Genomic DNA, 57344 nt, shown 5'->3' with positions numbered 1-57344 from the left:
TTCTCAAGATACGTTAGACTGGTCTTGCGTACCGATTGCCCGCGCATGTTGGATGCCCATCGACCGAATTCGCCCGACTTTCTCGCCGGTGGAGGCGAGATGGGCGCGTTGATGCGCGCTTACGATTGGGCATCGCATCCGATCGGAGCACCGGACACCTGGCCGCAGAGTCTGCGCACCGCGATCCGGATCGTTCTGAATACCAACCACCCGATGTTCATCTGGTGGGGACCGGACCTCATCCAGTTCTATAATGACGCCTATGCGCTGACCATGGATGCACAACAGCATCACGCAGGGCTGGGCGCGCGTGGCCGTGAATTCTGGCACGAGATCTGGCCCATCATCGGTCCGCAGATCGCGCAGGTGATGAGTGGCGGCGGTGCCACCTGGCACGAAAACCAGCTGATTCCCATGACGCGCAATGGCAGGCTCGAACACAGCTATTGGACCTACAGCTACAGTCCGCTCGATCTGGATGACGGCGTCGGCGGTGTGCTGGTGGTTTGCCGCGATGTTACCCGGGATCATGAAGCGACCATTGTCTTGCGCGAGCGAGAAGCAGAGCTCGCGCGTGTGCAGCAGATCGGCCAGATCGGTGGTCTCGAAGTCGATCTGCGTACCGGCTTCCGCAATCGTCGATCGCCCGAATATCTGATCGTTCATGGTTTGCCGCCGGAAGCGGCCAACGAGTCGCACGAAGATTGGGTGCGTCGCATCCACCCTGAGGATCGCGAGGCGACGGAGCAGAAGTTTCGCGACGCGGTGAAAAGCGGCGTGCGCGACTACACTGTGCAGTATCGCATCATTCGCCCGAGCGATGGCCAGACCCGCTGGATTTCAGTGCGATCCTATATCGAACGCGACGATGCGGGAAAGCCGCTGCGGCTGGTCGGTGCGCATACCGACGTCACCGATCAGGTGCTGGCCGAGCAGGCGCTGCGCAAGAGCGAGGATGAGGCGCGTCAGCTCGCGGCAAAACTAGCAGACCTCAATGAGACGCTGGAGCAGCGCGTGCGCGACAAGACGCGTGAGCGCGATCGGATCTGGAGCGTGTCGCAGGATCTCCTGATGGTCTCCGACCATGATGGCGTCTGGCGCACCGTCAATCCGGCCTGGACGCGCACGCTCGGCTGGAGCGAGGCCGAGCTGCTCAACAAGACCTCGCGCTGGCTCGAGCATCCCGAGGATCAGGCCAGGACGATGGCCGAGGTCGACAAGCTTGCCGCCGGCGAACCGACGATCCGCTTCGAGAATCGCCTTCGCCACAAGGATAGCTCCTATCGCTGGCTGTCCTGGACGGCGGTGCCGGATCAGAACCAGATCTATTGTGTGGCGCGCGATGTCACCGCCGAGAAGGCTGCCGCCGAGCGCCTTAAAAATACTGAAGAGGCGCTGCGGCAGTCGCAGAAGATGGAGGCTGTCGGTCAGCTCACCGGCGGCATCGCGCATGACTTCAACAACCTGCTCACCGGCATCGTCGGCTCGCTCGACCTGATGCAGACACGGCTCGGTCAGGGTCGCACCGACAATATCGCGCGCTATATCGACGCTGCGATGACCTCGGCCAATCGTGCGGCTGCGCTGACGCACCGATTGCTGGCCTTCGCGCGGCGGCAACCGCTGATTCCGAAAAGTGTCGATGCCAATGGGCTGATCGTCTCGCTGGAGGATCTGTTGCGCCGGACCATTGGCGAGACGCTGGATCTCGATATCGTGGCGGCGCCCGATTTGTGGTGCACGCTGTGCGATCCGAACCAGTTGGAGAGCGCGTTGCTCAATCTGGCGATCAATGCGCGGGACGCGATGCCTGATGGTGGGCACCTGAAGATCGCGACACAGAATGTGCGCGTCGATGCCATCAATGCCAATGCGCCGGCTCTGACGCCCGGCGACTATATCTGCATCAGCGTCAGCGACAGCGGAACCGGCATGAGCCCGGAGGTCGTGGCGCGCGCCTTCGATCCGTTCTTCACGACAAAGCCGATCGGGCAGGGCACGGGCCTCGGCCTATCGATGATCTACGGCTTCGCGCGTCAATCCAACGGACATGTCAGCATCGACAGCAGGCTCGATATCGGGACGACCGTGAAACTGTATCTGCCGCGCCATGAGGGAGACGCTGCCGCACAGGATGCGGCCCCGCTGAAGGGCGATCAGCATGTGGCCGCAGGCGAAACCCTGCTGGTGGTCGAGGATGAGCCGGTGGTGCGCTCTGTCATCGTCGATATGTTGAAGGACGAAGGCTATCGCGTGCTTGAGGCAGTTGATGGTCCGTCGGGCTTGCGGGTCCTGCGCGAGACACCGAATATCGATCTGCTGGTCACCGATATCGGGCTGCCCGGCATGAACGGCCGTCAGCTTGCCGATCAAGCGCGCGAGGCGCGGCCGGACTTGAAGATCCTGTTCATCACCGGTTATTCCGAAAGCGTCGTTATGGCGAAAGGCTTTCTGCTGCCTGGGATGGAGATGATCACCAAGCCGTTCGACCTCGATCATTTCCTGCGACGCATCCGCGCGATGGTCACGAGCTAAAGCGTTTTCAAGCGAAGTGGATACCGGTTCGCGTCTAGAAAACGCGTCAGAATAAAAGGCGTAGCCCTCCGGTTCCATATCTCTCCAGATATTTCAGCCTCGGTGCGCAGGTTAACAGTTCAATCGCCGGAACCATTGTGCGGCCGCGAGCTTGTATCGGCGCAATACCGATCAATCAAAACTGGAGATCATCATGATCCGCCGTCTTCTTGGAACCGCTGCCATCGTCGCCATGATGGCTCTTCCCGCCGTTGCTCAGGCTCAGGGTGTCCCCGGAGGCATTGAGCGTGGTGCGCGCGATGGCGAGCGCGCAGCTGGTCCTGTGGGCGCTATCGTAGGCGGCACCATCGGTGGTGTCGTCGGCGGCGTAGCCGGCGTGCTCGGTGTCGACGATCGTCCGCGGTTCCGCAGCTATGTCGTGGAACAGCGTCGCCCATCCTACACCTATAGCAACGAAGTTCGTGTCGGTGCCGTGCTGCCTGAGAGCGGCGTGACCTATTACGAGGTTCCGGCAGAATACAATTCCGCCCGTGAATACCGCTACACCGTGGTCAATGGTCGCACGGTTCTCGTCGAGCCGCGCACCCATCGCATCGTGGAAGTGATCGATTAAGCCGATCAATAAATGACTTTTCGAACGGGCCGCCTTCAGGCGGCCCGTTTTGTTCCATCTATGGCCTGCGGCGTATCTGTAGTCAGCGCCGATGTTCTCGCGTAGAGAAGTGCCGGGGAATCACACGAGCACCACGCGGCGATCAATCGCCCGGATGCGGAGAACGATGGCCACCAGCAATCGCGATCAGATCGCCCCTGCCATCGCACTGGACATTCCCCTTGCCGATCGTACCGAGACAGGTCTCGCTTTGCCGGACGGCGTGCAGCCCTATCGCATCGACTGGCTCAACACGCTCACCATCGCCACCTTTCACGCACTCGCACTACTCGCGCTGATGCCGATGTTCTTCAACTGGACAGCGGTGATTGTGGCGGTCATCGCAGCGCGGTTGTTCGGCCTCATCGGCATCAATATCGGTTATCACCGGTTGCTGACGCATCGTGGTTTCAAGTGTCCGAAATGGCTGGAGCACGCTTTCGTTGTCGTGGCGATCTGCTGCGCCGAGGATACGCCGGCGCGCTGGGTTGCCATCCATCGCCGTCATCACGAGAAGTCCGACGAGCAGCCGGACCCACACAGCCCGCTTGCCAGCTTCTTCTGGGGCCATATGGGCTGGCTGCTGGTGAAGAACCCGGACCTGTCCCGCCTCGGCATCTATGAACGATATGCCAAGGACGTCCTGCGCGATCCGTTCTATGTCGCGCTGGAGCGCAATCTCTGGCAGCTGAAGATCCTGCTCATCCAGATCAACGTCTTCTTCTTTGCGGGCCTGGCCGGCAAACTGCTGTGGGGCGGCTCATGGGCCGAGGCCGTGCAGTTCGCTTTGAGCATCGTCATCTGGGCGGTCTTCGTGCGAACCGTCTTCGTCTGGCATCAGACCTGGGCGGTCAACTCGGTCACCCACATCTGGGGCTATCGCAACTACGCGACCGATGAGGACAGCCGCAATAATCTGTTCATTGGCTACCTCGCCCATGGCGAGGGCTGGCATAACAACCATCACGCCGATCAGCGCTCCGCGCGCCATGGCCATCGCTGGTGGGAGTTCGATACCACCTATCTGACGATCCGCCTGCTGGAGAAGCTCGGCCTGGTATCGGATATCGTCGAGCCGCGGCATACGACCAAGAGGTAAGGCCTGCCAAGCTCGAGCATGCCACACGAGATGCAACTTTTCGTCACAATTCGCGTTACTACACCATGATGACGAAGCCCGATATCTGGTACGTGGCGTTTGGCCCCGACAAATCCGTGAAGTCCGATACTCGTGCGACAAACGGTGTGCGTACGACCAGGACCTTCAAATCCGAAATCGATGCAAAACTGTTCGCCCGGGAAATCCTGGCCAAAGGCTGGACCGCTACAGCCGGCACACTCAATCCATATCAACCCAAGCGCACCATTGCGGCATCGCAGATCGAAGACTGGGCCGATCCCGCTCGAGCCGACTAATCTGGCTAGATGACTTCGTAGGCGAAAAACAGAATGATTACCGTGATCGCGACGAGGCCTCCCAGAAAGCACTGATCGGCAATCGACTCGCAGCGCTCGCTGAGTTGGCGGTTTTGCGACTTCCGCATCGATGTGTAGGACGCGACCGCGCTGGCGAGGAAGAACAGCGAGGCGATGGCCGAATATTCATCGACCCGGCTGGGGCCGATCTGCGGCTCCATGATCTTGACCAGTCCTATCAGCGTCGCGCAGACGCCGATCATCGTTCCGGAGCTCGGCAGGATGTGCTTGGAAAGCGCTCCTTGCTCCCCGGAAGCCCTGTCGTCGCTCATGGCGGGATCAGGCCTGACCAGTGAGGAACGGGTTGGTCATGCGCTCCTGGCCGATGCTGGAGCCGGGGCCATGACCGCAGATGAAGCCGACATCGTCGCCAAGCGGCAGCAGCTTGGTCGTGATCGAATTGATCAATGTCTCATGGCTGCCGCCGGGGAAATCGGTCCGCCCGATGGAGCCTGCGAACAGCACGTCGCCGACATGGGCGAATTTCATCGCCTTGCTGTAATATACGACGCTGCCGGGCGAATGACCGGGGCAGTGCAATACGTCGAAGGTCAGACCGCCGACGCTGACGGTGTCGCCTTCATTGAGCCAGCGGTCAGGCATGAAGTTGCGGGTGCCCGTCATGCCGTATTTTGCGCCGCTGTCCTCGACGTGTTCGAGCAGGAACGTATCGGCGACATGCGGGCCGATGATTTCGACCTTCAGCGTTTCGCGCAGCTCGTCGGCACCGCCGACATGGTCGATATGGCCATGGGTGAGCCAAATCTGTTCGACCTTCACATTGGCCTTGGCAATGGCGTCCAGGATCAGCGGTACGTCGCCGCCGGGATCGATCACCACGGCCTGCCGCGTGGTCTCATCCCACAGCAACATGCAGTTCTGCTGAAACAGGGTCACCGGAATGATGGTGCCGCCGGCCTGGGCTTTATGTTCGGTTTCATCTGTCATCGCGCCACAATGCTGATTTTTGCGGGCGAGAAAAGAGGAATTTGGGCGGTTTCTTCTTCCCCTCTCCCCGGGGGCGCAGCGCAGCCGCGACTGGTGGGAGAGGGTGGATCGAACTGCGAAGCAGTTCGAGACGGGAGAGGGGGCGCTCGCTCAAGGCCCTCTCCCGCCTTCGCTTCGCTCAGGCACCCTCTCCCACGGCGCGCAGCTTCGCTGCGCTGGGAGAGAGGGGAGGAAGGACGACCGCGTTCTACTTCTTCAACTGCACCTTCAGCGTCGCCTCCACCTCGCGGTCGAAGGACGACGCCTTGGCCGGCGCCTTGTCGCGCTGGGTCATGAGGTATGCATCGCGCTTGGCCACCAGCGCGGTCAGCTTGTCGTTCAGCGCCTTGCGATCTTTCATTTGCTTGCCGAGTTCATCGGCGCGCTGCTGTGGCGACAATTTGCGAATGGCCTCGGGCAATTCATCCTCCTTCACGCTGTCGAGTTTCTGCTTGCCGGCGGACACGTCGCTGACGAGGTCGCCGCCGCCGGTGACGGCTTCCGACGACACTTTCGCGCGCTTGTTGATGTAGCTTGCCATATCCGTTGCCGAGGCGGGCGCCGCCGCTGCGACTTCCGAGAGCTGTCGTGTCTTGTTCTCGGTGTGCTTCTGCAGTGCGCGGGGGCCGTAAGGGATCACCGTCTTGTTGATGTCGTTCTGCAGGATGATGATCTCTTCGTCATAGGGCGTCTCGATGATGACGATCTGGCCGCCATCCTGCGGGATTGCGATGAAACGGCCGTCGCCGCGCTGGGCAACGTCGCGCCAGACCTTCTCCGTATCGCGGGCAGCGCCTGCCAGAACAGCGTTGACGATGATGTCCTTCTGCTTCGCGACTTCGAGCGTGGTCGTGTATTTCGTGTCTTGCTGATAATCCATATGCGGCGGTGCGTCGCCGACCAGGAAGACGATACGCCTGACATCGTTACCCTTGGTCCATTGCAGCTTGTTGACGGCGACATCGAGCGCCTCGTTGACGCTTTCCGGCCAGTCGCCGCCACCCTGCGCCCGGACCTGAAGCAGGTTGCCATAGAGATCCTGGATGTCGGTGGTGAGGTCGAAGGTCTTGGTCACGTAGTCGTCGCCGATGTCGCGATAGGCGACGAGGCCCATGCGGATGTCGGCGTCGGGATTGCTGTCGAGGATTGTGGTTGCGATCGACCAGATCTTGCGCTTGGCGCCTTCGATCAGCCCGCTCATGGAACCGGTTGTGTCGAGCACGAAGGCGACTTCGACGGTCGGCTTTGCCTGCGCGGAACCGGCGAAAATCGCTTGCGGCAAAGTTGCGGCAGCGGCGATCAGGATGACGCGGCCGATATGGGCTAAGCTCATGGGATATCTCCGTAATCCGGGCTGCAGCGATGGCTTTCGGCGCATGTCGTCGCTTGCGGAAATCCTGTGGTCGGCTTACGACGTTCATGCGGCCTTCCGGCGGGAGACGTGATGTGCGGCCCCGCCGAAATCGGCTAAGTTTGTCGCCATGGAATCGAACGCCGTTCACACGCCCGCGCTGATTTTCGATCGTCGTCAGTCGGAGACGGCACTGGCGATTGCGCGCGGAACCACAAGGTTGCTGCGGTCGCTGGGATTCTCATGCGTCAGCGAACTATCATTGCCGTCCGGGCGGCGGGCGGACCTGGTCGCGCTGAACGAGCGCGGGGATGTCTGGATCGTCGAGATCAAATCGTCATTGGAGGATTTGCGGGCTGATCAGAAATGGCCCGAGTATCGCGCGCATTGCGACCGGCTGTTCTTCGCCTTCACGCAGGATCTGCCCTGCGAGATTTTTCCCGCTGACACAGGCCTGATCGTGGCGGATGCCTATGGCGCGCATGTTCATTGCGATGCACCGGAGCACCGGCTGCCGGCGCCGACGCGCAAGGGCATGATGCTCCGCTTCGCGATGACCGCGGCGCACAGACTGAACAGGCTGCACGACCCTCAAGGTCATGCAGCCTGGCCAAACGAAATCTAGCTTTTAAAGAAGGCTTAGCGCGGCGCGCGCTTGGCGAGAATGCGCTGCAGCGTACGGCGATGCATGTTCAGACGACGTGCGGTTTCCGAGACGTTGCGGTTGCACATCTCATAGATGCGCTGGATGTGCTCCCAGCGCACGCGGTCGGCCGACATCGGGTTGTTCGGCAGTTCGGACTTGTCATTGTCGATCGCAAGCAGCGCTGCAACGACGTCGTCGGCATCGGCCGGCTTCGACAGATAGTCGACAGCACCCATCTTCACCGCCGTCACGGCGGTGGCGATGTTGCCATAGCCGGTGAGTACGATGGCGCGCGCATCGGGACGCTGTTGCTTCAGCGCCGACACGACATCGAGGCCGTTGCCGTCACCGAGACGAAGATCGACTACGGCAAAAGCGGGCGCCGATTTGCTGATCTGGGCGAGACCTTCGGAAACGGAGTCGCAGGATGTGACCGTGAAGCCCCGCGTTTCCATCGCACGCGAAAGACGCTCCAGAAACGGCTTGTCGTCCTCCACGATCAGGAGCGAGCGGTCGGTCTGTTCAGTCACTTCGGCAAGCGCATTCACGGTTCAAAATCCTCCATATCCAATACGATACCATATGGCGCTGCCGAATGCAGCTGCCAAGGGTGTGAAGATTTGAATGGCTTGATTGTGAAGTTAATCCAAAAGCGTTTTGGTCCGTAAAACGGGTGGTTAATTCTAATCACGGTGGTACATCAGCGCGGCGTGTTGTCGCAGAGCAGCATGATGGACGAAACGTAATGAAAGCAGATCCGGAATGGACGCGACTCCGACTGGGCCGAAGAAGCCCGAGGTAAATGACGAGACATCCGCTCGTTACGACGGCTGGCGTATCGTCGGTGTTTGTTTCCTGCTCGCGACATTCGGCTGGGCGCTCGGCTTCTATGGCCAGAGCGTCTATCTCGCGGAACTTCAGCGCGTGCATGGCTGGCCGGCCTCGACCATCGCAACGGCCACGACCTTCTTCTATCTCGTCGGCGCATTGCTGGTCGCATTCGTAAGCGAAGCGATGCGCGCGCTCGGGCCGCGTAACTGTTTGCTGGCCGGTGTCGGCGTAATGGCTTTCGCCACCATCCTGCTCGGACAGATCACGTCGCCCTGGCAACTTTATGCGGTGAATGTGCTGCTCGCCTTCGGGTGGGCCGGCACCAGCCTTGGCGCCATCACCAACACGCTTGGTCTGTGGTTCGACAAGAAGCGCGGCATGGCCATCAGCCTTGCGCTGAATGGCGCGAGTTTCGGCGGCATCGTCGGCGTGCCTCTGATGGTGACGGCGAGCAATGCATTCGGCTTTGGCGGCGCGACTATCGCAGCAGCGATCGCGATGCTTGTGCTGCTCGTCCCGGTGATCATCATCTTCGTCGGCCATCCGCCGCATCGCGCAGCACCCGCCACACCGGACGGTGTTGCCGCTGCGGCTAGCGCGCCATCGTCGACACGGATTCGCGCGGAGGCGATGCGCGACGTGGCGTTCCTGACGCTCACCATTGCTTTTGCGTTCGGATTATTTGCGCAGGTCGGCTTCATCGTTCACCTGATCTCGTTTCTCGATCCGGTGATCGGCCGCGAGCGCGCGGCAGCCGCGGTATCGCTGCTGACGCTGATGGCGGTGGTTGGCCGCGTGCTGTTCTCGACAGTGATAGATCGGCTCAATCAGCGACTGGCATCGGCGCTATCGTTTCTCAGCCAGGCAACGGCGCTTGCGATAATTATCAATTCGCGCAACGAAGCGCTGGTGTTCTTCGCCTGCGCGTTGTTCGGCTTTTCGGTTGGAAATCTGATCACGCTGCCAGCGCTGATCGTGCAGCGCGAATTTGCCGCACGCTCGTTCGGGGTGCTGGTCAGCCTGATCACGGCGGCGACGCAGGTCACTTACGCTTTCGGTCCGGGCATCGTCGGCTGGCTGCGCGATCTTTCGGGCAGTTACGCCGTGCCGTTTTATGTCTGCATGGCGTTGCAGGTGGCCGCAGCAGTATTGATAATGGTGCGGGGGCGGAAGAGCAAAGCTCTAACCGCATGGTGAGGAGGCGCGTAGCGCCGTCTCGAACCATGAGCTGCTTGGCACATCCTTCGAGACGCCGCGCGAAGGGGCGCGGCTCCTCAGGATGAGGACTGAGTTTATGTCTGCCGCTGCTTCAGCAGCTCCTCAACATCCAGCCGCTTGGTAAACATCGCGATGCCGCCATCGCCATTCCGTGGCCAGTCTGCCTCCGGGCGATCCCAATACAGTTCGACGCCGTTCTGGTCGGGGTCGCGCAGATACAGCGCTTCGCTGACGCCGTGGTCGCTGGCGCCGTCAAGCTGTATGCGGGCCGAGAGCACGCGGTGCAGCGCGTCGGCCAATGCGGCGCGGGTGGGATACAGGATCGCGGTATGGAAAAGACCTGTCGTGCCGGGCGCAGGCGGCTGGCCGCCTTTGCTCTCCCAGGTGTTGAGGCCGATGTGGTGATGGTAATTGCCGGCGGCGATGAAGACAGCCTGATCGCCATAGCGTTGCTTGACCTGAAAGCCGAGGACGTCGCGGTAAAAGCCAAGCGCGCGATCAAGATCGGCAACCTTCAGGTGAACATGCCCGATCCGTGTGCCTGCGGGGATCGGCGTGGTGGGGTCGGGCATGTCGAAGCTCCTGAATGGTGTGACGCTCAGGACGATCTAGTCACGCGATCGCAGGATCGGTAGAGCACCTTCGCGAAACCCATCGTTTCCGAGAATTGGATTGATGGGTTTCGCCGCGCTTTACTCATCCCAAGGAACGTCGGCTATGCAAGCTCGGACACCAGCCCGTCCGGCAGGCCGAACTCGTAGGTGTTCAGCGTCATCGAGACCATGGTGTAGTAGCCGCACAGCCCGATGATCTCGACGAGGCCCTGTGCGCCCAAGGTCTCGGTGGCTTCGTCATAGAGCGGCTTGGACAGGCCCTGCGCCTCGTGCAGCGACTTGGCGACGTCATAGATCACCCGCGCTTTCTTCTCGCTGAAACTCGGCGTGCGACGGTTCTTGATATCTTCGATGATGGCGGGATCGAGGCCGCCGTCGAGTGCCATCTTCTTGTGCGCATACCATTCGAAATGCGCGGTCCAGTGCCGCGCGGTGACGAGGATCGCCAGTTCGGCATGCGCGGGTGTTAGCGTGGTGTCGTAGCGCAGAAACGCGCCGAGGCGGGTCGCGTGCCGGGCCATGTTCGGGCTGGCGAGCCAGGCCATCATAGGCTCCGGTGGGCGTCCGCGCTTGCTGGCGATCGACTCGTCATAGATGGACTTTTGGTCGGGAGACATTTCGCCAGGCGAAAGCCACTTGAGACGCATGTTGTTTCCTCGTGTGTTTTTGCTCGTTGTCCTTTGGCGATACACCGGAATGGCGAGCCTGACTACTTCCGCTTTGCAGCAGGCCATTGAATTCCACGAAGTGGCGAGTAAGCTTCGCCCAACAACATTGCGGATGCTCGGCATCCCGCGCACAAAATGGATGGAAACGCTGATGTCGGATCTCGATCAATTTCGCAGCGAGACGCGCGCCTGGCTTGAGGCCAATTGCCCGCCGGAGATGCGGAGGCCGATGGGTTCGGATGAGGATACGTTCTGGGGCGGTCGCAATGCGAAGTACTCATCCGAGCCGCAGCGGGTCTGGTTCGAACGGATGCGCGACAAGGGCTGGACCGTGCCGCATTGGCCAAAGGAATATGGCGGCGGCGGCCTCGACGGCGAACAGACGAAGATCCTGCGCCAGGAAATGGCTGCGATCTCGGCCCGTCTGCCGCTGGTGTCGTTCGGCATTTCGATGCTTGGGCCGGCGCTGCTGAAATATGGCACCGACGCCCAAAAGCAGGAGCATCTGCCGAAGATCGCCGCAGGCCTGATCCGCTGGTGCCAGGGCTATTCCGAACCCAATGCCGGCTCCGATCTCGCCTCGCTGCAGACGCGCGCCGAGAGCGACGGCGATGATTATCTCATCACCGGCCAGAAGATCTGGACGTCCTACGCGAATTACGCCGACTGGATATTCTGCCTGGTGCGCACGGACGCATCCGGCAAGAAGCATGACGGCATCTCCTTCATCCTGTTCGACATGACGTCGAAGGGCGTCTCGACCAAGCCGATCCTGCTGATCTCCGGCAAGTCGCCATTCTGCGAGACCTTCTTCGACAATGTTCGCGTGCCGAAGTCGCATGTGCTCGGCACCGTCGATCGCGGCTGGGACGTGGCGAAATATCTGCTGCAGCATGAGCGCGCGATGATCTCCGGCATGGGCGAGCGCGGCGCCGGCCGACCGCTTGGCCAGGTCGCTGCCGACTCCATCGGCGCTGATGCGCAGGGCCGTCTCGATGAAGCGATGCTACGCGGACAGATAGCAAGTTTCGAAGTCGACGAGGCCGCATTGGCCTGTGCGGCAGAGCGCGCGGTCGATCTGGCGAAAGCCGGTCAGGCGCATCCGGCGTTTTCGTCGGCGATGAAATATTACGGCACCGAACTCAACAAGCGCCGCCATGAAATCCTGATGTCATCGGGCGGCATCGATGCGCTGGAATGGGAAAGCCAGCGCTCGCATGAAGGCGCACGTCCGCGGGCGTGGCTGCGTACCAAGGCGAATTCGATCGAAGGCGGCACCAGCGAGGTGATGCTGGGGATCGTTGCCAAACGCATTCTGGATTTACCGGGGGCGTAACACGCCGGCCCCTCCACCGTCATTGCGAGCGCAGCGAAGCAATCCAGTTCTTCCTTCCTTTGTTGTTTCTGGATTGCCGCGTCGCTTCGCTCCTCGCAATGACGAGCAACTACCACCTCAGCTCTCATCAAATTTCGGATCACACCCATGCCTCTCCTCCTCAACGAAGAACAGACCATGCTGCGCGACAGTGCCCGCGGCTTTATCGGCGACAAGGCGCCGGTCAGCCATTTCCGGCAGCTCCGCGATAGCAAGGATGCGACCGGGTTCTCGCGCGACTACTGGCGCGCGTTTTCCGAGATGGGATTTGCCGGATTGCTGGTGCCGGACGCGTTCGGCGGCAGCGGGCTCGGCGCCGTCGAAGCCGGCGTCGTGATGGAAGAGATCGGCCGCACGCTGATGCCGTCGCCATTCTTCTCCACGGCTGTGCTGGGCGTCTCGGCGCTGAATCGGGGCAGCGACGCGCAGAAGTCGGAATACCTGACAAAAATCGCCAATGGCGCGCTGCTGGCGGCGCTGGCCATCGACGAAGGCGCGAAGCATCGTCCGCTGCAAACGGCGATGAAGGCCGCGCGCTCCGGCAATGGCTTCAAGCTGAACGGCGCGAAGGCCTTTGTCGTCGATGGCCACACCGCCGATCTCCTGATCGTCGCGGCGCGCAGCGCAGGTGCGCCGGGTGAGCGCGACGGCCTCACGCTGTTTCTGGTCGATCCGAAGGCCAAGGGTATCGCGCTCGAGCGCACCGCGATGGTGGATTCGCACAATGCAGCGCGGATCACGTTCGACAATGTCGAGGTTACCGCCGACAGCGTGCTCGGCGATGTCGATCAGGGCGGGGCATTGCTGGATGGCGTGCTGAATATCGGCCGCGGCGCCGTCGCGGCGGAGATGGTCGGGCTGTCAGACGAAGTGTTCGGCCGCACCGTGACCTATCTCAAGGAGCGCAAGCAGTTCGGCAAGCTGATCGGTGAATTCCAGGCCCTTCAACATCGCGCCGCGCATCTCTATACCGAGATCGAAGTCACGCGTGCGGCCGTGCTGAAGGCACTGCAGCTGATCGATGACGGCGCACCGACGGCGCCGGCCGCGATTGCCGTCGCCAAGGCCAAGGCCGGCACCACGGCGACGCTGGCTGTGCAGGAAGGCGTGCAGATGCATGGCGGCATGGGCATGACCGACCAGTTCGATATCGGCTTCTTCATGAAGCGCGCGCGGGTCTGCCAGGAATTGCTGGGGGACAGTAATTATCACGCGGACCAACTGGCGCGGCTGAAGAATTATTGAGGCGGGCGCTCTTAACCTCTCCCCGCGCTTTGCGGGGAGAGGTCGCCGCGTCTTCGCGGCGGGTGAGGGGCATGGCAGGCGCGCGCCTTATAGGCAGTTCATCGGATCGCTCCGATGATGGGCGCCGAAGCTTCCCGTGGAATTCTTTGCTTCGAGAGTGTGAGATTGGCGCTGGCCCTGTGCCATGCCCCTCACCCGCCCCGGCGTCGCTGCGCTCTGCCGGGTCGACCTCTCTCCGCGCAAGATGCGGGGAGAGGTTAAGTACCTACCTGATCGGCGGGGCGTACTGAATGCCGCCGGCGCTCCAGATCTGGTTCAACCCGCGCGGAATCTTCAGCTTCGAGCCTTCGCCGATATTGCGGTCATAGACTTCGCCGTAATTGCCGACATGGCGGATGATGCGGGCAGCCCAGTCCTTGGAGAGGCTGAGGTCTTCGCCATAGGCGCCTTCGGTGCCGACCAGACGCATCACGTCGGGCTTCTTGGACTTCAGGGCTTCGTCGATGTTCTTCGAGGTGATGCCAAGCTCCTCGGCATTGATCATGGCGTAGAGCGTCCACTTCACGATCATCATCCAGTCGTCGTCACGCTGGCGCACCACGGGGGCCAGCGGCTCCTTGGAGATGACGTCGGGCAGGATCAGATGATCGTCAGGCTTGCTCATGGTCAGGCGCAGCGCATAGAGCTGCGAGGCGTCCGCCGTAAAAGTGTCGCACTGGCCGGAATTATAGGCCTTGAGGACTTCGTCGAGCTTCGGAAACTTCACTTCGGTGTATTTGATGTTGTTGCTGCGGAAGTAGTCGGCGAGATTCAGCACGGTCGTGGTGCCGTCCTGGACGCAGACCTTGCTGCCATCGAGTTCCAGCGCGGAATCGATCTTGCGGGACTTCGGCACCATGAAGCCCTGGCCGTCATAATAGGATACGGCCGGGAAATAGAGATCGTAATTGGTTTCGCGCGACATGCTCCAGGTGGAGTTGCGCGACAGGATGTCGACCTTGCGGCTCTGCAGCTCCTTGAAGCGATCGGAGGCGTCGAGCGGGACGAAGGTCACCTTCTTCGGATCGTTGAAGATCGCGGCGGCAACGGCGCGGCAGAAGTCAACGTCGAAGCCGGTCCAGGTGCCCTGCGCATCCGGCGACGAGAAGCCGGGCAGGCCAGTGTTCACGCCGCACAATACGGCGTCGCGCTTGACAGTGCGCTTCAGCGTCTTGGTGTCGTAGCGCTCATAGGTGATCGCAGCCGCAGCCACTGCAGTGGCAACCACCAGGCCGATGGCCAGCCCGGTCGTGAAAGTCCGCTTCATCCCCATGCGAAGTCCGCCCCGTCGTCAGAGAAAAATATGTCAGAGAAAAACTGGATCGAAGAGCTGCGCGGCGAGGCGCAGATCAGATTTCAGGCTTCTGCCGCACGATGACCTTGGTGCCCACCGGAATCCGCTCATAGAGGTCGGCGACATCCGCATTGACCAGCCGGAAACAGCCGGACGATACAGCGGTGCCGATGGTGTCGGGCCGGTTGGTGCCGTGGATGCGATAGACGGTGGCGCCGAGATAGAGCGCGCGGGCGCCGAGCGGATTGCCGGGGCCGCCCGCCATGAAGCGAGGAAGGTAAGGCTGGCGCGCGATCATTTCCGGCGGCGGCGTCCAGTCCGGCCACTCCGCCTTGCGCGAGATTTTCAGGAGGCCCTGCCACTGGAAGCCGTCGCGGCCGACGCCGATGCCGTATCGCAGCGCGCGACCATTGCCCTGCACCACATAGAGATGGCGCTCGGAGGTGGCGATGATGATGGTGCCCGGCGCCTCGGTGGTGCGGTACAGCACCATCTGCTTCTGGAACTCCGGTTCAAGCTGAACGGAGTCGTCGGCAATCAGCCCGGGCTCGTCGCCGACATCCGGACGCGGTTGCTGGGCGAGGCCTTGCGTGATCGACAACATCAGGCTGGCTGCGGCGACGAGTTGAAAGCCAAGCAGGCGGCGGATGTTGATCATCGCAGGCATCTCCGGTTTCGCGTCGATATTCTGTATCATCCCAGCCAAATCACGGGAACCATGAAATCAGCGGGCATGGCGACGGTCCGCGCGCGGACATCGTGAGTCGCCGGCATATTTGCCGTCCGCGGGTGACGATTTGATTAAAGGTCACCGCGTCTATTTCGGTGCGATCCACAGTCGCAGCACGTAGCTGACGAGGGTCACACTGGCGACGCCGCCCAGCCACAGCGCAACAAACCACAACAGGCGCTGTATCAGCGGGCGCTTGCCCAAAGAGCCGGGCTTTTGCTGCGACGCAGGTGTCATCAGTGATAGCCCGCGCCGGCGCGAACCTTGCCACGAAACACGTAATAGGCCCAGGCGGTGTAGCCGAGGATGATGGGAACCAGCACGGCGACGCCGTAGCTCATGAAATGCAGGCTGTTGTCGGGCGACGCGGCCTGCCAGATGGTGATGCTGCGCGGCACGATATAGGGCCACATGCTGATGCCCAATCCGGCATAGGACAGTGCGAACAGCGCCAGCGACAGGAAGAACGGCCGGTAATCCTGTTTGGCCGCGAGGCTTCGCATCAAGAGCGCTGTGATGGCAGCAACCGCAATCGGCACCGGCGCCGTCAGGATGATGTTGGGCCAGGCGAACCAGCGCCTTGCATATTCGGCATCCAGAAATGGCGTCGCGATGCTGACGAGACCGATGGCGGCGAGCATGGCGAATAGCAGCCACCAACTCAGACGATAGGCCTGATCGCGCAATGTGCCTTCGGTCTTCAACACCAGCCAGGTTGCGCCGAGCAGACCGTAGCCGGCCATCAGTGCGAGTCCGGTCAGGACGCTGAACGGTGTCAGCCAGTCCCACCAGCCGCCGCCATAGTGGCGACCATTGACAACGATGCCTTGTAGGATAGCGCCAAGCGCCACGCCCTGCGCCAGCGTGGCCATCAGCGAGCCGCCGGCAAAGGCAATGTCCCACAGATTGCGCTCGCGCGTGGTGCGCCAGCGGAATTCGAAGGCGACGCCGCGAAACACCAGCCCCAGCAGCATCACGATCATCGGCGTATAGAGCGCCGGCATCAGCACCGCATAGGCCAGCGGAAACGCCGCCATCAGCCCGCCGCCGCCGAGCACCAGCCAGGTCTCGTTGCCGTCCCAGACCGGAGCGACCGAGTTCATCATGACGTCACGGTCTTCCTTCTTCGGGAAGAGTGGAAACAGCATGCCGAGGCCGAGATCGAAGCCGTCCATCACGACATAGACGAACACGGCAAAGGCGATGATGAAGGCCCAGACGACCGCGATATCGATCATGATGTGCGCCCCGATGCGGTTGCGCCCACAGCCGGGGTAATGCCCGCCGCGCGACTCGGGACGTTGCCGGCCGGGCCTTGCTCATCATGATGTGGCGGCACGGCCATGAGCCGGAGCAGATAGATCGTGCCGGCGGCGAAGACCAGGAAATAGACGATGGCAAAGGCGATCAGCGACGACGCAACGGCTGGCGCCGCCAGCGGCGAGACCGAGTCGCTGGTGCGCAGCAGGCCGAACACCGTGAACGGTTGCCGCCCCGTTTCGGTGGTGACCCAGCCGGCCAGCACGGCGATGAATCCGGCCGGTCCCATCGCCAGCGCAAAGCTGTGAAGCAAACGCGACTCATAGAACTTGCCGCGGAAGCGCATGTAGAGGCTCAGCAGTCCCAGTCCCAGCATCAGGAAGCCGATGCCGACCATGATGCGGAACGACCAGAACGTCACCGGCACCGGCGGCCAGTTTTCGCGCGGAACAGTATCGAGCCCGGCCATCGGCGCATTGAGGTCGTGCTTCAGGATCAGTGATCCGAGCTTGGGTATCTCGATGGCGTAGTTCACTTTGCCTTCGGCCTGGCTCGGGAGACCGAACAGGATCAGCGGCGCGCCATGGGGATGGCTCTCGAAATGGCCTTCCATGGCCATGATCTTGGTTGGCTGGTGCTCAAGCGTGTTGAGGCCGTGCTGATCGCCGGCAAGAATCTGCAGTGGTGCGACCAGTGTCGCCATCCACATCGCCATGGAGAACATCACGCGTGGGCCGGGCAGGCGCGTATCCTTGAGCAGATGCCAAGCACCGACCGCGCCCACAACGAAAGCCGTGGTGAGATAGGCCGCCAGCACCATATGCACGAGACGATACGGGAAGGACGGATTAAAAATCACCTTCCACCAGTCGGCGGCAACGAACTGGCCGGCAGCGTTGATAGTGTAGCCGGTCGGCGTCTGCATCCAGGAATTAGCCGAGAGAATCCAGAACGCCGAAAACAACGTGCCGATCGCGACCATCAGCGTAGCGAAGAAATGCAGCCTTGGACCGACGCGGTTGAGGCCAAACAGCATGACGCCGAGAAAACCAGCCTCAAGGAAGAAGGCGGTGAGGACTTCATAGGCCATCAGCGGGCCGATGATCGGTCCTGCCTTGTCGGAGAAGGCCGACCAATTGGTGCCGAACTGGTAGGACATCACGATGCCTGAGACCACGCCCATACCGAAGGCAACGGCGAAGATCTTGAGCCAGTAATTGAACAGGTTGAGGAAGACGTCGCGCCCGGTCCACAACCAGAGCGCTTCGAGCACGGCGAGATAGCTCGCTAGCCCGATGGAGAACGCGGGAAAGATGATGTGAAATGACATCGTGAACGCAAATTGCGCTCGGGCCAGTATGACAGGGTCAAAGCCTTCGAACATCTGCATTCGTCCATGTGTAGTCTGGACGTGTTCTATCATGCGGAGCGCGCGGGCGAAACTGCGCGAGGTCTTTGTTAGTTGGTCGCCCGGATTCGGCAACGTCTTGAAAAGGCTGTCCATCTGCCCACATTGGCGTTCGCCGTTGGACTCGTAGACAATTTGTCCAATTTTGTCAGATGTATTGCGCAGGTCGATGCGGAAGTTCGTGCGTCCGCCGACGATGACAAAGCCGTAGCTCCAAACAGAATACGACCCGGAGGGGGGCATCCCGTCCGGGTCGCTGGAGGTGGGGAGGTTTACGCGAACTGACGTCTGGAACGTTGGAGCAAAAGGAACGGGCAGATTACGCTGCGATACTGTCGATGCCGGCGGTCTTCAGGAGATCGGCGAGCTGCTTGCGGGCGTAGAACATGCGGGTCTTCACCGTCGACGCGGGAATGCCGATCAGGCCGGCGACCTCTTCCACTGACTTCTCATGATAGTAGACGAGGTTGACGATCTCGCGATGCGCCGGCGACAGCTTGGCGACACAGGCGCGAAGAATGGCGCTGGTGCGGCTGCGATCGAGCGATGCCTCAGGTGTATCGGCCTGGTCGGCGATTTCCATGACATCGTCCTGGTCGATGTCTTCATATTTACGCTGGCGTAGCGCGGTCAGTGCCTTGAAGCGTGCGATCGACAACAGCCAGGTGGAGACCTGCGAGCGGCCTTCGAACTGGCTGGCGGTCCGCCACACGTCGAGGAATACCTGACTGACCAGATCTTCCGCCGCCGACGTGTCGCGCAGCATGCGGAGAACGAAGCGATAGACCCGCACATTGTGTCGGGCATAAAGCGTGTGCATCGCTGTGCGGTCGCCGCTGGCGATATTCTCCAGCAGCATCTCATCCGAGGTGGCGCGGGCCGTAATGATACCCTGCTGACCGGCGGCATTGAGGGCGATGACGTTCTGCATGACTAACTCCCGTAAGAGACCGCGTTGCGGCTTCGTTGGGAGGATTGTTAAGGAGCCCCGGTTTCAGGGCGTCTGCTTCAAAAGCGGAAAATGGTTTCATGGAACCGGAGAATTGTTTCATCGCAGGGTTTGCGACGAAACATTCAGAGGTGAAATGCGTGTAAATTGAATGAGATAGATTCCAAAAGGGGTGCTCAGGCCTTGTCGCCCACCGGGGAGAACAAATAGCCCCCGCCGCGAATTGTACGGATCACGGCGGGTTTCGTCGGATCGGGCTCGATCTTGCGGCGGATTCGCATGATCCGTAGGTCAACCGCCCGGTCGAAAGCCTCTGCATCGCGGGCATTGGCCAGTTCGAGCAGCCGTTCGCGCGAGAGCACGCGCTTCGGATTCGCGGCGAATACCTTGAGCAGGCCAAATTCAGAGGCTGTCAGCGGATGTTCGTTGCCCTCATCATCGCGCAGGGCCTGCGCTTCCAGATCGAGCCATTTCGTGCCGAAGCGCACGAGATGATCCTTGCTCTCCTTGGCAGGCGTTGCGTCTGCTGCTGCGCCCTTCACCGGCGTGCTTCGGCGCAAGACCGAGCGGATGCGCGCCATCAATTCGCGGAGTTCGCAGGGCTTGGCGATGTAATCGTCGGCACCGAGTTCGAGGCCGACGACACGGTCGATCGGGCTTGCGGTGGCGGTGAGCATGATCACCGGCACGTTGATGCGGCTCTTGAGGTCACGGATGATCGAGAGCCCGTCTTCCTCGGGCATGTTGAGGTCGAGCACCACGAGATCCGGCACCTTGGTCTCGATCTCGCTGCGCAGGCTCTTGCCGCCGTCGCACAGGGTCACGGCAAAGCCGTGCATCTTGAGATAGTCGCCCACCATCTCGCGGGCGGGTGCTTCGTCGTCGACGACGACGATATGCGGGCTCTGGCTCATGACAGGCCCTCACTGGTGGCTGGCAGCAGGATGGTGAAGGTGGCGCCCTGGCCGGGGCTATGTGCATTCACCTCGCCGCCATGCATGTCGATGATGCGTTTGACGATCGACAGGCCGAGGCCGGTTGAACTTTCACCACCGGTTGGCTTGGCTGAAAGCCGCTGGAAACGACCAAACAGGCGGTCGAGATCCTCCGGCGACAGGCCGGGACCTTCGTCGCTGATGCTGATGCGGACATAATCGGCATCGCCTGTGATGAGCAGCGCGATCTTGCCGCCGATCGGGCTGTATTTGATGGCGTTGCTGACGAGATTGTCGATCGCTTCGCGCATCCGGTCGGCATCGCACATGGTGAGATCGTGGTGATCCGGCGCCGAGACGGAGAGGTCCTGCTGCTTGTTCACCGCAGACGGCCGATTCGCTTCAGCGACGTCCCGGACCAGCGTCGCCAGATCGACCGGCTCACGGCGGATGGTGATATCGAAGGCGTCCGCCATGGCGTCGGAGATCAGGTGATCGACCATCGAGGTCAGTCGCTTGGTGGCGTCACGAATGTGATCGACCTGCGCGGAGATGTTTTCCTTCGGCGATCCCGCGGATATCAGCTCGGTCAGCATCTCGGTGCGGCCGAGGATCACGCCGAGTGGATTCTTCAGGTCATGGGCGACGGTACCCAGAATCTCGTTCTTGAAGCCGTTGGCCCGCTGCAGCCGCAGCCACTGCGCGGAAAGCCGGCGATTGGCCTGCATCAGGGCGCGGGTACGCTGCGCCACGCGGTCTTCCAACTGCGTATTGGCCTCGTGCAGTTGCTGATAGAGGATCACGTTGTCGAAGGCGATCGACAGCCGACTGCCGAAGATCTCAACCAGAGAACGGTCTGTCTCCGACAATTGCCGCTCCGCCTGCAGCAGCACGACAACCTCACGGCCGCTGCCGGTGCGAATATAGAGCGCCGTCCGATGGTCGGCGAAGTCATGCTTGCGGCGCTTGAAGGCATCTTCGACCATCTGGCGCAGGTCCGGATCGAGCGACTGCGCGGTGGCGGTACCCATGAAGCGGCTGTAACAGCCTGATCCGGCGAGGACGGCATAGTCGTCGCCGACAACGCCGCCATCGCGCAGCACCAGAATGCCGGCGCAATCGACATTCAGCAGCGAGGCGATCTGCGTCAGCACGCCTTCGGCAAGCCGCTGCATCGACTTGAAATCATAGAGCGTCGAGGCGGCGTCGATGATGATTTCGAGGCCGCGCCGTGTCTGCACCATGCGTTCGAGTTGCTGATAGCTGCGCAGCGCGGCCGTCAGCGAGGTGAACAGCTTGTCGGCGGTCAGTTCGGTCTTCGCCTTGTAATCGTTGATGTCATAGTCGACGATGACGCGGCGCTCCGGCGCCTGGCCGGGCTGGCCGGTACGCAGGATGATGCGGACGGTTTCGTTGTGCAGCTCGTTGCGGATGAACTCGACCAGTTCGAGGCCGGCCGCATCCGTCTCCATGATGACGTCGAGCAGTACGGCTGCGATATCCGTATGCTCGCGCATCAGGGCCTGGCCTTCGGCAGCGGAATAGGCCGACAGGATTTCCAGCGACTGGCCGTTCAGGGTGTAATCGCTCAGCGCGAAGCGCGTGCCCTCATGCACGGCCTGGTCATCGTCGATGACCGCGATCTTCCATTTTCGGTTATTGGATTCTTCCGGGACATCACCGGAGTCTTCAATCAGGTAGAGGACATCGTCCTGGTCGGCCATTGCGTAGTCCCGTCAAATGATCCAGCGGCGCCAGTGGCGGCCCGCGGCATGATAATGCGAAATGTCGTGCCTTGTCCCAGTCTTGACTCCAGCATCATCCGGCCACCCAGCTGCTGGGTCACCAGATTGTAAACGATGTGGAGGCCAAGGCCGGTGCCGCCTTCGTTGCGGCGGGTGGTGAAAAACGGGTCGAAAGCCTGTCGCTGGACGTCCGGGCTCATGCCCGCGCCGTTGTCGGAGAAGCTGATCTCGATATCGTCGGTGCCGCGCGGCTTGGCGGTGATAGCGATGGCGCCCGGTTTGCCGTCCGGAAATGCGTGATTGGCCGCATTCAGGAACAGATTGGTCAGGATCTGGCCATAGGACCCGGGATAGCCATCGATCATCAGCCCGTCCGGCACGTCGACCGTCAGTGTGATCGGAGCCTTCTTCAGGACGGGGCGCAGACTGGCGATGATCTGATCGGTGGCCTCGGAGAGGCTGAATTGCCGCCGTTCGGCGTGGGACCGATCGACGGCGACCTGTTTGAAGGACTGAATAAGCTCGCCGGCGCGATGCAGGTTGGCGACCAGTTGCTGCGCCGCATCGCGTGACGTCTTGACGAATTCTTCCAGTTGCGAGCGCCGCAGCGGGGCATTGGAGCGCAGTTCGGCCTCGAACATTTCCGAGCGCCGCGCGAAGCTTGATGCCACGGTCAGGCTGATGCCGATCGGATTATTGACCTCATGGGCCACGCCGGCGACTAGACCGCCAAGTGCGGCCAGCCGTTCGGCGTCGATCAAATTCTGCTGTGCGGCATTTAGTTCGAGCAAGGCGCTTTCGGCTTTCTCTTTCGATGCACGCAGCTCGTTCTCGGCTTCGCGCTTGGCGACGGCGTTCTCACGGAACACCTCGACGGCGCGGGCCATGGCGCCAACCTCGTCCTTGGCGGCCGTGCCCTGGACCTTGCGATCATAGTCGCCCGAGGTGATCGCGCGCATCGAGGCCATGATCTGCTGCAGCGGCAGGCGGATGCTCAGCGCGATGATGATGCCTGCGGTGATGATCAGCCCAAGAAAGGCCGCGGCGATGACCATGACATTGCGGGAGATCGCCGTCAGCGTGCGGTCGAAAGTGGCCTGCGCGGACTGCTCGCGCTGGCGCATCTTGACGGACAGGCCATCGATCGCAGCAATCGTGTCGGCCTGGCTGGCATCGATCGAATTGCGCAGCAGGTCCGTGCGGCTGGAGAGTTGTTCGGACAGTTTTGCGAGCCCCTGGCGGAGGGCAACTGAGCGTCCCTTGAGCCGCTGCAACGCAATACGCTGCAGATCATTGTCGGCGAGGTCGGTCATGACCGGGATCGTACGCTCGATCGTCTCGGTGTTGCGGCGTGCATCTTCGGCCGAGGCGGATGCCAGCGACAGATAATAGGCGTTGGCGGCGACCAGCATCGCGGTGAATGCCTCACGCGACTTGCCGAGTGCCGGCCAGATCAGCGCGTCGCGCTGGCCGGTGGCGCCCTCGATGATGGAGTACAGTCCCGCCATGTCCTTGGCAGGCCCAAGCACCTGTTCTTCGTAGGTCTTGGCAATGGTGGTTTGAAGCGTCCGCAATTCACCGAAGCCGCTAAGGAAGCGCTCGGTGACGCGTTCTAGCTCGGCGACCGAGCCAGACAGCATGGGGTCGGTCGAGGCACGGGTATTCAGTGTCCCAAGCACAGCCTCGCGCAGCAGCAGGATTTCGGCGAACAGTTCGGGGCTGGGCTGATTGATATAGCGATGGATCAGGTTCTGCAGCCGGCCGGTCTCGCTCTCGAGCAGGGCCAGAACCTGATCGGACTGTCGGACCTGGCGCACGTCGTCCCAGGCGGAGGACAACACCCGCGAGCCACTCCAGATCAAGCCCGCCAGGACGAGGACGACCGCCGAGTTCAGGGCTGCGATGGACAAAATGCGCCAGCGGATCGGAATCGCACGGACAGCCGCGACGAGGCCGGTCCGGCCTCGCGCCGCCAGCTCGTCCTGTCCTTCAGAAACTCCGTTGTGCGGGCTCGTCACCACAGGTGTGTCATTCGGCCTTGCGAAAGGTTCAATCGGTGAGACAGCCGTGCGTCGCAACCCGGCAATTCGTTTTTTCTAGTCTGAAAGAGTTTCGTTGAGGTTGCGAGACAGTTCAATGTAGCAAATACAGGCGGTGCTGGCTATTAACCTGCAACAACTGGTTGAACTGGCGCAGTCCCGATTGAACCGAATGCCGCGAAGTCGCAACAGAGTGCTGCGGCAGATCGCGTCCGGTGAACGCCACCGTGCGGGGCAATTTCGATCAAAACTATAATGGAATCATTATTTTATTGGGCGGCGGAAGCTTTGGCCTCCCAACAAGAATGATAGCACAGCAGGCCGGCAGCCGACGGCGTTGTAAGGGCAGAATGAAATGAAGTTGAAGGCGGCGCTCGGATATCTCGCGCTCGTGATGACAGTCAGCCAGACGGCGACGCCCGCACGCGCCACCGACATTCAGTGGTGGCACGCGATGTCCGGAGAACTCGGCCGGCACGTTGAAAAGCTGGCCGCGGATTTCAACGCCACGCAGACGGGCTACCGCATCGTTCCGGTCTACAAGGGCAACTATACCGAGACCGTCACGGCGTCGATCTTTGCCTTCCGGTCCCGCAGCCAGCCGGCCATCGTCCAGGTCAACGAAATCGCGACGGCCACCATGATGGCCGCCAAAGGCGCAACCTATCCCGTCTATGAGCTGATGCGCGATCAGGCGGAGGCGTTCAATCCGTCAGCCTATCTGCCAGCCATTACGGGCTACTACACCGACATGGCCGGCAACATGCTGTCCTTCCCGTTCAATGCGTCGACGCCGATCCTTTACTACAACAAGGATCTGTTCCGTGCCGCCGGGCTCAATCCGGACGAGCCGCCGCGGACATGGCCGGAACTCGGCGCAGCTGCCAAGCGATTGCGGACGGCAGGCGCGGTTTGCGGCTTCACCACGGCTTGGCCATCATGGATCAATGTCGAGAACTTCTCGGCATTCCACAACATTCCGGTGGCCACCAAGTCCAACGGCCTTGGCGGGTTGGATGCGGTGCTCACCTTCAACAATCCGCTGATGGTGCGGCATATTACGCAACTTGCCGAATGGCAGAAGACCAAGGTCTTCGACTATAGCGGCCGTGCGACAGCGGCTGAGCCACGCTTTCAGAAGAGCGAATGCGGGATTTTTCTGGGTTCGTCAGGCACCCGCGCCGACATTCTCGCCAATGCGAAATTCGAGGTCGGCTATGGCATGATGCCGTATTGGCCGGATGTCACGGCGGCGCCACAGAATTCGATCATCGGCGGCGCAACGCTCTGGGTGCTGCGCGATCGCCCGCGCGAAGAATATAAGGGCGTCGCGAAGTTCTTTGCGTTTCTTTCGCAGCCTGAAGTGCAGGCGACCTGGCATCAGAAGACGGGTTACCTGCCGATCACACGCGCCGCTTATGAACTCACGCGCCAGCAGGGTTTTTACGACCGCAACCCCGGCACCGTGAAATCCATCGAACAGATCACGCTCAAGGCGCCCACGGAAAATTCGAAGGGATTGCGCCTCGGCTCGTTCACGCTGATCCGCGACGCCATCGAGGATGAGTTGGAACAGGCCTTCAGCGGCAAGAAACCTGCGCAGGAGGCCCTCGATGCTGCAGCAGAGCGCGGCAACAAATTGCTGCGCCAGTTCGAGCGCGCTAATCCCGTGCAGTGATATCTGCCCGGTCGCGGCGTCATGACCTTCGTTAGTCGCTAACGAAGATCGTATCTCAAGGGAACATTGAACGCCTCCGTACCGCCGGTCTTCTCCGGCGGAAATGCCGGGAATGGCTGCGCGCGACGAACCATGGCGAGCGTTTCGGCATCGAGCGCTTGATTTCCCGACGATCCCAGGAGGCGGGACGACAGCACGCGACCGCTGCGATCGAGTGTAAAGGCGATCCTGACGACTGCCGTGCCTGACTGACCGGTGCGTGCACTCTGGGGAAATTGCTTGAAGCGTTGCAAGTGTGATTGAACGAGCTGATTGTAAGACGCTGACGCTGCCCTCGAGGCACCGGCCGCCGCCGCCGATGCTGCAGGCGCAATGCGTTCTGCGCGCGGTGCTGCAGTGGTCAGCGGCGCTGCCGGCGTATCGTTCGGCTTCTTCTTGACCTCGGCGCGTATCGGCTTCGGCCTGGGCTTTTCCGGCACCGGCTTTGGCGGATCGGGAATGATCTTGGCAGGCTCGGGCGGGGGAGGCGTCGGCTCGGTCTTCTGCTCGGGCGGTGCTTCGACGACCGGCTTCTCCATCAGCGGCGTCGGCGGGATCTGTTCTTCCACCTGCTTCTGCTGAACCGGTTCGGGCGGTGGCTCGGACGGCGCTTCCGCTTTCTGCATCTCGGGGCCGGGCGCGATATCCAGTGGTTGCGTTTCAGGCGCGGCGGTGGCCGGCGCCATGTCGATCATGATGGTCGGCATCGTAACGCCCGGCGGGTTCGGTTGATGGTACCACCAGATGCCTGCGGCGATCAGGCCGGCATGGATCGCGACGATAGCGATCGCCGACCCGGTCCAGCGAAGACCGACGCTGTCGGTCGGCGCATGTAGCGCAAAGACGTTCATGGCGCAGAGGTTCGTCCGTCGAGGCCGACCAGCGCGATCTTGAGATAGCCTGCATTGCGCAGCAGGTTCATCACTTCCATCAGATCGCCATAGCTCACGACCTTGTCCGCGCGCAGGAAGATGCGCTCGTCCTTGTTGTTCTTGGTCGCAGCATCCAGCGTGCCGCTCAGCGTATCGCGCGGGATGATGTCTTCGCCCACGGCGATCGTCAGGTCCGGCTTGACGGTGACGAAGACCGGCTTGTCGGGACGCGGCTGCGGTTCTACGGCGCTTGCCGGCAGATCGACACCGAGATCGACCGTTGCAAGCGGCGCCGCCACCATGAAGATGATCAGCAGAACCAGCATCACGTCGATGAAAGGCGTCACATTGATTTCGTGGTTGACCTCGAGGTCGTCACCGCCGCCTGAGCGTCCACCTAATCTTGCAGCCATGATCTATTCCGCCGCCCGCGAGATCGGCATTCCGCGACGGCCGTGATCGCGGCTCATCAGCAGCATGACCTGTGCGGAGGCATCGCCGAGCAGCGCTCGGTAGGTCGTGATGTTACGAACGAGCTGGTTATAGATCACCACGGCCGGAATGGCTGCGACAAGACCGAGTGCTGTCGCGAGCAAGGCTTCTGCGATGCCCGGCGCGACGACGGCGAGGTTGGTGGTCTTGGTTTCCGAAATGCCGATGAAGGCGTTCATGATGCCCCAGACGGTTCCAAACAGGCCGACAAAGGGTGCAGTCGCACCAATCGTTGCGACCACGCCGATGCCGCGGGAAATCCGGCGCGACATCGCCTGTTCGACGCGCTCAAGCCGAAGCGCAATGCGCTCCTTGAAGCCGTCATCGAACAGTCCATGGGAGAGGGCAGTCTCGCGCACGGCCGAATGAATGAGCTGGGCCACGGGATCGCGGGCATTGGCGCTATCGCGCTCGACCTGGGCTAGCGTCGTGTCGCTTTCCAGTATATCGAGCCGCCGTTTGGCGGACCGCGTTTCGCGGTTGAGTTCGATGGTCTTTGCGAGCCAGACCGTCCAGGTCACCAGCGAGGCGATGGCAAGCCCGATCATCACGGCCTTCACCACGATGTCGGCATTCATGAACATGCCCCATGGGGACAGATTATGCGGAAGCAACGCTTCCGTGGTCGCAGCTACGGCAAACTGCGGAACCGCCGCCGTTCCGCCAACCGCCAGGAATACAGTTGCGATGGGAGACCAGGATCTTGTCATAGGGGCTGCATTCCGTCGGTCGAAGTTTGCAATGGGAGATGATGGCGAAGAATACCTTCGCATGTGAACGATGTCGCCCTCTGGAGGCCGAGTTGAGGCCCAAACTGGAGCGATTCCAAGGTCATTGGGCTCAAAATCTCATACTCGTGAAGAGCCGCACGCCGCGTCCGGGCTGCAACACCTCCGCCTTCTTGAAGGAGATGTGGTTGCGGACCTGTTCGTCGAGCAGATTGTCGCCGGTCACGCCAAAGGTGATGTCGCGCAGGCCGCCGTCGACCTTCGCGAATGTGTGGGTATAGCTCACCTCAGCCTTCAGCAGATTGTAGCCGGCCGTCGAAGTTTCATTGAGTGCAATATCATTCTGTGTGAACGCGTGGAGCACGCCCAGGCGCGCATACCATTCGGCGCTGCGCCACCAGACGCCGCCGCCCACGCGCATCGGTGCGATGCGCGGAACATTGCTGCCATCGGCGAAGGTCGCGCGGACCACGTCGAATTGGGTGTCGATTCCGAGCGTGCCGTCGCTGAGCGGCGTCACGTCGAGTTGTGCCATCAGCTCGGCGCCGCGGAAGTTCGCATCTCGTTGACCGTAGGCCACTTGCAGCAGTGGGCCGGTCGCGCCGCAGCTTGCGAAAGTGTCGGTGCAGAAGTTGCCGGTCACCTGCTTGAAGATGAAATCAAGATAGCGCGTGTAGTAGAGGCTGGCCTCGAAACGAAGCTGGCCGTTGCTGCGCTTGAGGCCGACTTCGATCGATTCTGCGGTTTCGATTTTCAGATCCGGATTGCCGATGACGAAGGTGCCCGATGCGCCATCAGAGCCGCGCGAATAAAGTTCCGGCGCAGCAGGTGCGCGCTGTGCACGCTGTACGCTCAGATTGGCGACCATGTCCCAGGGCAGTGATTTCAGCAGTCCGAAGCTGAAGCTCTTCGGGGTGAAATCGCGTGTCGCTGCGGTCTCGGAAAATGTGTCGGGTGGTGGCAGGAAATTGCTGGGGAAGATTGGCGCCATGCCGGAGACTGACAGGCTCTCGATACGGCCTGCGGCCTGGAATTTGAGTGTGTCCGAGAGCTGCAATTGCTCGAACACGAAGCCTGCGACCGTGTCCGTATTGGTGGGAGCGAGCAGCCCGCCGAGCAGGCCTGCAGTGCCGAGCTTGCGGTTGCTGGCCTGTACGCCCCAGCTTCCGGTCAATGCGCCGAGCGGTGTTGCGACCGCGGCGTGGTCCAGTTCGAAGCGGCCTTCGATTTCCTTGTTGGTGATGGTGTTCTGCAGGCCATCGACACCATTGCTGCCGATGCCGAGCTCGCCATGCTTGTAGTCGCTGACGCCGAACGTATAGCGGATCGCTGCGATGCCGTCGGTTGGCGCGCGCCATTCGCCCTTGCTGGTCACCTTGGTCTGTTCGAGATCGATGCGAGTCCGCGACGCGGATTCGGCGATGCCGGGGATATGATACAGGCTGGTGATGTGCTGGATCGCGGTGCCGATATAGCCGCCATCGAAGATGTAGGAGCCGCCGACCGACTGGCCTTCCGAGCGCAGCCTTGTATTGGCCTGCACGCCGCCGCCGGGAATTCTGTAATCGCCGGCGCTGCGGCCAAATGCATCGACGTGAATGGCGACATTGTTGCCTGACGCATCGATGCTGGCCGCGCCGTCGATGCTGCTATCCACCGAGGAGCCGCCGCCCTTGATGCGCGCGCTGAAATTGTCCGGCACCAAATTCTCCGGAATGCGATTGTTGCTGGCGTTGACGACGCCGCCGATGGCCTGATTGCCATAGCGCAGCGTTGCGGGACCGCGGATCACCTCGATCTTGTCGGCGGAGAGCGGATCGACCGGGACCTGATGATCCTGGCTGAAATCCGACGCGTCCTGGCTGCCGATGCCGTTCTCCTGAATGCGAACACGATAGTCATCGAGGCCGCGGATATTCGGCCTGCTCGCGCCCGGCGCAAAGGTCGATGCCGCCACACCCGGCTGGGTTGCCAGCAGGTCGGCGATGGAGGCGGAGGTCGTGCGCTGCAGGGCGTCGCCGGTCAGCAGGGTAGTGGACTGGAAGGCGTCAGCTTCCTTCTGCCGCTCGGCACTGACCACGATTTCCGACAGCGTTTGTCCCTCCTGGGCCTTCGCGTCTCCAACCCAGACTGACGAGAGGCATGCTGCCCCCGTGATCGATGCCCACAACCTTAAACTCACGCCATTCCCCAAGGTTACTGATCTGATGCGAATGCTAATGCGAACTATTCGCAATAAGGAGGCGTGAGCCGTTTATGTCAAGCCGGAATCGGGCGAGTAATGACCGGGAAAGCACGCGCGGTAGTCTAAAATTTATGCATATCAATATCTTTGTATGCAACGTGACTGAGTCTCTGGCCATGCTGACCGTCGGAGGCGTTGCGGAAATGCAAGGTTTATCAGATGCCTAGGCGCGCATTAGGTGTTCGTTAAGCTCTGGCACGAAGTTTGCGATGTCTGTTCCCAAGCCGATCCACTCGCGCCCTTGGGGAGAGCCAGAATGAAGCGTCGTGATTTTCTGAAAACCGCCACAGGCGCCGCGGCCGGCGCCATGGTCTCCGGCCCGGCGATCTTTTCGTCCGCCAAGGCAGACGCCCGATCCGAAACCCTGCTGATCGTCTCCGAAAGCGGCCCCAACAACCTCGATATCCATGGCGTCGGCACCAATGTGCCCGGCTATGAAGTGTCCTGGAATTGCTACGACCGCCTGATCGGTCACGAGATGAAGGCCGGCCCCGGCGGCGTGCCCTATTACGACCGCGACAAGTTCAAGCCCGAACTCGCCGAGGACATGACCATCAGCGACATGTCGGCGACCTTCAAGCTGCGCAAGAACGCGAAGTTTCACGATGGCACGCCGGTGACGGCGAAGGACGTCAAGTGGTCACTGGATCGCTCGGTGAGCGTCGGCGGTTTTCCGACCTTCCAGATGAGCGCCGGATCGCTGAAGAAGCCCGAGCAGTTCGTGATCGTTGATGATCACACTGTGCGCGTCGATTTCGCCACCAAGGATCGCCTGACGATTCCGGATCTCGCGGTGATCGTCCCCTGCGTGATCAATTCCGAACTGGTGAAGAAGAACGCCACTGAGAAGGATCCGTGGGGTCTCGAATATACCAAGATGCAGACCGCCGGCGGCGGCGCCTACAAGGTGACCAAGTGGACCGCGGGCACGGAAGTCATCCTCGAGCGTAACGACGATTGGGTCTCCGGTCCGATGCCAAAGATCAAGCGCGTGATCTGGCGCATGGTGCCGCAGGCCGGCAACCGGCGTGCGCTGCTCGAGCGCGGCGATGCCGATATGTCCTATGAACTGCCCTACAAGGATTTCCAGGAGATCAAGGCCAACGGCAAGCTCGACGTCGTGTCGCTGCCGTTCTCCAACGGCATCCAGTATATCGGCATGAATGTCACCAAGCCGCCCTTTGACAATCCGAAGGTGCGTCAGGCCGTGGCCTATGCGCTGCCCTATCAGAAGATCGTCGATGCCGTGTTGTTCGGTCTCGCCAATCCGATGTACGGCGCATCAGCCGACAAGCCGACCGAAGTCGCGTGGCCGCAGCCGCATAAATACAATACCGACATGGCCAAGGCGAAGGCACTGCTCGCAGAGGCCGGCTATCCCAACGGCTTCGAGACCACGATCTCATTCGATCTCGGCTTTGCCGTCGTCAACGAGCCGCTGTGTGTGCTGGTGCAGGAAAGCCTCGGCCAGATCGGCATCAAGACGACCATCAACAAGATCCCCGGCGCCAATTGGCGCACCGAGCTGAACAAGAAGGAGATGCCGCTCTACACCAACGTGTTCTCCGGCTGGCTCGATTACCCCGAATACTTCTTCTACTGGTGCTATCACGGCGACAATTCGGTGTTTAACACCATGAGCTACAAGTCGCCCGAGATGGACAAGCGCATCAACGGCGCGCGCACCGCCGCCGCAACCGGCGACAAGGCCGCCTATGATGCCGATGTGAAGGGCTTCGTCGATCTCGCTTTCACTGATGTGCCGCGGATCCCGCTGTATCAGCCCTATGTCAACGTGGCGATGCAGAAGAACATCTCCGGCTACCAGTACTGGTTCCATCGCCGGCTCGATTATCGCGCGCTCGTGAAGGCGTGATGTGTCATGCTCAGCCTGATCGGCAAACGATTGATGTTCGCGATCCCGAGCTTGATCGGGGTCGTCATCGTCACATTCCTGTTGACGCGCGCGCTGCCAGGCGATCCCGCGGCCTATTTCGCAGGACCGTCAGCGGACAAACAGGCGATCGAGGAAATCCGCAAGAAGCTCGGTCTCGACAAGCCGCTGATCGAGCAGTTTCTCCGCTACACCGCCGATCTGGCCAAGGGTGATTTCGGCAACTCGCTGACGACCGGACAGCCGGTGGCGACGGAGCTGCGCAACCGCCTGCCGGCATCGGCCGAGCTGACGCTGCTGGGTCTCCTGGTCTCGGTCATGATCGCCATTCCGCTCGGCATTCTCGCCGCCACCCGGCCGGGCTCGTGGATTGATCATCTCTGCCGGGTAACGACGACGGCCGGCGTGTCGCTGCCAGTGTTCTTCACCGGCCTGGTGCTGGTCTATGTGTTCTATTTCAGGCTCGGCTGGTCGCCGGCGCCGCTCGGACGTCTCGACGTGTTCGCGTCGACGCCGCCCAACGTGACCGGCTTCTATCTGATCGACAGTCTCATCGCCCGTGACTGGGAAGCCTTCAGGTCCGCCTTCAACCAATTGATCCTGCCGACGGCGACGCTGGCGATCTTCTCGCTGGCGCCGATCGCACGCATGACCCGCGCGTCGATGCTGGCGATCCTGTCATCGGACTTCGTGCGTACGGCGCGCGCCAGCGGCCTGTCGCCACGCGCCGTGATCGTCACTTACGCCTTTCGTAACGCCATGCTGCCGGTCATCACCACGCTGTCGATGACATTCTCGTTTCTGCTCGGCGCCAACGTGCTGGTCGAAAAAGTCTTTGCCTGGCCGGGCATCGGCTCCTACGCGGTCGAAGCGTTGATCTCGTCGGATTTCGCGCCGGTGCAGGGCTTCGTACTGACGATGGCCGTCATGTATGTGCTGATCAATCTGATCATCGACATTCTCTACGGCGTGATCGATCCACGCGTGCGGCTGGAAGGGTGAGGTGTAAACCATGAACGCTGTCACGCCTGTCGATTCCGAAGCCGTTCCTGCACCGCAGCCGGCGCCCGCAAAGCGCACATCCGGCCTTGCGGCGACGCTGCAGCACACGCGTTACATTCTAGGCGAGAATCGCGTCACGGCTTTTGCATTCGGCCTGCTGGTGCTGATCGTTTTCGCTGCATTGTTCGGTCCCTACATCGTGCCTTACGATCCGCTCGCCAGCGACACGGCGCAGGCGTTGAAGGCGCCATCTGCGGCGCACTGGTTCGGCACCGATCAGCTCGGCCGCGATATTTTCAGCCGCGTCATCGTCGCGACCCGGCTTGATTTCTTCATCGCGATTGCCTCGGTCATCCTGGTGTTCGCCATGGGCGGCCTCGCCGGTATTGCGTCGGGCTATTTCGGTGGTTGGACCGATCGCATCGTCGGCCGCATCGCCGATACGATCATGGCATTTCCGCTGTTCGTGCTGGCCATGGGCATCGTCGCTGCGCTGGGCAACACCGTGCAGAACATCATCATCGCGACGGCGATCGTGAACTTCCCGCTCTATGCGCGTGTTGCGCGCGCCGAAGCCAATGTCCGCCGCGAGGCCGGCTTCGTGCAGGCGGCCCGGCTGTCGGGCAATAGCGAGATGCGCATCCTGCTGGTGCATATCCTGCCCAACATCATGCCGATCATGATCGTGCAGATGTCGCTGACCATGGGTTACGCGATCCTCAATGCGGCGGGCCTCTCCTTCATCGGTCTTGGTGTCCGTCCGCCGACTGCGGAATGGGGCATCATGGTCGCCGAAGGCGCATCCTTCATGGTGTCGGGCGAATGGTGGATCGCATTGTTTCCCGGTTTGGCGCTGATGATCGCGGTGTTCTGCTTCAACCTGCTCGGCGACGGTCTGCGTGACATCGTCGATCCGCAGCGACGGACGTAACGATGCAAGCACACTCCGCAGATCGCTTTCTTAACCTCTCCCCGCTCTGCGCGGGGAGAGGTCGACGCTCGCGTAGCGAGCGGCGGGTGAGGGGCAGGGCACCGACCTCGCCATCAACGCAGGTGTTTGCGGATCGCAAGAGCCCCTCACCCCAACCCTCTCCCCGCAAGGGCGGGGCGAGGGAGCCTACCGAGCACGTGGAGACATCGGCATGACCGCTCAACCGCTTCTCGACGTCAGCGACCTCACTGTCGAATTCGCCACGCGACGCGGCATCGTCAAGGCGGTGCAGCACGTCAATATCTCCGTCGCCAAGGGCGAAACTCTGGGCATCGTCGGCGAGTCCGGCTCCGGAAAATCCGTCACCTCCTATGCGGTGATGCGCATTCTCGATCGCGCCGGCAAGATCGCCGAAGGTTCGGTGATGTTTTCCGGCGTCGACATCAAGGGCGCAACCGAGAACCAGATGCGCGACCTGCGCGGCCGCGAAATCTCGATGATCTTTCAGAATCCGCGGGCGGCGCTCAACCCAATCCGCAAGGTTGGCGATCAGATCGAGGATGTGCTGCGCCAGCATGCGCAGGCCGGCAGCGCAGATCGTGCGGAGAAAGCCATCGAGGCGCTGGAGCAGGTCAAGATCGCACGTCCGCGCGAGCGCTATCACGCCTATCCGTTCGAACTCTCGGGCGGCATGTGCCAGCGCGTCGTGATCGCATTGGCGCTGGCCTGTAATCCGCAGCTCTTGATCGCTGACGAGCCGACTACCGGTCTCGACGTCACCACGCAGAAGGCGGTGATGGATCTCGTCGTCGAGCTTACCAAGAGTCGCGGCATGTCGACCATCCTGATCACTCATGATCTCGGTCTTGCCGCCGCCTATTGCGATCGCGTGGTGGTGATGGAAAAGGGCAGGGTGGTCGAGACGGCGCTGTCGGCGGATATCTTCGCCAATCCGAAACACGCCTATACGAAGAAGCTCATGCAGGCGACGCCCCGGCTTGGCGTCTCGCTGCGCGATCTGCTGCCGGCCGAAGAACGCGCGGCGATGCCGGTGCAGGCTCTTCTTACCTCTCCCCGCTTGCGGGGAGAGGTCGACGCGCGTAGCGCGTCGGGTGAGGGGGAGCCGGCGAGTGAATCTCTGATTCCCCCTCACCCCGACCCTCTCCCCGCAAGCGGGGAGAGGGAGCAGAAGCCCCTTCTCACCGTCGAAAATCTGGTCAAGGAATATGCCCGCCAGGGCGCGACGGCCTCACTCGCCAAACTGTTCTCGCGCAAGCCGCCGACAGAGCCGGACAAGTTTCGTGCTGTCGATGGCATCAGCTTTACGGTCGGCCATGGCGAGAGCGTCGGCCTTGTCGGCGAATCCGGCTGCGGCAAGTCCACGACGTCGATGATGGTGATGCGGCTGATCGACAAGACCTCGGGCCGCATCTCGTTCGATGGCGACGAGATCGGCGAGATTGCGCCGAACTCTTTTGCGCGGCTGCCGCTGCGCAAGAGCATCCAGATGGTGTTTCAGGATCCCACGGACAGCCTGAATCCTCGTTTCACGGCGGCGCGGGCCATCGCCGATCCGATCATGCAGCTCGGTGATATCAAGGGCTCCGATGCATTGCGTGCAAAATGCGAAGACCTCGCGCGACAGGTGGGGTTGCCGCTCGAGTTGCTTGATCGCTTTCCGCACCAGATGTCCGGCGGCCAGAAGGCGCGTGTCGGCATTGCGCGGGCCATCGCGCTGCAGCCGAAGCTGATCATCCTGGATGAGCCGACCGCTGCGCTCGACGTCTCCGTCCAGGCGGTGGTGCTGAACCTGTTGCAGGACCTGAAACAGTCGATGGGGATGAGCTATTTGTTCGTATCGCACGATTTGAATGTGGTGCGTTTGCTGTGCGATCGTGTCATCGTGATGCGCACGGGGCGGATCGTCGAGCAGGGCCTGACCGAGGCCGTGCTGGATGCGCCGCAAGATGCTTATACGAAGGAACTGCTGTCGGCGATCCCGCATCCGCCGCTGCCGGTTCACTGATACGAATGATCGAGAGAGGGACCGTGGCCGAACCGCTTGATGACTATATCGACGCTGTCGCCGGGGCGTTGGGACTGCCGATTGAAGACGCGTGGAAGCCGTCCGTCCGTGCCAATCTCGCGGTGACGCTGAAAATGGCTAAAATGGTCGACGAATTTTCGCTGCCAGATGAAACCGAGCCGGCGAGCATCTATGCAGCTTGATCCCGTTATCACCCCCGAAGGCGATTGGCGCCCGGCCTCCGACATCGCCCAGGCGGTTGCCGCGAAGAAAATCTCGGCGCTCGCTGTCACCGAAGCTGCGCTGGCGCGGATCGCGCAGCACAATCCGCTCCTGAACGCATTCACCGATGTCACTGCCGAGCGCGCACGTGCAACGGCCAAGGCGCTTGATGCCGCGATTGCCGCCGGTCAAAGCGTCGGCCCGCTAGCAGGCGTGCCGTTTGCGGTGAAGAACCTGTTCGATGTCACCGGCCTGCCGACCCGCGCCGGTTCCAGGATCAATCGCGATCGTTCGACCTCGACCCGCGATGCGACACTGGTCGAACGCATGGAAGCCGCGGGCGCCATATTGGTCGGCGCGCTCAATATGGGCGAATATGCCTATGATTTTACGGGCGAGAATATTCATGACGGGCCGTCGCGGAATCCGCATGACGTGACCCGGATGACCGGCGGCTCATCGGGCGGTTCCGGCGGCGCCGTCGGCGGCAGTCTCGTGCCGCTTGCCTTGGGGTCGGACACCAACGGATCGATCCGCGTGCCGTCGTCGTTTTGCGGTATCTTCGGCCTGAAGCCGACTTACGGCCGGCTGTCGCGGGCGCGCTCGTTTCCGTTTGTCGCGAGCTTCGATCATCTCGGCCCGTTCGCACGATCGGTCGAGGACCTCGCGCTGTCCTACGACGCCATGCAGGGACCCGACGCCGAGGATGCGGCGTGTTCAACCCGCGCCATCGAGCCGGTGACGGCGCTGCTCGGACAGGATATCGGCTCTCTCCGCATCGCTGCGGCCGGCGGATACTTCCGCAAGAACCTGTTTCCGGAGGCCCAGGAGGCGGTTGCGCGTGTCACGAAGGCGCTCGGCGTCACACGCGACATCGAGCTGCCCGAGGTCGCCCGCGCGCGTTCGGCGGCCTATGTCATCTCGACCGTTGAAGGCGCCTCGCTGCATCTGGATCGCTTGCGCACACGTCCCAATGATTTCGATCCGGCAGTGCGTGACCGGTTGCTGGCCGGCGCCATGGTGCCGGCGCCGCTGGTCGATCGGGCGCAGAAATTCCGTCGCTGGTACCGCGCGAAGGTGCTCGAACTGTTCAAGGACGTCGATGTGATCATCGCGCCGGCGACGCCTTGCATCGCGCCGAAACTGGGGCAGGCGACTTTCGTGCTCGACGGCGTCGAACTGCCAGTGCGGGCCAATATCGGCATCCATACCCAGCCGATCTCTTTCATCGGTCTGCCCGTGGTCGCCGTCCCCGTGCCGCTCGATCCGATGCCGATCGGTGTGCAGATCATTGCGGCGCCGTGGCGGGAAGACATCGCGCTGCGCGTCGCTTATGCTCTGGAGCGGGCCGGCGTCGTTGCCGCGCCGCGCGCAAAAGGGTTCTGACATGGAAATCGATCTGCCGGACGTCATCGCCGAAGTGGGCGCCGCCTTCGCACGTTATGAGAAGGCACTGACGACCAACGACACGGCGGTGCTCGGCGAGTTGTTTCGCAACGATCCGCGGACGCTCCGTTACGGCATGGGCGAAAACCTCTACGGCTATGACGAGATCCAGGCCTTTCGCGGCGCACGCTCGCCGGTCGGATTGATGCGCCGCACTGCGCGCACGGTAATTTCCGCCTATGGCCGCGACACTGCGGTCGCCTCGACGCTATTTTATCGCGACACGGCTCCGGGTAAGGTCGGTCGACAGATGCAGACGTGGATCCGCTTTCCGGAAGGCTGGCGAATCGTGGCGGCGTCTGTCAGCCTGATCGACGAACCGCAGGGCGCCAAGGGATGAGTTTCGACGACATGCTGATCCAGCCGGGGAAGCCGCGCCGCAAGGCGGGCATCGCCGGGCCGGTCAGCCGGGTTGACCGTGCCGGGACTATCACCGGCAAGATGACGCGCGCCGAAGAACTCCGCCTGCAACTGGCCGACGAGATCGTGCGCGGCGTGCTGCCCCCCGGTACCTCACTCGACGAAACCGATCTGGCACAGCGTTTCAATGTTTCGCGCACGCCGGTCCGCGAGGCGCTGCGTCAGCTCACGGCCAGCGGCCTTGTCGACTCGCGCGCGCATCGCGGCGCCGTCGTGGCGCAGCCGTCGATCGATCGCCTCACCGGCATGTTCGAGGCGATGGCCGAGCTCGAAGCGATATGTGCCGGCCTCGCGGCCGAGCGGATGCCGGCCGTGCAACGTCACGGGCTGGAGGCCATCCACGAAGAGCTGCGGGTGCTGAGCTATGACGGCAATCCGGATCGCTTCCACGAAGTGAACGAGCGTTTTCACAACGCGATCTATGCGGGCTCGCAGAACGAATATATCGCCGAGATCACGCTTGCGACCCGGGTTCGGGTGCAGCCGTTCCGGCGCGCACAATTTCGCAATCTCGGCCGTCTTGCCAAGTCGCAGGCTGAGCACGACCGCGTCGTCGTCGCCATCATGCGCGGCGATCGCAATGGCGCCGCGGCGGCGATGCGCGCCCATATCGAGCTGGTACGCGGCGAATACGAGCATTACGCCGTTTCGCTCTAGGTCCCAATTCCCCCCGCATAAAATGGGAACCAACGCGTTCTTCGTGGGTTGTTTCGCGGAGAATGTAACCCTCTGGCGCTGAATGACCCGTCACCGCAAGGTTTCGGGCTTTTCGCGTTGATGTCGATTTCCGCTTGTCCGTGGGGTAGCGAGCAAATGCTCAGGAGCAAGGCGGCATGGCTTATCTGAGCAGCGCGGATATCGCGGCTTCGCCGATGCCGAGCCAGACGTCAGCTTCTGACTCGGATCGTATCATCGAAACCGATATTCCCGCGCGCCTGGATGCGCTGCGCTGGAGTGGCTTTCACACACGGGTTGTCCTGGCGCTCGGTATCACATGGATACTCGACGGCCTTGAGGTGACCCTGGCGGGGGCGCTATCCGGCGCGCTGAAGGAAGATCCTGCGTTGAAGTTTTCGAACCTCGATGTCGGCTTTGCCAACAGCGCTTATCTTGCAGGCGCTGTGATCGGCGCGCTGGGCTTCGGCTGGCTGACGGACCGCATCGGCCGGAAGAAACTGTTCTTCATTACGCTCGCGCTTTATCTCACGGCGACTGCCGCGACAGCGCTGTCATGGAATCTTGCCAGCTATGCCGCGTTTCGCTTCCTGACGGGCGCCGGCATTGGCGGCGAATATACCGCGATTAATTCGACGATTCAGGAGCTGGTGCCGGCGCGCTATCGCGGCTGGACCGATCTGGTGATCAACGGAAGTTTCTGGCTGGGCGCTGCAATGGGCGCCGTTTGCGCCATCGTTTTGCTGGACCCCGCAGTGATTTCGCAAGCCTATGGCTGGCGGCTGGCCTATTTCACCGGTGCTATTCTGGGTCTCATCGTGCTGTTCATGCGGATGTGGATTCCGGAAAGCCCGCGATGGCTGATGATCCACGGTCAGCCGCAGCGCGCCGAAGAGATCGTGGCTGAGATCGAAATCTCCGCGCATCAGAAGGCCAAGCCGTCGGTTCTGGCCGCGCTGCCGAAGATCAGGCTGACGATGCGCGATCATACGCCGCTGAAGGAAGTCGCGCAGACACTGTTCGTGCTGTATCGGCAGCGGTCGCTGGTCGGACTCGTGCTGATGGCGTCGCAGGCGTTTTTCTACAACGCGATCTTCTTCACCTATGCGCTGGTACTGACGGATTTCTTCGGTATCCCGTCCAACCATGTCGGCTGGTATATCCTGCCGTTTGCCGCAGGCAATTTTCTTGGACCGCTGCTGCTCGGCCGGCTGTTCGATACGCTTGGGCGTCGCGTCATGATTGCGGTTACCTATGGCATGTCGGGCATCTTGCTTGCGATCTCCGGCTATCTGTTCTCGATCGATGTGTTGAGTGCACAGACCCAGACCATCGCCTGGATGATCATCTTCTTCTTTGCGTCGCCGGCGGCGAGTGCGGCCTATCTCACCGTCAGTGAGACGTTCCCGATCGAGGTGCGCGCATTGGCGATCGCTGTCTTCTACGCGATCGGCACCGGGATCGGCGGCGTTGCCGGCCCGGCGCTGTTTGGCGTGCTGATCGATACCGGGTCGCGCAATAGCGTGTTTGCCGGCTACCTGTTTGGCGCTGTTCTGATGATCGTGGCTGCGATTGTCGGCTGGCGCTATGCCATCGCGGCGGAACGCCAGCCGCTTGAATCAGTTGCACGGCCGCTGGCCGTGGTGGAGTAACTTCATGAACATGTCTCAGAAAATTATCGAAATTCCTGTCGACGATGCGCCGCATTCCGAAGAGGTGCTGTATCCGGGTGCGGAATTGCCGCGGCTTAGCGAATGTGCGCTGCTGCTCGATATCGACGGTACGCTGCTCGATCTGGCGCCGACGCCGCGTGAAGTGTGGGTGCCGCCGGATCTGGCGACGTCCATGGGCAAACTGCTGCAGCGCACGAATGGCGCCATGGCGCTTGTCTCAGGTCGCTCGATCAACGACATCGATCTGATTTTCGCGCCGATGCAATTCCCGGCGGTCGGCGGCCACGGCGCTGAAATGCGACTATCGGCAGAGAATGAATCGGTCGCGTCAGGCGCGCCGCCGATGGACAAGGAATTGAAGCGTCGCCTTGCTGCCATTGCAAAGTTGAGCCCGGGCATTCTGCTCGAGGACAAGGGCTATGCGCTCGCGCTGCATTACCGTCTCGCGCCGCATGCGGAGAAGGCGATCTATGATGCGGTCTCCGCGATCCGTGCCGATCTGCCGAATGCGCCGATCGAAGTGCTGCCCGGCAAGGCTGTCTGCGAGATCAAGCCGGCTGGTGTGACCAAGGCGACGGGCGTGATCGAATTGATGACGCATGAGCCGTTCAGCGGGCGCCGTCCGATCTTCATCGGCGATGATGTCACCGATGAATCGGTATTTGCGATCATGCCCGGCATGAATGGTCTCGCATTCTCCGTCGGTCGCCGTGCGCAAGGCGTATCGGGTCACTTCGACGAGCCGCGCGATGTGCGCGCATGGCTCGCGCGCTTGCTGATCGACGATGCAGCGAAATCGAAGTGATTCATCTCATGTCTTGATACCGATGCAGATGGAACTCACTGAAAGGTGAGTTCCATCGTCGCGTGCCCGAATTTGGTTTCAATTGGGTCGAATGGTGACGAGGAACCATATTGATGAACGGACGTTTATCGATGTGTGCAATCAGGAGGGGACCCTGTGAATCTCGTCGTAGTCTCAAACCGAGTATCGCGCGCTTCGGCGAATGAGCCGATGACCGGCGGTCTGGCAGCAGCCTTGCTGCCCGTGGTGGAGAAATCTGGCGCGATTTGGGTGGGTTCCAGCGGCCGCGTGCGCGACGGCGCGCAAAAGGAACCGTTTGCCGAAATTGAGGCGCTGGGCGCCGGTGCGCTGGCAATGCTCGATCTGCCTGCCGCGCATTACGGTGGCTATTACGAAGGCTTCGCCAATTCAGCGCTTTGGCCTGCGCTGCACTCCCGTACCGACCTGATCTGCACGTCGCACGATGATTATCAGTCGTATCGCGAAGTGAATTCGTTCTTCGCGCGCGCGCTGCTGCGGTTCCGCAAGCCCGATACCGCGTTCTGGATTCAGGATTACCATTTCCTTGCGCTCGGCGCAGAATTGCGCGCGCTTGGCGTGACGCATCCGCTGGGTTTTTTCCTGCATACGCCGTGGCCGGCACGCGATATTTTTGGCGGCGTGCCGCATCATCGCGAACTGGTCGAGGCAATGCTCGCTTATGATCTGATCGGCTTCCAGACCGAAGGTGATCGCGACAACTTCCTGTCTTATGTCGATAGCGAGCTCGGTCTGGACACGACGGGTGGTGTGGTGATGTCGCGTTACGGCGTGTCGCGCTGTGCGGTATTTCCGATCGGCATCGATCCCGCGAAGTTTGCTGCGCATGCCGCCAAGGCGGCGTCGCATCCAGATGTGTCGCGGCTGCGCCGCAGCCTGAACGGCGAGAAACTCGCCATCGGCGTCGATCGCGTCGATTACTCCAAGGGCCTCGTCAATCGTCTCGATGCATTCGATCGCATGCTGACGCGGCAGCCGCAGCTCAAGCGCTCGGTCTCGTTGTTGCAGATCGCGACGCTGTCGCGCGGCACGATCGAGGCCTATGGCGATCTGCAGAACCAGCTTGCGAAGCTGGTGAGCGATATTAACGGGCGTCACGGCGAAGTTGACTGGACGCCGATCCGCTATCTCAACAAGGGCTTCAGCCAGACCGTGCTCGCTGGCCTCTATCGCACCGCGCAGGTCGGCCTGGTGACGCCGCTGCATGACGGCATGAATCTGGTCGCCAAGGAATATGTCGCTGCGCAGAACCCGGTCGATCCCGGTGTGCTGGTGCTGTCGAAATATGCCGGCGCCGCCAACGAGCTCGATACGGCCCTGCTGGTCAATCCGCATGATGTGGACGGCATGGCGCGCACCATCGCGACCGCATTTTCGATGCCGTTGCTGGAGCGCCGCATGCGCTGGGAAGCCATGATGGCGAAGCTGCGCGCCGGCACCATTCAGGACTGGTTCGCCGATTTCGTCGAGGCGCTTCAGCAGGCCCATGTCGCCAATGACAAGACGCCGGTGGAAACGCTGCCGGTTGAGCCGGCCGTACTCTGGCCGGTCCAATCGCTGGGTGCTGGGGTCGGTAGCCGGTTCCACTGAGCCGCGGCGCCAGCCAGGCGAAATGGGGGGGGCCGCGGCGCGCTGGCGCGGGGATTGCTGTGCCGACGCATCGCAAGCCGATTCGCCGCTCGCCAGGGCCAGCAGGCGGCGCCAAGGCTCCCCCGAATTCCCTATATCCTTCAATAATTTGAGAAAAACCGCCGGGCCGGGCCGGCGGTCCCTTGCAAATCTCGCTCCGGCCCGTCATGAGAAGGCGCGCCGGAGAGATGGCCGAGTGGCTTAAGGCGCACGCTTGGAAAGCGTGTGTGCGGGAAACCGTACCGTGGGTTCGAATCCCACTCTCTCCGCCAGCACCCCTCCTAACCATCTGATCCATTGCGAGCCGGCCGTCGTCCTTCCGCGTCCCGCGCGCGGTAACAGGATGACGCCTGCGTCGATGGCCAGGTTTTTAAGGAGCCTGTATCGGCAGGCCGGATTGGAAAAGGAATCTCTCGCTCTGGGAGACGGACCTTCCTGAATGGCGCAAAGTCTGGCAAGGCCAAAATGGCCTAATACGTCAGGCTCGTTGGCTTGATTTGAGCCTGAATCATTGGGTAGCCTTTTTGCGTCGTGTCCGGGGCATCAATTGCGTAGATCTCGAATTGTTATCGCTGCTGCGTCTGTCGGAGCCCTCGCTGCGGCCCTGACGTTATGCGCGTATGTTCGAGAGCCTCAAAATGTACTGAGCTTCTTTAAGGCCAAAAATCCAAGTAGTCCCCAGCTCGACGACGTCTCGTTCGTTCAGCGTTTTCCACAAGCGTTTGATTTTGAAGTGTCGGCTTCTAATGTCGAATTGGAAGTTCAGCGGGCTAAGTCGCAGCTCGCGCAAGCAATGCGATCGCAGCCAGTGCTTCCCGCCGACAGTTCGCTCGGAATCTCGGCGGTGAATGGAAAAGTGCCGCTACCGAGAGTCCGACCGTCAGCGGCCAATTTGATTGCTGTGTCTCTGCCCGATCAAGCGTCAACACCGTCTGATCCTTTGTCCAACGTGAGCGCAGCACTTAAAAAAGTCTTCGCGATGCTACAGCCGTCTGAAACTGTTTTGGCATCTGCGTCACCCGAGGGTGGAATCTCCGGTGACGGAAAGGACAGTGCACCTCCAACGTTGGCGGAAACGCGGACGGCACTTTACGACATTTCCGCGCGCACCGTTTACATGCCCGACGGAACGAGGCTCGAGGCTCACTCCGGACTTGGCGATCTGATGGACGATCCAGCGCAAGTCCATGTCCATGATCGAGGCGCGACGCCACCGCAGATATATGAACTGAGCAAGCGAGAGAAGCCGTTTCACGGCGTTGAAGCATTGAGAATGAAGCCGGTGGGTCAAGGTGATCTGTTTGGCCGCGCCGGATTGCTTACGCACAGCTACCTGATGGGACCAAAGGGAGATTCGAACGGTTGCGTATCGTTCAAGGACTACGCAACGTTCTTGCAGGCCTACAAGGCAGGCGCCGTGAAGAGATTGATCGTCGTACCGAGCCTGGCCGATCCGACCGTCATGGTGGCACAAAAAACGTCGATGTAGCCGTGTCTGTGAATACTCAGATATCGCGCCGGCTTAAGATTGATCTTCAGAACTAATTTTCGCCCAGATTTAGATTGGTAGTATGCCAACGCCGAATCGGGGGATTCGCATATGACACCCAGTGACTACGCGCGAATGGCGAAAAATTGCGCTGAGCGAGCTGACGCCTTGGAGCCCGGCCCGAAGAGAGACGAGTTGCTTAAGAAAGCACAGCAGTTTCGGTTTTACGCGAAGGTCGAAAATTGGGTGGCGTCACCGGGGCTGCAGCCGCCGGATTGATTTCCGCGAAGTCAAAGCGGCAAACTCCGCAGTGCCTGGAAGACGGGACCCAGATAGTCCAGCATTTTCGGCGGATTCTCTGTCATCGGAAAATGCCCGAGCTCCGGCATCTCTGTCACCACGGCGCCCTCGATCCATTCGGCGAGCGCGTAGGCATCGCTCACGGTGGCGGAGAAGTCGTAGTGACCGATCAGGAGATATACGGGGATCTTGTGGCCATCGATGAGCTTGGCGGTCTGCTCGCCGTCGAACTCGTCCGAATAGAAAGCCAGATCGCCGTCATAGATGCCCGGCGCACCCTGCGAATAGATCCAGGCAGCGCGTCGGCGATCCTCAGTGGGGCTGGACGGGCTCATCAATCCGCGCACATAGGCTGCCGAATGCCAGCCGCCATTGACGCGTGCATGCGTGAGATACTCGTTCCGACGGCCGCGTGGGCGCACAGGCGCTTCGAGCGCGATCACGGCTTTAACGAGATCAGGTCGCTCTGCGGCGAGCGCCATGGCGATGCCGGCGCCCATCGAGCAGCCCATCACCACAACGGGTTCACCGATCGCCTGTTCGATAAAGCTCGCGCACCAGTCCAGATAGGTCGGCTGATCGAGCTGATAGATGCTGCCATCCCAGCCGATGGGCGGCATCGAGCGGCCGTGATGCGGCATGTCGAAGCCGATCAGGCGCCAGTCGCGCCCGAGTTCGGGATCGCACATCACGCCGTGAAACTGCCGCGTATCCGCTCCGGCTGTGTGGAGGCACAGCACTGGCCTGCCGGTGCCCGTGGCCTCTGAATAGATTTCGGCAATCTGTCCGCCGGCGCTGTGCACGCGGTGATAGCGGCCCTCAAGGCGCGTGAGATCGACTTCGACCCCATGCGCGGCCGGCGTCGTCAGATTCGCGAATACGGCCTCGAGAAATGCGCGGGCCTGCGCAACAACCAGCGCATCGCCGGTCACGGTGAAGCTGGTGTTGCGCAGTTGGATCGATGAAAACGAATGATAGGTCGGCGGCGGGCAGGGCGCCAGCACCTTCAGCCATGCTGTGGCTGGTCCAGATAGCGCGATATCCGGCGCATTGCTGGGTATACTGACAACCGGCTGGTTGTTGCGACAAGCGATCGCGACGGCGGTCTCATCGATCCCAAACTGAATTTCAAGATCCAGTCCGCGCGCAAAAGACTGCACCTCCGGCGCGGCAATCGCGACCGCAAGTCGATTGCGAAGCTCGTCGATCAGGCCCATGCCCAACGTTACCTACTTCCTGGCAGTGAGATAGCGGCCAATCTCGACATGGTCGGCCGACGGTCCGAGTTTCTCCAGTGCAGCATCCCACAATGCAGCGACTTCGTCTGCCAGCGGCGCGCTGACGCCGATCTGGTGTGCGAGCTCGTCGGCGGTGCGGATATCTTTCGCCATCAAGGCCAGCCCAAATCCCGATGTGTATTTCTCGGGAATGATGAACTGCTTGAGCTTGTTTTCGGTCGAATTGTTGCGCCCGGTGGAGGCATTCAACACGTCGACGAGGACATTCGGATCGATGCCGAACTTTCCACCGATGGCAACGGCTTCGGCGGCAGCGGCGAGGCCTGCTGCCGAGACGTAGTTGTTCAATGCCTTGGCGGCGTGACCGGAGCCGAGCGGACCGGTGCGGAACACCGACTTGCCTATGGCATTCAGCATGGGATCGGCGCGATCGATGGTCTTGCCGTCGCCGCCGGCCATGATCGCCAGCGTGCCGTCGACGGCGCGTTTCACGCCGCCCGACACCGGTGCGTCGATGAAAGCAAGGCCTGCCGCGATCAGTTCTTCGCCGAGCGCGCGCGTGCCCATCGGAGCGGAGGAGCTCATATCGATCACCACCGTGCCCGGCGCGAGCTTCGCCTTGAAGCCTTCCACGGCCGCGCGCACGATCTTGCCATCTGGCAGCAGCGTGATGACCGCGGCTGCGTCCTTAACGGCTTCATCGACGGTCGCAGCTGACGTGCCGCCGGCTTCGGCATATTTGGCGCGGGCTTCTGCAAACGTATCGAAGCCAACCACCTGATAGCCTGCGCGCGCAATGCATGCGGCCATGGGGCGTCCCATATTGCCGAGGCCGATGACGGCGATCTTGGCGGGCGGATTGATGGCGGCTGAATTCGACACGGGCGTTCCTCTTCAAGTTCTTATTTTATGCGATATCTGGCGCGGCAGGTGATCGCGCTTGTCAGGGATTATCGCGCCGCAACGCTTCCAGCGCTATCGCGGCGGCATTCTTGATGTGCTGGACGCAAGCCTGCTCGGCGCCATCTTCGTCGCCGGCCTCGATCGCCACAAGGATGGTCTCGATTTCGGCAAGACTGCGGCCGATGCGATTGGACTGGGTCATCGATGTCATGCGCAGTACCGTGACGCGGTTCAGCAGCATCTTCAGAAAGCGTTCGACGAAAACATTGCCGCAGCCTTCGAGCAGCGCAGCATAGAATTCAGTCTTGGCGGCCAACAGGTCGCTGCGGTCTTCCTGACCGGCAACGGCGCCCATCTGGACGAACTGTTTGCGCAACCGTCCGATAATCTCCGGATCGCGCAGCCGCGCACATTCGCGGCCGGCATAACCCTCCAGCAGCGCACGCAGATCGTAGAGCTGTTCGGCTTCCTCGACGCTGATGGTGCTGACGATCGGGCCGCGATGCGGGATCGTGGTGACGAGGCCCTCTGCCTCTAGTTGCCGGAGCGCCTCGCGGATCGAGGTGCGGCCGACGCCGACCTGTTCGCACAGCTCACGCTCGATCAGCCGCTGGCCAGGCTTGAACAGCCCGCTACCGATTGCAGAGCGTAGTCGATTTTCAACCAGCAGTCGCAGGCTGGTCGATTCCCGCGAGACATTCAGGTCCGATTCGATCTTTGCCATGCGTCAAGTTGACCGCCTATCAGACAATCTGTCAAGCAGCTTGACCGCTCGTCTGTTTTATGTCGAATTGCCGACGAAGCCGCAAAGGCCGTTCTGCATTCGGAGAAAACGCCCATGTCCAAGACAACCTCCCATCGTGGTGGCCTGAGCCGACGTTCGCTGCTCGCCGGAACCGCGTCTCTGCTGGCCAGCCCGATGATTGTTTCGTCGGCACGCGCGCAGGCGAAGCCGGTCAATATCGGCGTGATCATGCCGCTGTCGGGCGCCAATGCGCAGTTCGGCATCAATTCGCGCAACGGCATCGAGCTGGTCGCCGATGAGATCAACGCAGCCGGCGGCATCAAGGCGCTCGGCGGTGCCAAGATCAATCTGATCGTGGCGGACGCGACCTCGACGCCGACCACCGCGGGCACCGTCGCGCAGCGCCTCATCACCCAGAACGAAGTGACCGCGATCCTCGGCGCATTCGCGTCATCGCTGACCATTGCGATTTCGGAAGTCACGGAGCGTCGCGACATTCCGCTGCTCACCATGTCCTTCGCCGACCAGATCACCGGTCGCGGCTTCAAGAACATCTTCCAGATCGTCGCCAAGGCATCTGCGCTCGGCAAGGCGCAGCTCGACTACACGCTGGCGATTGCGCAGGCATCCGGCGCCAAGATCGACAAGATCGCGATCATGTATGAAGACACTGCCTATGGCACTGCGCAGGCGGCCGGCCTTCGTGCCGCTGCCAAGGCAGCCAATATCGACATAGCGATGGACGATGCCTATCCGCTGGGGATCACCGACACCACGCCGTTGATCAACAAACTGCGTGCGTCCGGTGCCCAGGCCGTCTTCCCGGTGTCCTATCTCAACGACAGCCTGCTGCTGATCCGCACCATGCGCCAGCAGCGCATCACGATCCCGGCCATCGGTGGTGCTGCCGGTTATGTCATTCCGGATTTCGAGAAGGGCCTCGGCGAATTCGCCGAGAACGTGTTGTCGATCGCGCCTGCCAATTACGATCTCGCGCCGGATCTCACCGAGCGTTTCCGCAAGCGCTTTGGCTACTTCATGGTGCATGAGGCGTTGGAACACGCCGTCGCGCTCGACGTGCTGGTGCAGGCGATCGAGAAGGCGAAGTCGGCCAGGGCCGAGGATGTCACCATGGCGCTGCGCGGCGCGAAGTTCACCGGTGGCTGGACCAAGGCGATGACCGGCGGCGCCGTCGAATTCGACAGCACCGGCCTCAATACCCTGTCCGTTCCCGTCATGGCGCAATGGCGCAACAAGGAGCTCGTCACGGTCTGGCCGAAGGACGTCGCCAAGGGCACTGCGGTCTGGAAATCCTGACGAACTGAAGAAAGATCGCAGTGTCATTTCTACAAGCAATAATCGATGGGTTGTTGGTGGGCGGCGTCTACGCCGTCATCTCCATCGGCTTGACGCTGGTTTATGGCGTGATGGGCATCGTGAATTTCGCGCAGGCGGAATTCCTGATGATCGGCATGTTCGTGTCCTGGTTCGCTTGGGCCTATCTCGGCCTTGATCCGGTGCTGGCCGCGCCGCTGTCCTTCGCGGTGGCGTTCGGCATCGGCTGGCTGGTGCAGGGGCAGTTGATCGCGCGTGTGTTGAAGGCGCCCTCGGTGGCGCAGATCTTCCTCACCGTTGGTCTGTTGATCGTGATCGAAAATGGATCGCTGCTGCTGTTCGGCTCGCAGTTTCGTTCGGTGACCACGTCCTACCAGATCATGTCGCTGTCGCTCGGCGCGCTGTTCATCAGCGTGCCGTATCTGATTGCCTTCGGCATGTCGCTGGCCTGCGGTCTGGCCCTGTGGTGGTTCATGCGCACGAGCTGGTTCGGCCGGGCGATGCGCGCGACGGCGCAGAACCCGATGGCTGCGCAGCTGATGGGGATCGATACGGCATTGATGTACAAGATCGCCTTCGCACTCGGCGTCGGCCTCACGGCCTTCGGCGGCGCGGTGATCCTGCCTTATGTCACTGTCTTCCCCGGGGTCGGTGGCCAGTTCGTCGTGCTGATGTTCACCGTCGTTGTGCTCGGTGGTCTCGGCAGCGTTGCGGGTGCCGTCGTTGGCGGGCTCGCGGTGGGCGTCATTCAGGCATTGTCCTCGCTGTTCTTTCCGATCCAGTTGCAGAACCTCATTCTGTTCATCGTCTTTATCTTCGTGCTCGCGGTGAGGCCGCAAGGCCTCGTGGGAGCATCCCGATGAAACGCTGGATCGCAATTCTGGCTGTGATCGCCATTGCGGCTGTGTTGCCGCTGCTGCTCAGCCCGACCGGATACTGGATCCGCGTGCTCACCTTCACGCTGCTATTCGCAGCGATGGCGCAGGTCTGGAACATCATCGGCGGTCTGGCCAATCAGACGTCGCTCGGCCACGCAGCTTTCTTCGGCATCGGCGCCTATACATCCACCATCCTGGTGCTGAAATTCGGCATCAGCCCGTGGATCGGCATGTTTGCCGGCGGCTTTCTCGGTGGCGTTGCGGCACTGATCATTGCCGTCCCGACTATGCGATTGCAGGGACACTACTTTGCGTTGGCCACGCTGGCGTTCGGCGAGGTGATGCGCGTCATCGCCAATGTCTGGACGTCGCTCACCGGCGGGCCGGTCGGCCTCTCGGTGCCGTTCGTGCCGCCCAGCATCGCGGCCTATTCGTTCAAGCAGCTGCTGCCGCATGCCTATATCGCGCTGATTGCCCTGATCATCGTGACGGTCATCTTCGAGGCGATCCGGCGCAGTGCCATGGGTTATCGGCTGCGCGCCATCAAGGAAAATCCGGCTGCTGCGGAAGTGATCGGCATCGACACCACCAAGGTGAAGCTGCAGACTGCGGTGATCTCCGGCGTGCTGATGGCCATGCTGGGCACGCTTTATGCACAGGTCGCGGTGTTCTTCGATCCGGATACGGTGTTCAGCGCCGCGTCCATCTCCATTCGTGTCGCGTTGATCGCTATTCTGGGCGGCGTCGGTACGGCGATCGGTCCGATCCTCGGCGCATTGTTCATCATCCCCGTGGAGGAGCTGATGAACGATCTGTTCTCGTCGGGCGCGGCGGGCCTGTCGCAACTGATCTTCGGCGTCATTCTGATCGCCGTCATTCTGTGGCGTCCACGGGGCTTCATCACCGTGTTCGATTCGCTGATGGCGCGCTTCTCGAGCAAGGCACGCTCATGACCATTCTCGATGTGCGTGGCATCTCGCGTCGCTTCGGCGGGCTTCAGGCGCTGTCCGACGTGACATTCTCGGTGCCGAAAGGACAGATCGTCGGCCTGATCGGGCCCAACGGTGCCGGCAAGACGACGTTCTTCAGTACGCTGGTCGGCCTCATTCGCCCGGACAGTGGCTCGATCCAGCTCGACGGCACCAGCGTCGTTGGCCAGAAGCCGCACAAGGTCGCGGCGCTCGGCATGACCAAGACGTTCCAGAACGTGGCGCTGTTTGCCGAAAGTTCGGTGCTCGACAACGTGCTCACCGCAGGCCTGTTGCGCCACGATGTAGAGACTGCGCGCAAGGAGGCGTTGATCTGCCTCGACCGCGTCGGGCTCAAATCCGTTGCTCACAAGCTTGCCGGCAATCTCTCATTCCCCGAGCGTGCGCGCGTCGAACTGGCACGCGCATTGTGCACCGGCCCCAAAGTACTGCTGCTCGATGAGGTGATGGCGGCGCTCAACCCGGTTGAGATGCAGGAGATCATGAACCTGATCCGCTCGCTGCGCGACGACGGCATCACGCTGCTGGTTGTCGAGCATCATATGCGCGCAATCATGACGATCTGCGATCGCATCCTGGTGCTGAACTTCGGTCGCCTTCTGGCCGATGGCACGCCGGAGCAGGTGGCGAACGATCCGGTGGTGGTGGAAGCCTATCTCGGCCGTTCGATGGAGGCCCACAAATGAGTGCGTCTCAGCCATTGCTCGAGATCAAGGGCCTCAATGCCGGTTACGGCGAGATCGAAGTCCTGCACGGCATCGATCTACAGATGTTCGAAGGCGAGTTCGTCTGCATCATCGGCGCCAATACCGCCGGCAAGAGCACGATCCTGCGCGCGATCTCGCGCTTGGTGCCGCATGTCACCGGCACGTTGCGTTTTGCAGGCAATGATCTGTCGAGCCGCGCCTCGCATGACATCCCCACGCTGGGCATCGCGCATGTTCCCGAAGGGCGCCATGTGTTTTCGGATATGATGGTGGAAGAAAACCTGATGCTCGGTGCCTTCACCGCGCGCCATGCCAAGGATCTGTCGTCGCGCATGGAAGGCATCTTCGAACTGTTCCCGCGTCTGCGAGAGCGGCGCGGCCAGTTGGCCGGCACGCTCTCGGGCGGTGAGCAGCAGATGGTCGCTGTCGGGCGCGCGCTGATGCTGCAGCCGAAGCTGTTGCTGCTGGATGAGCCGAGCCACGGTCTGGCGCCGAAGGTCGTCGAGGAGATGCACGACGCCTTCACCAAGATCCACAGTCGAGGAACCTCGATATTGCTGGTCGAGCAGAATGTCGGACTGGCGCTCGACGTCGCGACACGCGGCTATGTGCTGGAAAGCGGTCGCATCGCACTGCAGGGCACGTCTGCAGAATTAAATGAAAATCCTGCCGTTCGCGCGGCCTATCTCGGCATATGATCGAGGCAGACGGGCGAACGACGTCGAACCCTTAGCAATCGCAAACGGAAGGACTACAATATGAGCTACGATCAGAACATCACACTCGGCGGAATGTTCGACATCGGTCTTGCCGCGCGGCGCGAAGTTCTCGGCGCGGCCTATGTCGACAAGTCGATGCAGTCGACCAATGACTTCATGATGTCGTTCCAGCACATCACCACCGAATGGTGTTGGGGCTATGCGTGGAATCGTCCGGGCCTCGATCGCAAGACCCGCAGCATGCTGAACCTCGCAATGCTGACGGCGCTGAACCGCGCGCCGGAAATCAAGCTGCATACCCGCGGTGCGATCACCAATGGCGTCACTGTCGACGAGATCAAGGAAGTGCTGCTGCACGCCACGGTCTATTGCGGCATCCCGGCCGGCCTCGATGCGTTCAAGGCCGCCAATGAAGTGCTCAAGGAAATGGGTAAGGTGGAGTAAGCCGCCGGCAGAGCGCTAGCCGCTTGAGGCGTCCTTGCTGCTCCTGTTGGAGTGCGGCTCGGATGCCTCAAGCGTTCTGATGCGATATGGTTGACCGTTGAATATTTGGATCGGAAAGTCCGCAGTCGAGATTGGATATTGGAGCAGCGGGTATAGACCGCGTGCTGCCTTATCTCGCGCGCTCTCTATTCCGCCGCGACCGCGACCTGACCCAGCCTGTCGAAGACGACGTCGCCACCGAGAATGGTGAGGTCGCAGCGGGTGTCTTTCTCGACTTCCTCGGGCGCACAGGTGAAGACATCGTGGCTGAGCACGGCGATATCTGCGAGCTGGCCCGGCACCAGACGGCCCATGCGATCTTCGGCGAATTGCGTATAGGCGCCGAAATAGGTGTAGGCGTGGATCGCTTCCGCCATCGACAGCTTCTGTCCTTCGCCCAGCAATGTATGGCGGTTGGACATGCGCGTCGTCATCGTGAACAGGTTCTTGAACGGATCGGTGGTGGAGACCGGTGCGTCCGAACTCGCTGCCGGATGCAGGCCGGCGTCGAACCACTTGCGCATGGGATAGGCGACATCGGTGCGCGCCTGGCCGAGATTGGTGATGTAGAGATCGCCGAATTCATACATGAAGACCGGCTGCGGGACCGGATCGATGCCCGAGGCGGCCATGCGTGCGATCTGGCTGTCGCTCAGGAAGCCGCAATGCTCGATGCGGTGGCGCCGGCCGAGGATCGGGTTCTCCGCCGTACCTGCCTTCTCGATCCCTGACAGCACTTGCTCGATGGCGGCGTCGCCGATGGCGTGGATCGCGAGCTGGTAGCCGAGGTCGTGATAATGCGCGAGATAGTCGTGCATTTCCTTGTCGGTGTAGCAGAAGATGCCGCGGTTATCGGGATCGCCAACCAGATAGGGCTCGGACATCGCAGCGGTGAGGCCGCCGGCGCTGCCGTCACCGAACACTTTCATTGCACCATAGCGGAGCATGCCGACTTCGCGGCCGAAGCGATAACCTGCAGCATGGGCCTGATCGCCGATGCCGTCGGTGTTGCCGTAGATACAGACCCAGGTGCGGATCGGCAGCGTGTTCGATTTCGCAAGATGCTCGTAGGCATCGATCTCATCCATGCCCGCGGCCATGCCGACCGCGGCATCCATCACGCTGGTGAAGCCTTGCTCGAGCATGAACCGGCTGGCGCGGTCGATCGCATCGCGCAGGCGTTCGGCGCTGGGCTTCGGCGCGGCGTCGACGATCAGGCGCAGCGCGCGTTCGGCGAGCAGGCCGGTCAGCTTGTTGTCGCGGCGTTCGATCATGCCGCCATCGGGCTGCGGCGTGTTGTGGCCGATGCCGGCCGCGCGCATCGCCTGTGTGTTGATCACGGCGACATGGCCGCAGGTGCGCTTGAGATAGACCGGATTGTTCGGCGCGACCTGATCGAGCTCTTCCGCGGTGGGATGACGCTTTTCCGCGAGCTCGTAATGGTCATAGCCGCGGCCATTAATCCATTCGCCGGGCTTGGCGGTCTTCGCCTTCTCGGCGACGCGGCGCAGGATTTCGCCGATCGAGTTAGCGCCGGTCTCCGGCCGCAGATTGATCTCGGTCATGGTCAGGCCGAGCGGCAACAAATGCATATGGGCGTCGTTCAGGCCCGGGATGGCGGTGCGGCCGGCGAGTTCGATGATGCGCGTATCCGGTCCGGCAAGCTCGGCGATTGTCTGGGCCGAACCTGTCGCCAGCACGCGTCCCGATGCGATCGCGATGGCTTCGACAAAGCCCTCGTTGAGACCACAGAACACACGTCCTCCGGTCAGGATGAGGCTTGGCTTTTCCATCTTAAGTCTACCTTTTATTCACGGGATCGAGTGCAGCGACGGGTACGCCAAAATTATTCAGCGGAGCAAGATCGCAGATTGTGCAGTGTGAGCCTGCAGACGGGGCAACGCGCCGCATATCGCGCTTTATGTTGGAGTTTTTCTCGCAGGTCAGGAATTAGACACCTGCCATGCGCGTCACGCAGCGACATTTGCGTGAGGCGCGCGTCGGTGTAGGATTCGCCTGATGTCTGGAGCCGGTGTGATGACGACCAATACTCAAGCTGCAACCCGTGCGACGGCCGAAATCCCGAGCATCCCCTGTGACGCCGAGGGTCCGGTGTTTCGCGAGCCGTGGGAGGCCCAGGCCTTTGCCATGGCCGTGACGCTGCATGAGCGCGGCGTGTTCACCTGGACGGAATGGGCTGCGGCGCTGGCTGCCGAGATCAAGCGCGCCCAGGCGGGCGGCGATGCCGACACCGGCGAGACCTATTACCGGCACTGGCTGGCGACGCTGGAAAACCTGATCGCCGAAAAGGGTGTGACGACGGCGGATGCGCTGCATCGCTACCGCGATGCCTGGGACCACGCCGCCGATCGCACGCCGCATGGCCAGCCGATCGAACTGACCCCGGCGGATTTTCACTAGTCACATGTGAGCGTGGCTTCGCACCGCTGTCTCCACGTCATGGCCGGGACAAGCCCGGGCATGACGGAGATTTACTTCAGCGCCTTCACCACCGCATTGAAGAACGCATTGTCCGCCACCGCCGGATTCACCATCGTCGGTGGCTTCGACCGCGCGCTCAGCACCGCGCAGATCACGCGATGCTTGGGATTGATATACATCAGTTGCCCGAATATCCCGCGTGCGGTGAAAGCGCCGTCATCGAGCGAGCCGTCCGCGCCCGGTACGATCCACCACATATAGCCGTAATCGACGCGCTGGCCGTTGATCTCACACGCGGCGCCGGCCGCACGCATCCAGCCTTCCGGCAGCACGCGCTCTCCATCAATCACGCCGTCATCGAGAATGAAACGGCCGAAGCGTGCATAGTCGCGCAGGGTGGCAAACATCCCGCTGCCGGCGACTTCCAGTCCGCCCGGTGCTTCCAGCCACCAGCATCCATCGGCCTCCATGCCGAGTCTGGACCAGATCTTCTCCGAGAGATAATCGCTCAGCCATTTGCCGGTGGCCGCCTTCACCAGCGCGCCGACAACATGGGTATCGCCGGTCGAATAGGTCCATTGCGTGCCGGGCGTCGCGGCGCGCGGACGCTCCGCCATGTAGCGCATGATGGCGCCGGGCTGCTGGGCCACCTGCAATTCGAGCAGCTTGCGGCGTTCGGACTGTGCGTCGGTCTGATCGTCGCTCCAGCGCACACCTGACGTCATCTGCATCAGCGTCTTCACGCTGACGCCCTCATAGGCGGTGCCGGAAAATTCGGGAAGATAAGTCACCAGCGGATCGTCGACGCTCTTGATGTACCCGTCCTGGATGGCAGCGCCGATCAGTGTGGTGCTGAAGGATTTCGCCATCGACATCGACAGCCAGCGTGTCGATGCCTCGATACCGAGATCGTAATGTTCGAGCAGAACCTCGTCGTCCTTCATCACCAGAATTCCGGCGACGCGGTTGCGCGAAACATAGTCGTAGATGTCGTAACTCGCGCCATTGGAGACGATCGGAAAGTCAGGCAGCGTGTGCTTGCTATAGATCAGTGGCCGCACCGGTGCGCCCGCCTTGATGGTGCGCGTCGCGAAATTCATCTCGGGCGTGACGAAGGTCCGCAGATGATCGATAGGCATCGATCGGCCGGCATAGGAATTGATGATCGCGTCGGTTGCAGTTTGGGGGCTCGTCGCGGAAGCCTGACGAATGGTGCTGTTGGCTTCGCCTGCACCCGGCGCCACATCTGTCACAGTCAAAGGTCTGTCCTGCATCTTCGGGCGCGTCGATGCGCTCAAGGATTTACTATGGCAGGGCAGAAGGGCTGTCGAGGGTGCCAAGGTTGAAACGCGCGGTGCGCCGGCATCACCGGCGCATGTCGCTGATCCCGGGATCAGCGGCACATCACGCTGATTTAAGTCAAACCGGTCCGGTGTCCTGATGCGATAATCAGCGAACCGCCGTCGTGTTCGAACTGGTGAGCGCGGTCGGCTGACCGGCCTTGATGACGCGGGCCGTCTGGGTGCCGTCGCTGGTGCCCGTGCGGGCGGCAATGCCGAAACCTGCAACCGCGATGCCGGCAACCAGGGCGACAACGACGATCTTCAGATGCGTGCTGCGGTCTGCGCTGTGGATCGAGTGGTTCATGGCGGCCTCCTGCCGTCTACGCGGCTACTTATTGCATGGAGGTGTAGTCCCGGCCGGTTTCCAGCCGATGGCGTCCGTGTAGAAAATTGTTTCGTGGAAGCGGAGATTTGTTTCGTCGCGTAGCCGGATACTTACGAATGCAGCGGTTTTGGCGCCTTTGGCGGTATTCGCGTCATACGTATTGTTCGATGCCGGGGAGTCCCGACCCACGCTCGTCATTCCGGGGCAGGACGGACCGCGAAGCGGACCGGACTGAGCCCGGAATCTCGGTGTGTTTTGCTGAACATGCTGGGATTTCGGGTTCACGTGCGCGAAGGCGCGCCCGTGCCCCGGAATGACAGCTTGGGGCGGCGAGACAGTTTTCAGATATTTTTCCTATCTTCCATTGACAACACCCCTGTATGGATTATATTCTCCATCGTCCGGCCCCGATGAGAGGGGCGAGCGCGATCGTCACGTTCGCGGGGCTGGATGCGGTGGACGCCGGAGATGCGGCGTTACGCGGTTCATGGGGGACGTCTGTCTTCGGGCAGGACGGATCTGCGCCAGCACTGCCACTGGCAAGGAGACGGCCGGCCTTGGGATCGACAGACCCCTGGACAGTGTGACGGACGACCAAGTCAAAACGCGTTCGGCTTACTCGCTTGAGGCTCCCT

53 protein-coding genes and 1 tRNA gene are annotated in these 57344 nt (G+C 61.6%); 29 read left to right on the top strand and 25 right to left on the bottom strand.

The window, feature by feature from the left end:
• Positions 1-45: 45 nt before the first annotated feature.
• The 4 genes from HP556_RS26520 to HP556_RS26505 all read left to right on the top strand — a co-directional run bounded on the left by HP556_RS26520 (position 46) and on the right by HP556_RS26505 (position 4603).
• Positions 46-2535, top strand: coding sequence for a hybrid sensor histidine kinase/response regulator (locus tag HP556_RS26520; protein WP_175369177.1), 2490 nt, complete (start codon positions 46-48; stop codon positions 2533-2535).
• A gap of 193 nt (positions 2536-2728) precedes the next feature.
• Positions 2729-3148, top strand: coding sequence for a DUF1236 domain-containing protein (locus tag HP556_RS26515; RefSeq protein ID WP_068730422.1), 420 nt, complete (start codon positions 2729-2731; stop codon positions 3146-3148).
• A 166-nt stretch (positions 3149-3314) separates the two neighbouring features.
• The gene (locus tag HP556_RS26510; RefSeq protein ID WP_244628345.1) at positions 3315-4286 is read left to right on the top strand and encodes an acyl-CoA desaturase; all 972 of its coding nucleotides are present in this window, start codon (positions 3315-3317) and stop codon (positions 4284-4286) included.
• A gap of 65 nt (positions 4287-4351) precedes the next feature.
• Entirely contained in the window at positions 4352-4603 is a 252-nt protein-coding gene (locus tag HP556_RS26505) for a hypothetical protein (protein WP_093757625.1), read from the top strand.
• Positions 4604-4608: 5 nt separating this feature from the next.
• Here the strand turns inward: HP556_RS26505 and HP556_RS26500 are convergent, their stop codons facing one another.
• From HP556_RS26500 to HP556_RS26490, 3 genes are all read right to left on the bottom strand, one after another.
• Positions 4609-4935 carry a hypothetical protein gene (locus HP556_RS26500; RefSeq protein WP_089263487.1) on the bottom strand — a complete coding sequence of 109 codons (327 nt, stop codon included), beginning with the start codon at positions 4933-4935 and terminating at the stop codon, positions 4609-4611.
• 7 nt (positions 4936-4942) lie between these two features.
• On the bottom strand, positions 4943-5611 hold the full coding sequence (locus tag HP556_RS26495) for an MBL fold metallo-hydrolase (RefSeq protein ID WP_175369176.1): 669 nt from the start codon (positions 5609-5611) through the stop codon (positions 4943-4945).
• A 247-nt stretch (positions 5612-5858) separates the two neighbouring features.
• On the bottom strand, positions 5859-6983 hold the full coding sequence (locus tag HP556_RS26490) for a vWA domain-containing protein (protein WP_175369175.1): 1125 nt from the start codon (positions 6981-6983) through the stop codon (positions 5859-5861).
• 148 nt (positions 6984-7131) lie between these two features.
• Here HP556_RS26490 and HP556_RS26485 point away from each other — a divergent pair, with 148 nt between their 5' ends.
• Positions 7132-7626 carry an MmcB family DNA repair protein gene (locus HP556_RS26485; protein ID WP_175369174.1) on the top strand — a complete coding sequence of 165 codons (495 nt, stop codon included), beginning with the start codon at positions 7132-7134 and terminating at the stop codon, positions 7624-7626.
• A 14-nt stretch (positions 7627-7640) separates the two neighbouring features.
• Here HP556_RS26485 and HP556_RS26480 read toward each other — a convergent pair whose 3' ends face one another.
• Positions 7641-8195 carry an ActR/PrrA/RegA family redox response regulator transcription factor gene (locus HP556_RS26480; RefSeq protein ID WP_089263491.1) on the bottom strand — a complete coding sequence of 185 codons (555 nt, stop codon included), beginning with the start codon at positions 8193-8195 and terminating at the stop codon, positions 7641-7643.
• Between the two features lie 214 nt (positions 8196-8409).
• Between HP556_RS26480 and HP556_RS26475 the strand changes: the two genes are divergently transcribed.
• Complete coding sequence (locus HP556_RS26475) at positions 8410-9675, top strand: MFS transporter (protein WP_175369173.1); 1266 nt, start codon at positions 8410-8412, stop codon at positions 9673-9675.
• Positions 9676-9770: 95 nt separating this feature from the next.
• On the opposite strand, the gene HP556_RS26470 is transcribed toward HP556_RS26475, so the two are convergent.
• Positions 9771-10268, bottom strand: coding sequence for a VOC family protein (locus tag HP556_RS26470; RefSeq protein WP_175369172.1), 498 nt, complete (start codon positions 10266-10268; stop codon positions 9771-9773).
• Positions 10269-10411: 143 nt separating this feature from the next.
• Positions 10412-10957, bottom strand: a complete 546-nt coding sequence (locus HP556_RS26465) for a carboxymuconolactone decarboxylase family protein (RefSeq protein WP_068729735.1) — start codon at positions 10955-10957, stop codon at positions 10412-10414.
• Positions 10958-11129: 172 nt separating this feature from the next.
• Between HP556_RS26465 and HP556_RS26460 the strand changes: the two genes are divergently transcribed.
• Together HP556_RS26460 and HP556_RS26455 are read left to right on the top strand one after the other, a co-directional pair.
• On the top strand, positions 11130-12314 hold the full coding sequence (locus HP556_RS26460; protein WP_175369171.1) for an acyl-CoA dehydrogenase family protein: 1185 nt from the start codon (positions 11130-11132) through the stop codon (positions 12312-12314).
• Positions 12315-12461: 147 nt separating this feature from the next.
• Positions 12462-13598 (top strand): acyl-CoA dehydrogenase family protein, encoded by a 1137-nt coding sequence (locus HP556_RS26455; protein ID WP_175369170.1) that lies wholly within the window; start codon positions 12462-12464, stop codon positions 13596-13598.
• A 265-nt stretch (positions 13599-13863) separates the two neighbouring features.
• Here HP556_RS26455 and HP556_RS26450 read toward each other — a convergent pair whose 3' ends face one another.
• The 9 genes from HP556_RS26450 to HP556_RS26410 form a co-directional block, all read right to left on the bottom strand.
• Complete coding sequence (locus HP556_RS26450) at positions 13864-14904, bottom strand: amino acid ABC transporter substrate-binding protein (RefSeq protein WP_086936948.1); 1041 nt, start codon at positions 14902-14904, stop codon at positions 13864-13866.
• An 82-nt stretch (positions 14905-14986) separates the two neighbouring features.
• Positions 14987-15589: a L,D-transpeptidase gene (locus HP556_RS26445; RefSeq protein WP_089263709.1), complete on the bottom strand. Its 603-nt coding sequence runs from the start codon at positions 15587-15589 to the stop codon at positions 14987-14989.
• Positions 15590-15748: 159 nt separating this feature from the next.
• Positions 15749-15898, bottom strand: a complete 150-nt coding sequence (locus tag HP556_RS26440; RefSeq protein ID WP_175369169.1) for a DUF2474 domain-containing protein — start codon at positions 15896-15898, stop codon at positions 15749-15751.
• A complete protein-coding gene (cydB, locus tag HP556_RS26435) occupies positions 15898-16899 on the bottom strand; it encodes a cytochrome d ubiquinol oxidase subunit II (RefSeq protein ID WP_175369168.1) in 1002 nt (333 codons plus the stop codon). The genes HP556_RS26440 and cydB overlap by 1 nt, the downstream gene beginning before the upstream one ends.
• Complete coding sequence (locus tag HP556_RS26430; protein ID WP_175369167.1) at positions 16896-18305, bottom strand: cytochrome ubiquinol oxidase subunit I; 1410 nt, start codon at positions 18303-18305, stop codon at positions 16896-16898. Before HP556_RS26430 ends, cydB begins: the two co-directional genes overlap by 4 nt.
• Before the next feature lie 343 nt (positions 18306-18648).
• The gene (locus tag HP556_RS26425; protein WP_093757615.1) at positions 18649-19260 is read right to left on the bottom strand and encodes a sigma-70 family RNA polymerase sigma factor; all 612 of its coding nucleotides are present in this window, start codon (positions 19258-19260) and stop codon (positions 18649-18651) included.
• 194 nt (positions 19261-19454) lie between these two features.
• Complete coding sequence (locus HP556_RS26420; protein WP_175369166.1) at positions 19455-20192, bottom strand: response regulator; 738 nt, start codon at positions 20190-20192, stop codon at positions 19455-19457.
• Positions 20189-21937, bottom strand: a complete 1749-nt coding sequence (locus HP556_RS26415; protein WP_175369165.1) for an ATP-binding response regulator — start codon at positions 21935-21937, stop codon at positions 20189-20191. The genes HP556_RS26420 and HP556_RS26415 overlap by 4 nt, the downstream gene beginning before the upstream one ends.
• Positions 21907-23934 (bottom strand): sensor histidine kinase, encoded by a 2028-nt coding sequence (locus HP556_RS26410; protein WP_231081267.1) that lies wholly within the window; start codon positions 23932-23934, stop codon positions 21907-21909. The genes HP556_RS26415 and HP556_RS26410 overlap by 31 nt, the downstream gene beginning before the upstream one ends.
• 418 nt (positions 23935-24352) lie before the next feature.
• On the opposite strand from HP556_RS26410, the gene ugpB reads away from it, so the two are divergent.
• Entirely contained in the window at positions 24353-25675 is a 1323-nt protein-coding gene (gene ugpB / locus HP556_RS26405) for a sn-glycerol-3-phosphate ABC transporter substrate-binding protein UgpB (RefSeq protein ID WP_175369164.1), read from the top strand.
• A gap of 38 nt (positions 25676-25713) precedes the next feature.
• Here ugpB and HP556_RS26400 read toward each other — a convergent pair whose 3' ends face one another.
• The 4 genes from HP556_RS26400 to HP556_RS26385 form a co-directional block, all read right to left on the bottom strand.
• Positions 25714-26565 (bottom strand): TonB family protein, encoded by an 852-nt coding sequence (locus HP556_RS26400; protein WP_175369163.1) that lies wholly within the window; start codon positions 26563-26565, stop codon positions 25714-25716.
• On the bottom strand, positions 26562-26999 hold the full coding sequence (gene exbD / locus HP556_RS26395) for a TonB system transport protein ExbD (RefSeq protein ID WP_089263503.1): 438 nt from the start codon (positions 26997-26999) through the stop codon (positions 26562-26564). The genes HP556_RS26400 and exbD overlap by 4 nt, the downstream gene beginning before the upstream one ends.
• Before the next feature lie 3 nt (positions 27000-27002).
• Positions 27003-27788, bottom strand: coding sequence for a tonB-system energizer ExbB (gene exbB / locus HP556_RS26390; RefSeq protein ID WP_120287491.1), 786 nt, complete (start codon positions 27786-27788; stop codon positions 27003-27005).
• A 130-nt stretch (positions 27789-27918) separates the two neighbouring features.
• Positions 27919-29988: a TonB-dependent receptor gene (locus HP556_RS26385; protein WP_338117621.1), complete on the bottom strand. Its 2070-nt coding sequence runs from the start codon at positions 29986-29988 to the stop codon at positions 27919-27921.
• Between the two features lie 319 nt (positions 29989-30307).
• On the opposite strand from HP556_RS26385, the gene HP556_RS26380 reads away from it, so the two are divergent.
• The 13 genes from HP556_RS26380 (at position 30308) to HP556_RS26320 (ending at position 44302) form a co-directional block, all read left to right on the top strand.
• Positions 30308-31927, top strand: a complete 1620-nt coding sequence (locus HP556_RS26380) for an ABC transporter substrate-binding protein (RefSeq protein ID WP_175369161.1) — start codon at positions 30308-30310, stop codon at positions 31925-31927.
• Positions 31928-31933: 6 nt separating this feature from the next.
• Positions 31934-32947, top strand: coding sequence for an ABC transporter permease (locus tag HP556_RS26375; protein ID WP_175369160.1), 1014 nt, complete (start codon positions 31934-31936; stop codon positions 32945-32947).
• A 10-nt stretch (positions 32948-32957) separates the two neighbouring features.
• Complete coding sequence (locus HP556_RS26370; RefSeq protein WP_175369159.1) at positions 32958-33878, top strand: ABC transporter permease; 921 nt, start codon at positions 32958-32960, stop codon at positions 33876-33878.
• A gap of 211 nt (positions 33879-34089) precedes the next feature.
• The gene (locus HP556_RS26365) at positions 34090-35904 is read left to right on the top strand and encodes a dipeptide ABC transporter ATP-binding protein (RefSeq protein WP_089263509.1); all 1815 of its coding nucleotides are present in this window, start codon (positions 34090-34092) and stop codon (positions 35902-35904) included.
• 23 nt (positions 35905-35927) lie between these two features.
• On the top strand, positions 35928-36107 hold the full coding sequence (locus HP556_RS26360; RefSeq protein ID WP_120288056.1) for an AtzG-like protein: 180 nt from the start codon (positions 35928-35930) through the stop codon (positions 36105-36107).
• Entirely contained in the window at positions 36097-37512 is a 1416-nt protein-coding gene (locus HP556_RS26355; protein ID WP_175369158.1) for an AtzE family amidohydrolase, read from the top strand. The genes HP556_RS26360 and HP556_RS26355 overlap by 11 nt, the downstream gene beginning before the upstream one ends.
• Before the next feature lies 1 nt (position 37513).
• Complete coding sequence (gene hpxZ / locus HP556_RS26350; protein ID WP_120287485.1) at positions 37514-37912, top strand: oxalurate catabolism protein HpxZ; 399 nt, start codon at positions 37514-37516, stop codon at positions 37910-37912.
• 11 nt (positions 37913-37923) lie between these two features.
• Positions 37924-38649 carry a GntR family transcriptional regulator gene (locus tag HP556_RS26345; protein WP_420878729.1) on the top strand — a complete coding sequence of 242 codons (726 nt, stop codon included), beginning with the start codon at positions 37924-37926 and terminating at the stop codon, positions 38647-38649.
• A gap of 215 nt (positions 38650-38864) precedes the next feature.
• Positions 38865-40319, top strand: a complete 1455-nt coding sequence (locus HP556_RS26340; RefSeq protein WP_175369593.1) for an MFS transporter — start codon at positions 38865-38867, stop codon at positions 40317-40319.
• 10 nt (positions 40320-40329) lie between these two features.
• Entirely contained in the window at positions 40330-41145 is an 816-nt protein-coding gene (gene otsB / locus HP556_RS26335) for a trehalose-phosphatase (protein ID WP_175369592.1), read from the top strand.
• A gap of 156 nt (positions 41146-41301) precedes the next feature.
• The gene (locus HP556_RS26330) at positions 41302-42774 is read left to right on the top strand and encodes a trehalose-6-phosphate synthase (protein WP_175369157.1); all 1473 of its coding nucleotides are present in this window, start codon (positions 41302-41304) and stop codon (positions 42772-42774) included.
• 221 nt (positions 42775-42995) lie between these two features.
• Positions 42996-43085, top strand: a tRNA-Ser gene (locus HP556_RS26325).
• Positions 43086-43360: 275 nt separating this feature from the next.
• Entirely contained in the window at positions 43361-44302 is a 942-nt protein-coding gene (locus tag HP556_RS26320) for a DUF2778 domain-containing protein (protein WP_246297916.1), read from the top strand.
• A gap of 290 nt (positions 44303-44592) precedes the next feature.
• Here HP556_RS26320 and HP556_RS26315 read toward each other — a convergent pair whose 3' ends face one another.
• The 3 genes from HP556_RS26315 to HP556_RS26305 all read right to left on the bottom strand — a co-directional run bounded on the left by HP556_RS26315 (position 44593) and on the right by HP556_RS26305 (position 47467).
• Positions 44593-45819 (bottom strand): alpha/beta fold hydrolase, encoded by a 1227-nt coding sequence (locus HP556_RS26315; RefSeq protein WP_175369156.1) that lies wholly within the window; start codon positions 45817-45819, stop codon positions 44593-44595.
• Positions 45820-45831: 12 nt separating this feature from the next.
• The gene (locus HP556_RS26310; RefSeq protein WP_175369155.1) at positions 45832-46722 is read right to left on the bottom strand and encodes an NAD(P)-binding domain-containing protein; all 891 of its coding nucleotides are present in this window, start codon (positions 46720-46722) and stop codon (positions 45832-45834) included.
• A 61-nt stretch (positions 46723-46783) separates the two neighbouring features.
• A complete protein-coding gene (locus HP556_RS26305; RefSeq protein WP_093757600.1) occupies positions 46784-47467 on the bottom strand; it encodes a GntR family transcriptional regulator in 684 nt (227 codons plus the stop codon).
• 114 nt (positions 47468-47581) lie between these two features.
• Between HP556_RS26305 and HP556_RS26300 the strand changes: the two genes are divergently transcribed.
• Genes HP556_RS26300 through HP556_RS26275 form a run of 6 tightly spaced genes read left to right on the top strand, consistent with a single transcriptional unit; the run spans position 47582 to position 52560 of the window.
• A complete protein-coding gene (locus HP556_RS26300) occupies positions 47582-48805 on the top strand; it encodes an ABC transporter substrate-binding protein (protein ID WP_175369154.1) in 1224 nt (407 codons plus the stop codon).
• 20 nt (positions 48806-48825) lie between these two features.
• Positions 48826-49686 carry an ABC transporter permease subunit gene (locus tag HP556_RS26295; RefSeq protein ID WP_175369153.1) on the top strand — a complete coding sequence of 287 codons (861 nt, stop codon included), beginning with the start codon at positions 48826-48828 and terminating at the stop codon, positions 49684-49686.
• On the top strand, positions 49683-50654 hold the full coding sequence (locus HP556_RS26290; protein WP_175369152.1) for a branched-chain amino acid ABC transporter permease: 972 nt from the start codon (positions 49683-49685) through the stop codon (positions 50652-50654). Before HP556_RS26295 ends, HP556_RS26290 begins: the two co-directional genes overlap by 4 nt.
• A complete protein-coding gene (locus HP556_RS26285; RefSeq protein ID WP_175369151.1) occupies positions 50651-51376 on the top strand; it encodes an ABC transporter ATP-binding protein in 726 nt (241 codons plus the stop codon). Before HP556_RS26290 ends, HP556_RS26285 begins: the two co-directional genes overlap by 4 nt.
• Positions 51373-52095, top strand: coding sequence for an ABC transporter ATP-binding protein (locus tag HP556_RS26280; RefSeq protein ID WP_068729680.1), 723 nt, complete (start codon positions 51373-51375; stop codon positions 52093-52095). Before HP556_RS26285 ends, HP556_RS26280 begins: the two co-directional genes overlap by 4 nt.
• Before the next feature lie 60 nt (positions 52096-52155).
• Positions 52156-52560 carry a carboxymuconolactone decarboxylase family protein gene (locus HP556_RS26275; protein ID WP_170849614.1) on the top strand — a complete coding sequence of 135 codons (405 nt, stop codon included), beginning with the start codon at positions 52156-52158 and terminating at the stop codon, positions 52558-52560.
• Between the two features lie 185 nt (positions 52561-52745).
• Here the strand turns inward: HP556_RS26275 and HP556_RS26270 are convergent, their stop codons facing one another.
• A complete protein-coding gene (locus HP556_RS26270; protein ID WP_175369150.1) occupies positions 52746-54392 on the bottom strand; it encodes an amidohydrolase in 1647 nt (548 codons plus the stop codon).
• Positions 54393-54636: 244 nt separating this feature from the next.
• Here HP556_RS26270 and HP556_RS26265 point away from each other — a divergent pair, with 244 nt between their 5' ends.
• Positions 54637-55020: a nitrile hydratase accessory protein gene (locus tag HP556_RS26265; RefSeq protein ID WP_175369149.1), complete on the top strand. Its 384-nt coding sequence runs from the start codon at positions 54637-54639 to the stop codon at positions 55018-55020.
• Positions 55021-55091: 71 nt separating this feature from the next.
• Here the strand turns inward: HP556_RS26265 and HP556_RS26260 are convergent, their stop codons facing one another.
• Both HP556_RS26260 and HP556_RS26255 read right to left on the bottom strand, forming a co-directional pair.
• Positions 55092-56294, bottom strand: coding sequence for a serine hydrolase domain-containing protein (locus tag HP556_RS26260; protein WP_338117635.1), 1203 nt, complete (start codon positions 56292-56294; stop codon positions 55092-55094).
• A gap of 196 nt (positions 56295-56490) precedes the next feature.
• The gene (locus tag HP556_RS26255) at positions 56491-56688 is read right to left on the bottom strand and encodes a hypothetical protein (RefSeq protein ID WP_089263559.1); all 198 of its coding nucleotides are present in this window, start codon (positions 56686-56688) and stop codon (positions 56491-56493) included.
• Positions 56689-57344: the final 656 nt, after the last annotated feature.

Source organism: Tardiphaga robiniae (assembly GCF_013359755.1).
Lineage (GTDB): Bacteria > Pseudomonadota > Alphaproteobacteria > Rhizobiales > Xanthobacteraceae > Tardiphaga > Tardiphaga robiniae.
This window is presented reverse-complemented; position numbering and strand designations above follow the sequence as displayed.

What these genes read in the sequence shown, in the direction of transcription:
- HP556_RS26520 (WP_175369177.1), top strand. Translation starts at nt 46, where the DNA reads ATGTTGGATGCCCATCGACCGAATTCGCCCGACTTTCTCGCCGGTGGA.
- HP556_RS26515 (WP_068730422.1), top strand. Translation starts at nt 2,729, where the DNA reads ATGATCCGCCGTCTTCTTGGAACCGCTGCCATCGTCGCCATGATGGCT.
- HP556_RS26510 (WP_244628345.1), top strand. Translation starts at nt 3,315, where the DNA reads ATGGCCACCAGCAATCGCGATCAGATCGCCCCTGCCATCGCACTGGAC.
- HP556_RS26505 (WP_093757625.1), top strand. Translation starts at nt 4,352, where the DNA reads ATGATGACGAAGCCCGATATCTGGTACGTGGCGTTTGGCCCCGACAAA.
- HP556_RS26500 (WP_089263487.1), bottom strand. Translation starts at nt 4,935, where the DNA reads ATGAGCGACGACAGGGCTTCCGGGGAGCAAGGAGCGCTTTCCAAGCAC.
- HP556_RS26495 (WP_175369176.1), bottom strand. Translation starts at nt 5,611, where the DNA reads ATGACAGATGAAACCGAACATAAAGCCCAGGCCGGCGGCACCATCATT.
- HP556_RS26490 (WP_175369175.1), bottom strand. Translation starts at nt 6,983, where the DNA reads ATGAGCTTAGCCCATATCGGCCGCGTCATCCTGATCGCCGCTGCCGCA.
- HP556_RS26485 (WP_175369174.1), top strand. Translation starts at nt 7,132, where the DNA reads ATGGAATCGAACGCCGTTCACACGCCCGCGCTGATTTTCGATCGTCGT.
- HP556_RS26475 (WP_175369173.1), top strand. Translation starts at nt 8,410, where the DNA reads ATGGACGCGACTCCGACTGGGCCGAAGAAGCCCGAGGTAAATGACGAG.
- HP556_RS26470 (WP_175369172.1), bottom strand. Translation starts at nt 10,268, where the DNA reads ATGCCCGACCCCACCACGCCGATCCCCGCAGGCACACGGATCGGGCAT.
- HP556_RS26465 (WP_068729735.1), bottom strand. Translation starts at nt 10,957, where the DNA reads ATGCGTCTCAAGTGGCTTTCGCCTGGCGAAATGTCTCCCGACCAAAAG.
- HP556_RS26460 (WP_175369171.1), top strand. Translation starts at nt 11,130, where the DNA reads ATGTCGGATCTCGATCAATTTCGCAGCGAGACGCGCGCCTGGCTTGAG.
- HP556_RS26455 (WP_175369170.1), top strand. Translation starts at nt 12,462, where the DNA reads ATGCCTCTCCTCCTCAACGAAGAACAGACCATGCTGCGCGACAGTGCC.
- HP556_RS26450 (WP_086936948.1), bottom strand. Translation starts at nt 14,904, where the DNA reads ATGAAGCGGACTTTCACGACCGGGCTGGCCATCGGCCTGGTGGTTGCC.
- HP556_RS26445 (WP_089263709.1), bottom strand. Translation starts at nt 15,589, where the DNA reads ATGATCAACATCCGCCGCCTGCTTGGCTTTCAACTCGTCGCCGCAGCC.
- HP556_RS26440 (WP_175369169.1), bottom strand. Translation starts at nt 15,898, where the DNA reads ATGACACCTGCGTCGCAGCAAAAGCCCGGCTCTTTGGGCAAGCGCCCG.
- cydB (WP_175369168.1), bottom strand. Translation starts at nt 16,899, where the DNA reads ATGATCGATATCGCGGTCGTCTGGGCCTTCATCATCGCCTTTGCCGTG.
- HP556_RS26430 (WP_175369167.1), bottom strand. Translation starts at nt 18,305, where the DNA reads ATGTTCGAAGGCTTTGACCCTGTCATACTGGCCCGAGCGCAATTTGCG.
- HP556_RS26425 (WP_093757615.1), bottom strand. Translation starts at nt 19,260, where the DNA reads ATGCAGAACGTCATCGCCCTCAATGCCGCCGGTCAGCAGGGTATCATT.
- HP556_RS26420 (WP_175369166.1), bottom strand. Translation starts at nt 20,192, where the DNA reads ATGAGCCAGAGCCCGCATATCGTCGTCGTCGACGACGAAGCACCCGCC.
- HP556_RS26415 (WP_175369165.1), bottom strand. Translation starts at nt 21,937, where the DNA reads ATGGCCGACCAGGACGATGTCCTCTACCTGATTGAAGACTCCGGTGAT.
- ugpB (WP_175369164.1), top strand. Translation starts at nt 24,353, where the DNA reads ATGAAGTTGAAGGCGGCGCTCGGATATCTCGCGCTCGTGATGACAGTC.
- HP556_RS26400 (WP_175369163.1), bottom strand. Translation starts at nt 26,565, where the DNA reads ATGAACGTCTTTGCGCTACATGCGCCGACCGACAGCGTCGGTCTTCGC.
- exbD (WP_089263503.1), bottom strand. Translation starts at nt 26,999, where the DNA reads ATGGCTGCAAGATTAGGTGGACGCTCAGGCGGCGGTGACGACCTCGAG.
- exbB (WP_120287491.1), bottom strand. Translation starts at nt 27,788, where the DNA reads ATGACAAGATCCTGGTCTCCCATCGCAACTGTATTCCTGGCGGTTGGC.
- HP556_RS26380 (WP_175369161.1), top strand. Translation starts at nt 30,308, where the DNA reads ATGAAGCGTCGTGATTTTCTGAAAACCGCCACAGGCGCCGCGGCCGGC.
- HP556_RS26375 (WP_175369160.1), top strand. Translation starts at nt 31,934, where the DNA reads ATGCTCAGCCTGATCGGCAAACGATTGATGTTCGCGATCCCGAGCTTG.
- HP556_RS26370 (WP_175369159.1), top strand. Translation starts at nt 32,958, where the DNA reads ATGAACGCTGTCACGCCTGTCGATTCCGAAGCCGTTCCTGCACCGCAG.
- HP556_RS26365 (WP_089263509.1), top strand. Translation starts at nt 34,090, where the DNA reads ATGACCGCTCAACCGCTTCTCGACGTCAGCGACCTCACTGTCGAATTC.
- HP556_RS26355 (WP_175369158.1), top strand. Translation starts at nt 36,097, where the DNA reads ATGCAGCTTGATCCCGTTATCACCCCCGAAGGCGATTGGCGCCCGGCC.
- hpxZ (WP_120287485.1), top strand. Translation starts at nt 37,514, where the DNA reads ATGGAAATCGATCTGCCGGACGTCATCGCCGAAGTGGGCGCCGCCTTC.
- HP556_RS26345 (WP_420878729.1), top strand. Translation starts at nt 37,924, where the DNA reads ATGCTGATCCAGCCGGGGAAGCCGCGCCGCAAGGCGGGCATCGCCGGG.
- HP556_RS26340 (WP_175369593.1), top strand. Translation starts at nt 38,865, where the DNA reads ATGCCGAGCCAGACGTCAGCTTCTGACTCGGATCGTATCATCGAAACC.
- otsB (WP_175369592.1), top strand. Translation starts at nt 40,330, where the DNA reads ATGTCTCAGAAAATTATCGAAATTCCTGTCGACGATGCGCCGCATTCC.
- HP556_RS26315 (WP_175369156.1), bottom strand. Translation starts at nt 45,819, where the DNA reads ATGGGCCTGATCGACGAGCTTCGCAATCGACTTGCGGTCGCGATTGCC.
- HP556_RS26305 (WP_093757600.1), bottom strand. Translation starts at nt 47,467, where the DNA reads ATGGCAAAGATCGAATCGGACCTGAATGTCTCGCGGGAATCGACCAGC.
- HP556_RS26300 (WP_175369154.1), top strand. Translation starts at nt 47,582, where the DNA reads ATGTCCAAGACAACCTCCCATCGTGGTGGCCTGAGCCGACGTTCGCTG.
- HP556_RS26290 (WP_175369152.1), top strand. Translation starts at nt 49,683, where the DNA reads ATGAAACGCTGGATCGCAATTCTGGCTGTGATCGCCATTGCGGCTGTG.
- HP556_RS26285 (WP_175369151.1), top strand. Translation starts at nt 50,651, where the DNA reads ATGACCATTCTCGATGTGCGTGGCATCTCGCGTCGCTTCGGCGGGCTT.
- HP556_RS26280 (WP_068729680.1), top strand. Translation starts at nt 51,373, where the DNA reads ATGAGTGCGTCTCAGCCATTGCTCGAGATCAAGGGCCTCAATGCCGGT.
- HP556_RS26275 (WP_170849614.1), top strand. Translation starts at nt 52,156, where the DNA reads ATGAGCTACGATCAGAACATCACACTCGGCGGAATGTTCGACATCGGT.
- HP556_RS26270 (WP_175369150.1), bottom strand. Translation starts at nt 54,392, where the DNA reads ATGGAAAAGCCAAGCCTCATCCTGACCGGAGGACGTGTGTTCTGTGGT.
- HP556_RS26265 (WP_175369149.1), top strand. Translation starts at nt 54,637, where the DNA reads ATGACGACCAATACTCAAGCTGCAACCCGTGCGACGGCCGAAATCCCG.
- HP556_RS26255 (WP_089263559.1), bottom strand. Translation starts at nt 56,688, where the DNA reads ATGAACCACTCGATCCACAGCGCAGACCGCAGCACGCATCTGAAGATC.